The organism is Streptomonospora halophila (genome assembly GCF_039542725.1).
GTDB classification, from domain to species: domain Bacteria; phylum Actinomycetota; class Actinomycetes; order Streptosporangiales; family Streptosporangiaceae; genus Streptomonospora; species Streptomonospora halophila.
Genome location: NZ_BAABIK010000030.1, coordinates 1 through 57,671, shown reverse-complemented (window position 1 = coordinate 57,671; position 57,671 = coordinate 1). Strand labels below are relative to the sequence as shown.

Here is a 57,671-nt window from a genome sequence, read left to right as displayed (position 1 = left end):
AGCGAACTTTCCTACAACAGGACCGACCCCTCGCTCCCGGATATTCTTGTCTGTCGACCGGAATTGTCGAATATGTTGTTGGCTAGTATCCGCGGCGTTGCCGAACGCGACGGCGCGGACCCACACGCGGCGGGCTGAGTGCACGGCAGCCACCCTTCGTGTGCGTCATAGGAGCGTAAGGCGGGTTTATGAGTCAGGCCAGTACGGCACCGCTCGGCAGGTACCAGCTCTCCCAGCTGGACTTCCTGGAGGCCGAGGCGATCTACATCATGCGCGAGGTGGCCGCGGAGTTCGAGCGGCCGGTGCTGCTCTTCTCGGGCGGCAAGGACTCCATCGTCATGCTGCGGCTCGCCGAGAAGGCCTTCTGGCCGGGCGCGATCCCCTTCCCGGTGATGCACGTCGACACCGGGCACAACTTCCCCGAGGTGATGGAGTTCCGCGACCGCCGCTTGGCGGAGGCCGGGGTCAAGCTCGTCGTCGCCTCGGTGCAGGAGCAGATCGACGCCGGCAAGGTCGTCGAGCCCACCGGCCGCTGGGCCAGCCGCAACCGGCTGCAGACTTCAGCGCTGCTGGAGGCTCTGGACGAGCACGGCTTCGACGCCGCGTTCGGCGGCGCCAGGCGTGACGAGGAGAAGGCCCGCGCCAAGGAGCGCGTGTTCTCCTTCCGCGACGAGTTCGGCCAGTGGGACCCCAAGGCGCAGCGCCCCGAGCTGTGGAACGTGTACAACACGCTCATCAACCGGGGCGAGCACATCCGGGTGTTCCCGCTGTCCAACTGGACCGAGCTGGACGTGTGGGGCTACATCGCCCGCGAGAACCTCGACCTGCCGCCGATCTACTACTCGCACAAGCGCACCGTCTTCGAGCGCGACGGCATCCTGCTCTCCGAAAGCCCCTACATCGCCCGCAACGATGACGAGGAGCTGTTCGAGGCGACCGTCCGCTACCGCACGGTCGGTGACATGACCTGCACCGGTGCGGTGCGCTCCTCGGCCACGAGCTTGGAGGAGATCATGGCCGAGATCGCCGCGACGCGCATAACCGAGCGCGGCCAGACCCGCGCCGACGACCGCTCGAGCGAGGCGGCCATGGAAGACCGCAAGCGCGAGGGCTACTTCTAAGCCCCGGCGCCCTCTCCCCACCCACTTGGAACGCGTGCATATGAGTACTGACATTCTGCGGTTCGCCACGGCCGGCTCGGTCGACGACGGCAAGTCGACCCTGATCGGCCGCCTCCTTTTCGACTCGAAGTCGATCTTCGAGGACCAGCTCGACGCCGTGGAGCGCACCAGCCGCGGCCGCGGCGAGGAGCAGACCAACCTGGCTCTGCTCACCGACGGCCTGCGCGCCGAGCGCGAGCAGGGCATCACCATCGACGTCGCCTACCGCTACTTCGCGACGCCGCGGCGGACCTTCATCATCGCCGACACCCCCGGGCACATCCAGTACACCCGCAACATGGTGACCGGGGCGTCGACCTCCGACCTGGCGGTCATCCTGGTCGACGCGCGCAAGGGCCTGCAGGAGCAGAGCCGGCGCCACGCATTCCTGGCCACCCTGCTGCAGGTGCCCCATTTGGTGGTCGCCATCAACAAGATGGACCTCGTCGACTACTCCCAGGAGCGGTTCGAGGAGATCAAGCAGGAGTTCACGGACTTCGCCACCAAGCTCGACGTCAGCGACCTGACCTACATCCCGATCTCGGCGCTGCACGGCGACAACGTGGTGGACCGCTCCATCAACATGCCGTGGTACGACGGCTCGTCGCTGCTGCACCACCTGGAGCACGTGCACATCGCCTCCGACCGCAACCTGATCGACGCGCGGTTCCCCGTGCAGTACGTCATCCGGCCGCAGCGCGCCGCCGACCCCGAGCTGCACGACTACCGCGGCTACGCCGGGACGGTCGCGGGCGGCGTGTTCAAGGCCGGCGACGAGATCATGCATCTGCCGTCGGGGCTGAGCAGCCGCATCGCGAAGATCCTCACCGCCGACGGCGAGCTGGACGAGGCCTTCCCGCCCATGTCGGTGACGATGCTGCTTGAGGACGAGATCGACATCTCGCGCGGCGACATGCTGTGCCGGCCCAACAACCAGCCAGTGGTCTCCCAGGACATCGAGGCGATGGTCTGCTGGATGGCCGAGAGCCGCAAGCTCACACCGCGGTCCCGGCTGGTCATCAAGCACACCACCCGCAACGCCAAAGTCATGGTGCGCGACATCCGCTATCGGCTGGACGTCAACACGCTGCACCGCGACGAGGACGCCGAGGACCTCTCGCTGAACGAGATCGGCCGGGTGAGCATGCGAGCCACTCAACCGCTGTTCGCCGACGAGTACAAGGAGAACCGGCTCACCGGCGGCTTCGTCCTCATCGAAGAGGGCACCAACACCACCGTCGCCGCCGGCATGATCGTCCGCGCCGAGTAGGCCGCCCCGGGGCCGGTCCGCCCGTGCACGTGCCACTCTCGTCCGGAGCGGGGCGGACCGGCATTGACGCCTTGTCGCCGAGAGTTTCCAGGCGGACACGCACCGTATTAGGGTGTGCCCGTGGCCGATTTCCAACTGCTCTTCGTCGGCGGCATGGGCCGCTCCGGCTCCACTCTAGTCGAGCGGCTGCTGGACGAGTTGCCCGGAGTCTGCTCGCTGGGCGAAGTGGTGCACATGTGGCGCCGGGCGCTGATCGACGGCGAGGCCTGCGGTTGCGGCGCTCCCTTCGCCGAGTGCGGCTTCTGGCAGGACGTCGGGGCCGCCGCGTTCGGCGGCTGGGAGCGCCTCGACCCGGCGGAGGTGCTCAGACTCCAGGCCGCGGTCGACCGGACCAGGTTCGTGCCCGCCCTGCTGAGCGGCCGCCCTCCGGTGCGCAGGGCCGAGTCCCTGATGCGCTACACAGGCCTCTACGACCGCCTCTACGCCGCCGCCGCGCGCGTGAGCGGATGCCGGGTGATCGTCGACTCCAGCAAGCACGCGTCGCTGGCCGCCTGCCTGCGCCACCGCTACGGGCGACGGCTGCGCCTGGTGCACGTGCTGCGCGATCCCCGCGCGGTCGCCCACGCCTGGAGCAAGCGCGTGCCCAGACCCGACGCCACGGCCTCCAGCCCCGAACAGGAGATGGCCCGGTACACGCCCGGGCGCGCCGCTGTGCAGTGGACGGCGCAGAACGAGGTGCTGGCGCGGCTGACCCGTCTGGGAGTCCCGACGCTCCGCGTGCGCTACGAGGACTTCGTGGCCAACCCCGCGGGCGAGTTCGGCGCGCTGGCGGCGTTCGCCGGCCACACCGGCGCGCTGCCGGTGGACGCCGAGGGGGTGGCGCGGCTGTCGTGCGCCCACACGGTCTCGGGCAACCCGATGCGCTTTTACACCGGCGCGGTGCGGGTGCGCGCCGACGGCGCATGGCGCAGCGGACTGAGCCCGGCGGGGCAGGCCGCGGTCGCCGCTCTGACCTGTGCGAGCCGGCCGAGGTTCGGCTACTGAGCCGGGCCGTCGGAGGCGCAGGCGGCGCGGCGGGCGAAGGGATCGCCCGTGCAGTGAGGCGATGCCGGACTTTTCCGGGATGCGGCGCGCCGAGCGATTGCGGCTGCATATATCTATCCGTGTCTCTATGGTAGCTCTCTGTGTATGGGGGAGCGAAGGGAAGGTGACGGTGCCGGCCGCCGCGGACACGCCGTCCGCCGCGCGCCGAATCTCTGCATGCCCCGCCGGTGGGGCGGTGCCGCGCTGGCGGTGACGGTCGCGGTGGTGGCGGTCGCGCCCACCGGCGTGGTGAGCACGTACGCCCATCGCCTCGACGCGGTCTGGCCCGCCGCCGGCTACGGATCGCCCGCTCCCGGCGGCTCCGCCACGGGCCACGCGGCGCCGGGCCGCACCGCGCCTGCCGGCGGCGCGGACGGCTCCGGGGGGCGCCCCGGCACCTCCGCGCCACCGCGCCCTTCGGCCGCGCCCTCCGCCGGTCAGTCCGCGCCCGCGCCCTCCGCCTCGGCCGCGCAGTCCTCGGGCCAGGCCACGGCGGCGCCCGGCGCGGCCGCGTTTTCAGGGCCCCAGCCCGCTCCCGGCCCCGCGCCCACGCCGTCGCCGTCCGCCCCGCCCTCCGCGGAGTGCACCGTCGACGAGATCCTGGCGCCGAGCTGCGGCGTGTGGTGGGGGGCCAGCCCCTACCGCGGCGACGTCCGGCCCCTGGAGGAGGCCGTCGGCCGCCCGCTGGATATCGTCTACACCTGGCACGGCGTCGACCAGCATCGCGTGCCCACTGCCGAGGAGCGCCGCCTGGCCGAGGAGGGGCGGTTCCTCCACGCCAACATCGAGGCCCGGCGGTTCAACGCCGCCGGCCACCCGGTGCAGAGCTACGGCGACATCATCGGGGGCCGCTTCGACGACGCGCTGCGCGGCCAGGCGCGGCGCATCGCCGACCTGGGCCGGCCGTTCTTCGTCACCTTCGACCACGAGGCTGACGCCGACAAGCGCTACAACACCCGCGGCACTCCCGAGCAGTTCGTCCGGGCCTGGCGGCACATCGTCGACGTCTACCGCGCCAACGGTGCCGACAACGCCGTCTTCGTCTGGAACGTCACCGGTTGGAAGGGCAACCTGGGTCGGCTGCCCAGCCTGTGGCCGGGCAACGACTACGTCGACTGGATCAGTTGGGAGGCCTACAACATGACCGGCTGCGAGCTGCAGCCGAGCTGGAACCACGTCGTAACCTTCGAAGAGGCGCTGCGCCCTGCCTACGAGTGGTTCCAGAACGAAGGCCCCGAGCACGGCATCGACGCGGACAAGCCTGTGATGGTCGGCGAGATGGGCACCGTACCCATCCCGGGCGACCCGGCGGCCACGCGGGAGTGGTATGCCGACATCCCCGAGACGCTCCGCGACTACGAGCGTGTCCGCGCCGTCAAGCTGTGGGACGGAATCACCGCGCCATCCTGCGACTTCCGCGTGCTGCAGAACCGCTACGCCACCCGCGGCTACCTGCAGGCCTCCGGCGACCGCTACGTCGACCTCCCCCGCCTGGCGCGCGAGGCCGTCGAGGAGGCGATCGGCATCGCCGACCAGGCACGCGCCATGCGCGGCCGGGGAGCGCGCGGCGAGAGGTGAGGCCATGCCCGGACCTGGCGCCGCATCCGGTATCCGCGGGCGAGCGGCCAGGCGGATGCCGGGGACGCCGACCGGGTCGCGGCCCGCCCCGGCTAGATTCCTCGACCGCACTTGTGCAGGGTGCGCAGGACCGCGCCTGGGGAGACCCCGCAGATGACGGCCGCCGCAAGATAGGCGCGCGGTTCGCCCCAGTGGGCGCGCAGCGCCGCGGTCGCCCACTCCAGTGCCGCGCCGCGCCGCCCCGCCGCCGCCTCGGCGAAGGCGATCTGGCCGGCCACCCGGGCATAGCCGCGCGGCACCAGCCGGAACTCCGGGTAGGCCCCCAGCAGCCAGCGCAGTGCGTTGGAGATCGTCTGCCACCGGCCGCCGAAGTGCGAGCGCCGGTGCCACAGCACGCGCACCAGCGGCTCCGCGACGTTGCGGATCGGGGCGCGCCGGGCCAGTCGCAGCAGCAGCTCGTAGTCCTCGCCGTAGCCGCCCGGGATCTCCTCGTCGACGCCGCCGCACCCGTCGACGAGAGCGCTGCGCCGCAGCAGGAACGTCGACGGGTGCAGCTCCGTCAGGCGCGAGCGCAGCAGGTCGGTGAAACTTACGCTGGAGCGCCGCAGCAGCCGATCGGACTCGGCGCCGCCGTAGCGGACGCGGATGCCGCAGCACACCAGTTCGGTGCCGGGCTCGGCGCACAGCACCGCGGCCTGCGCCCGCAGCTTCCCCGGCAGCCAGAGGTCGTCGTCGTCGCAGAAGGCGACCAGCTCGGTCCGAGCGGCCAGTAGGCCGGTGTTGCGGGCCCCGGCCAGGCCCGGCACCGCGGTGTTGGCCAGCACCCGCACCGGCCGGTGTCCGTCCGCGCTCGCCAGCGAGCGGTCGGGCTCGGTGCCGTCGAAGACCACGATCGTGTGCACGGTGGCGGGGTAGTCCTGGCCGCGGATGTGCTTCAGGGTACTGCGCAGCAGGTCGGGCCGGTCGCGCGTGGGCACAACGGCGGTGATCTCCGGTAGCTCGGAGTCCGGCGGAGGAGGCGGCTGCGACCGGTCGGCGTGCGGCGCGACCGGACGGGCGAGCACGTCGATCAGGCGGCCCGCGCGGAGGGCGGCAGCGGTGGTTCCGCCCGGCGGCTCGCGCGGCCGGAAGTCCTCGGGCTGGGCCAGCGCCTTGTCGACAGTGGCGCAGAACTGCTGGTAGCTGGAGCAGGCGCGCACGAGACCCGCCTCGTCGAGCCGGTCCACGAACCGCAGCTGGTGGTCGTCGACGTGTTCGCGGAGCTCAGGATCGCGGGCCACGGCGATCGGCAGGCGCCCGGACTCGCGCGCCTGGACGATGGTGGCGGGACCGCCGTGGGTCACGACGGCCGCGGCCTCGCCCATGGCGGAGCCCAGGTCACCGCGGTCCAGATAGGCGGTGCCCTCCGCCGCCGCCGGTGCCTGCGAGGCTCCGTGCTGCACCAGCACGCGCACATCGGGACGGTCGAGCGCATAGCAGTCCGACCAGTCGATCAGCCGGGTGAAGGGGTGGTGGTCGGTGCCCACGGAGACCAGGACCAGCGGGCGCGCGTCGGCCGCCCCGGCGGCGTCCCGGCCGGCTTTCTCGCCGGTCGTCGGGCGTTCGGCGGGTTCTGGTCCGGGGTGTTCGTCGGTCACAGCAGCGGTCCCACGGTTATGGAGTCGGGGAGGAAGGCGCGCTGCTCCTCCCACTGGGTGAGGTGCAGCCGGGTGAAGGGGCGGCACAGCCGCGTGGTCAGCGGCGGGACGTCGATGCGGTCGTAGACCTCGATGTAGACGGTCGGGATGCGCAGCAGCCACGCCAGGGCGAAGAACGGCAGGGCGACCCCGGCGCCGGTGGAGACCACCGCCGAGGGGCGGGTGCGCGCCAGCGTGCGCACCGCGAGCACCGTGTTGCGCAGCAGGTTGCCGAGGTGCCGGGTGGTGGGGTGGTAGGCCGGGCGCACGTCCTCGCCGTCGAGCAGCCGCAGCGCCTCGGCTGTGGGGAAGGTGACCCAGATCCGGCTGTGCTGCAACCACCAGGGCCGCAGTGACCACAACTGGGCGAGGTGCCCGCCGCTCGACGCGACGAAGAGGACCGGGGCGGTTGGCATACCGTCATCATCGCATAACTGAGCGTAGTTTTTTGCTCGTAGGGTTATGTCGCGCAGGTCGCGGGCGCGCGCGGACGGACTTTCGGATGGCGGCGCGGCTCGGCCCGGTGCCGACCGCGCCGCCGTGTCGGCCGGGTTCAGCCGGCCCCGGCAAGGAGGGCGTCCCGGCGCAGCAGGAGGTCGAGTTCCAGGCGGTCGCGCAGGCGCCACAGGGTCGCCATCAGCCCCGCCGAGCCGACCGCCATCGCCGCCGCCAGCGACCAAGGTCCCGTGCCCAGGGCCGCCGCACACAGCAGGGGCACGCCGCCGAACCACACCAGGCAGCTTCCCGCCGCCAGCGCCCACCTGGCGCCGAACGGGTGCAGCCCGTGCGAGCGCCCCAGCTGCACCAGCGGAAGCGCCTTGCGCACCGCGACTGCGCCCGCGAACGCCGCCGCCGCGCCACCCCCACCCGCCGAGGGCACCAACAGCAGGCACAGCACGACATTGGAGGCCAGCGCCAGCAGGTTGTTCGCCAGGTTCAGCCGGGTGCGCCCGGTCATCGCCAGCACCAGGTCGCCCATCCCGAGGGCCGCGGCGAGCAGCTGTGCCAGGCAGACGACCGCCAGGACCGCGGCACCGTCGGCGTAGCGCCCGCCGAACATCTCCATCAGCAGGGGGGCGTAGACGAGCGCGGGCAGGAACAGCGGCCAGGTCAGGCAGATCAGCCAGGCGGTGCTCGCCCGGAAGAGGGTGTTGGCTCCGCGGCGGTCGTCCTCGGCCAGCAGCTCGGCCAGCCGCGGTTCGGCGGAGTACTGCAGCGCCTGAGCCGCGAACTGCCCAGCGACCGGGTAGCGGGAGGCGGCGGCGAACACCGCGGCCTCGGTCGGGCCGGCCAGTGCGGCGACGAACACGATGCCAAGCCGCTGGATGCCCAGCTGGGCGACCGCCGCGAGGGAGCGGGGGAGCGAGAACGCCCAGAACGCGCGGGGCGTCACCTCGTCTGCGGCGTGCTCTGCGGGCGCCGCCGGGCCGGCCGGCCGCGCCGGTGACATCGGGGGCGCCTCCCGCTCGCGGTGTGACGCGAGGATGCGCCGCATCCACCACCAGGCCAGGACGGCCGCCGGAAGGTAGGGGCCCGCCCAGGCCACCGTCAGCAGTCCCGCCCAGCCGGTCGCCGCGACCGCGGCGATGAGCACCAGCTGCGCCAGCGGGCGGCCCACCCTGTCCAGCAGCACCCCCGCCCGCATCACATGGTGCGCGCGGGTGGCGGCGAGTGCCGCATCGGTCAGCACCGCGCAGGGCAGGAAGGCCGCAAGCAGCCGCAGGTAGGTTGCGGCGTCCGGTTCGCCCATGAGCGAAGCGAGGTCGTCGGTGAGCGCGAGCATCGCCGCGGTGCCCGCCAGGGACGCGGCCGCCGCGGGGCCCAGGGCGATGCGCAGCACCCGCGAAGCGGCGTGCTCGGCGCCGCGGGCGCGCAGCCGGGCCAGGAAGTACACCAGTCCGCTGGGCGCGCCCAGGTTGGCCACCGCCGATGCGAGCAGGAAGACCGAGGTGGCCGCGAACAGCAGCCCGGCCGTGTCGGCGGAGAACCCCCGCGCGACCGCGACCACGATGGCCAGGTTCAGCACCGCCCCGGCCGCGGCGCCGGCCACGTTCAGGGCGCCGCCGCGGGCGACCCGGCGCAGGCCCGCCCGGCCGTGGCCGGGGGCGCTCACCTCCGCCACTGCGGGTCACGTCCCCACCAGTCGGCCAGGTCCTGGTCGTGCCCGGCGAAGTGCTCGGCCAGCCGGGCGTGCAGCCGCACGGGTATCGGGTCCCGCGGGCGCGTGTTGTGCCTGGCGAACCGGATCCTGTCGCAGTGGGCGATGCCCAGGAAGTCCTCGATCCCGGCGAAGACCTGCTCGGGGCGGTCGAAGTACGCCTCACTCTCGACCACGTGCAGCCGGTGGCGTCCCACATGGCGCTCCAGCCGGCGCAGCTGCTCTGCGTAGCGGCCGCGCGCCAGGTAGGCGTGGTGCTGGTGGGAGTGGGAGCGCGCGGCGGGGTCGGCGCGCAGCCGCTCTTCCTCGCCGCGCAGCCGCTCGGGCTCAAGCTCCAGCGCCCGTTCGAACGGCTCGGTCTCGAAGCCGCGCGCCAGCTCGTGGCTGTGCGCGGAGTAGGCGCGCTCCACCGGGTCGCGCACCATCACCACCACCTTCACGCCCGGCAGGTCGCGGGAGATCCGCTCGGGCGCCAGCGGGTGGAACACGTAGTAGGGGCTGGACTCGCCCACCTCGATGCGCGGGCGCCCGCTGCCGGCGCGCACGAGGACCCGCAGCGGGAAGTGCCCCCGGTACCAGTCCAAACCGCGGTGGTAGTCGGTGTCGAAGTAGTGCACCCCTTTGCGCAGGGGCGGGCCGAAGACCTGCGGGTGCTGGACCAGGGCGCGGAACAGCGACGTCGTGCCGCACCGCTGTGCGCCGGCCACGACGAACGTCGGCAGTGCGCGGACGCCCCGGGTGGCCTGGCCGAGCGCGGTGTGCACCGAGCGGACCGAGCGCTTGACCGGATCCGGCACCGGCAGCCAAGGGGTGTTGGCGTCGGACATCGTCTACCTTCCGTGAAAGCTCCGGATCCCGCGGTACCGGCGACCGCGGGCGGGTCAGGCGTACAGCGGGGTGTGCGCGGGCGCCCGTCTCGGGGGCGGCGGCAGCCGACGGTGCGTGTTCGGCGGCGCGGGCGCCGGGGGACCGGTGCGGCTCATCCGGCCGCCCCGATCTCGCGGGCGGCGCGGTCCCGCAGTCCGGACAGTGCCGGAAGCAGCCAGTCGTCGACGGCCGCCAGGCTGCCCCCCGCCTCGGCCTGGCGGTCCTGCAGGTAGCGCGTCGCCAGGTCGAGCAGGTACAGCGCCATGACCGTGGCCTCGGTGCCGGGCACCAACCCTGCTCCGGTCATCAGCGGGTCGCGCAGCAGGCGGGCGCCGGTGTCCAGCCAGCGGTGCACACCGGGGTGTACGCCGTCCTGGACGCACTCGTTCAGCTCGTAGTGCAGAGCGTCGAAGCCGACGGGCACGCCGAAGGCGAGGCGCTCCCAGTCCCACACGAAGGCGCGCCGCGGGGTTCCGGCGATGTTCCACCGGGTCAGGTCGCCGTGCCAGGCGCCGAACGGGAGCCGGGCGTCGGGCAGCGCGTCCAGGCACGCGCGCAGCGGCGCGGTTTCGGGGCGCCCGCCCAGCGCGGCGATCCGCTCGGCCAGCGCGGCGCGGTAGGGGCTCAGCGACAGCTGGAGCACCCTCACCGGTTCCAGACCGCTGATCTGTACGACGCAGCGCAGCAGCTGGCGGCGCGTGGGCCGGTCGGTCTGGTTGCCGACCGGCAGCGCGTCCTGCACCAGCAGCGGGCGGCCGTTCCACTCGCCTTCGTGCAGCAGCCGGGGCACCGTGATGTCGCGCAGGTGCGACTCCGCCAGCAGCTCCAGCGCGCGGGTCTCGGCGCGCACCAGCCGCGAGGTCAGCTCGTTGACCCCGATCTTGGCGTAGCCGACGGTCCGGCCCGCCGGGGTGAGCAGCAGCAGGACCGGCTTCCGATTGGCGCGCGGCGGACCGACGTGGACGGCGATGACCACGCGGCGGTCCAGCGCCGCCGACAGCTCGTGCTCGACGGTGTGGCCCGGTCCCACGTGCAGCCGGTCGCGCAGCAGCAGCGGCGCCAGCCCGCTGGCGAAGGCCGCAGTCAGGGCCGCCGCACGCAGCCGCTCCCGAAGCGAATGGCGCTGAGCGAAGGCGCCGACCGCGCGGGCCGCGGCGTAGCGGTTGCCGGCCGGCAGGATCATCCGCGGGTTGTGCGCCGACGGGACCGGCAGGTAGGCGCGGCCGTCGCCGTCGGGCGCCGACCCGCCGCGGACCGTCCCTGGCTCGCCGCGCCCCAGCAGGCCGCCGCAGGGCCACAGCACCTCGGCGAGACCGGTCAGGTACGTGGTCTCGCCGTTCACCGCGCACCTCCCGGCGCGGGAGCGGCGTCCTCGGCCGAGCGCCGCCACAGCAGGGCGACGGCGATCATGGTGACGGCCAGCGGCGCCGCGAGCGCGACGTAGAAGAACATGTACCAGAACAGCAGCAGCACCGACAGCAGCGCCGCGGTGCCCAGCACCGCCGAGTCGCGCCGGTAGCGCCACACCGCCTGGCCGAAGAAGGCAAGGAACAGCGCCGCGCCGACCCACCCGTTGGCGACCAGCAGCAGCCAGAACTGCCCGTTGTTGCCGATGGTGTGGCCGCCGCAGCCGGGGCACTCCGGCGAGGGTCCTATCGCGATCGACTGCGGACTGCCCGCCATGTCGCGGGTGGTGCCCCAGCCCAGGACGGGCGAGGCGTTGGCGGCCTGTACGGCGGCGACGCTGGCGGCGGCGCGGCCGTCGTCGCTGTGCGGGTTGTCCAACCGCTCCCGGGCCATGTCCATCAGCGGCGACAGCAGGGCGACGGCCAGCGCGGCGCAGGCGGCGGCGCTCACCGCCGCCACCACGACCACCCGGCCCCGGCGCAGCATCCGGACCAGGACGAAGCCCAGGGACAGCGCCAGGCCCGCCCACACCGCGCGGTTCAGCGAGTAGACGACCGGCGCGACCGCGAGGACGACGGCGGTGCCCGCTGTCCAGGCGCGGAGCAGGTCGGCGCGCGTACGCAGCGCCGGTCCCGGGCCTTCACCCCCGGGCTCGCGCCACCGCAGCCAGCCCGCCAGGAGCCACACGAGCAGGAGGGAGAGCATGTTCCCCCAGGTGTTGGTGTACTCCCAGGGAGCCTTGGGCCGCGGCGACTCGTAGCCCAGTACCTCCATGACCTGAGCGGAGGCGGGATGGATGAGCTCGTGTAGATAGGGGTCGGCCGCCAGGCCCGCGGGGAGCAGCAGCTCCGTCGGCGCGGTGAATTCGAAGTCCGGCGCCGCCATCCCGAGCAGGCCGCCGGCGACGGTGGCCAGGCACAGCCAGCCCAGAGCCCGCGCGACGGCGAGGTCGCTCAGCTCGCGGCGGCTCAGGTTGCCGACGTAGAGCAGCAGGACCGTCAGCGACAGGTAGACGGCCAGCCGGACGAGTGCGCCGAGGATCCCGCCGCTGTCGGGCAGCGTGCCCGGCGGCGCGGTGCCGATGAGGCTCAGCCCGGCTGCGCACCACAGCAGGAACAGCGCCCACAGGCCGAAGCCCGGAGGCAGCCGGAGGCCGTCGGCGCGGTGGCGGCGCACCAGTTCCACCGCCATGGGCAGGGCGAACACGACGAAGGCGAACCGTCCCAGGCCCAGGACCCACCACAGCGGGTAACCGGCGAGCAGCCACATCAGCGGTTGGCCCGGGGCGAACAGGCACCGCGGCCGCGGTCCGCCGGCGGCGGACCCCGGTCCGGTCGGGGAGGGTGCGGCGGCCGTCGGTGCGGCGCCGGCGGCTTCCGCCGGAGGCTGCGGAGACCGCCGGCTCATCGTCTCGTCCTTCTCCGGGCGACCGTGCGGGCCGCCGCGGCGCCGCCGGTCGGCCGACCGGTGCGGCGGCGGGTTCTCCGGGCGGTGCCGGGAGGCGGGCTTGCGGGCATCCCGATCAGCGCTGCAGGGTGAGATCGGTGCCGTCCTGCCGGTCCTCGCCGGGGAACCCGGCCGGCGAACCGTGCGGTGCGCAGGCCGAGTGGGCCGCGTCCGGTTCCCCCGTTCCGGTGGCGGGCTCCTCCGCCGCGCGGGTCCGGTCGCCCGCTCGGCCGTGGCGGCCGCGGTGCGGCCTCCCCTTGCGGGCCCGGGCGGACTCCGCGACGAGTGCGCCCGGGACGCGGGCGCCGAGGGCGGCGAACGCCTCCAGCGCCGACCGCAGGGCGCCGACGCGGTCGGTGTCCAGCTCGACGACCGGGACGACGGCGTCGGCGCAGCGGGCCAGTGCGTAGGCGTCGGCGCGCTCGGCGGTGGGCGCGGTGGCGACCACGACGACGTCGGCCTGCTCGCGCAGCCGCTCCAGCAACCGGGCCGTGGCCGGACGCTGCAGCACGCCGGCCGCGTCGGCGCCGCCGTAGTCCAGGATGCGCAGGCCGGGCGCCGCCGCGGTGCGGCGCTCCAGCGCGGCGGGGTCGGCTCCGCCGAGCAGTACGTCGGCCAGACCCGCCCCGGCCGGCGAGGACTCGGCTCCGTCGCGCGCCTCGGCGGACGGCGGGTCGGCGCGGACCAGCAGTACGTCGGTGCCGACGCGCGCCAGGGCGGCGCCGAGCTCCTCGGCCGCCGCAGCCGCCGATCCGCCGCTGATCCCCGGCACGAGTACCACCGCGCCGCCGGGGCGGTCGCCGCCGTAGCGGCCGAGTCCGGCGACCAGGCTCAGCGCGGCCCGGTTGGCCTCCTGGTGCGCTCGCGCCCGCGCCCGCTCGCCACCGCGCGCGCGGCCGCCGGGACGCGGCGCGCGCAGCAGTACGGCAACACCCGCGGCGAGCTCGGCGTCGCGGACGCTGTGCAGCCCGCGGTCGCGCCGATCGGCGCCGAAGGCGGCCGCGAGTCCGGCCGCCAGCCCCAGCGCGCCGCCCGCGGCCAGCCACACCGCCGGGACCGGTGACGCCGCCTGCTCGGGCGTGGTGGCAGGGGTGATGACCTGCGCGGGAACCACCGACGAGCGCAGCGCCGCGAGCGGGTGGATCTCCTTGTTCAGTTCGGTGATCTCGTTTTGCAGTGCGGTGATGCGGCCCTGCTCAAGGCCGCCGCCGTCCGCGGAGAGTCGGTCGAGTTCGGCGTACCGGGAGTCGGCCTCGTCGCGGAGGGCGGAGAGGGTGTCGCCGATCTGCCGGTCGACCTGGTCGGCCCGGTAGTCGAGGTAGGCGCCGGCGAAGGCGGCCGAGGCGCGGCGCGCCTCGGCGGGGTCGGGGCCGGGCGCGGAGATGCGCAGGACGCTGCTGTTGGGGGGCACGCTGACCTCGACCTCGCGCCGCAGCTCGACGGGATCGGCACCGTGCCCGATCCGCTCGGCGGCCGCCGCGGACACCTCGGCCGACTGCACGATCTGCGCCTCGGTGTCCAGATTGACCTCGCCGTTGGTGCGGCCCGCCTGCTCGCCGGTGATCTCGGGGACGCCCGTGGGGCGGACGTGCACGGCCGTGGTGGAGGTGTAGGTGGGCGGCACTGCCAGGAGCGCACCCGAGGCCAGCAGCGGTCCGGCCAGGGCGCAAGCCGCCACGAGCCGCCACCGGCGCCGCAGTGTGGCCGCCGCGTGCGCGAGGTCTCCTTCGGCGGAGGTGTCCATACCGGCCCGCTCCCTTCCCGGATACCACTACCAGTGCTGCAGAAAACACCAAGAGTAGTCGCCCTGCGGCCGGGTGCCGGTGATCCACGCGCAAGACCGGCCGGTCGCCGCACCGGGGTACGGCGGTGGAGTGCGGGCGCGCGAACGCGCCGCCCCCCGGCTCGCCGCCGCGTGAGCGCCGGCGCCGGGTGCGGCGCGCCGTTTCCGGGCGGTCGCGCGCTTCCGGTGTACCCGAAGCCGGAGCGCGGCCCCGGGTCAGGCGGAGGCGGCCGTGTCCTGCTTGCCGGGTTCGAAGACGGCCCCCACCAGCTCGCGGCACCAGGTCAGCAGTTCCAGGTCGCGCAACTGGCGGCCGCCCAGGCCACCCGCCTTGGGTGCGGGGACCAGCAGGGTCTGGGCCGGCTCCTTGTACACGGCCTTGGGGTAAAGCCGCCGCAGCCGCAGCCGCTGGGACTCGCGCAGCTCGACCGGCGCGAACCGGATCTGGCTGCCCTGCAGCACGACGTCGGTGAGACCCGCGCGCTTGGCCAGCACCCGGAACCGGGCGACCTCCAGCAGGTTGGCCACCGCCTCGGGCGGCGGGCCGTAGCGGTCCACCAGCTCCTCGCGGGCCGCGGCGATGTCCTCCTCGCTGCCGACGCCGGCGATGCGCTTGTAGGCCTGCAGCCGCAGCCGCTCGCCGGGCACGTAGTCGTGCGGTATGTGGGCGTCGATCGGCAGCTCGACCTTGGTCTCGGACTCCTCGGCGCCCGCGTTCGGGTCGCCCTTGAGCTCGCGCACGGCCTCGCCGACCATGCGCACGTACAGGTCGAACCCGACTCCGGCGATGCTGCCGGACTGCTCGGCGCCCAGGATGTTGCCCGCGCCGCGGATCTCCAGGTCCTTCATCGCCACGTACATGCCCGCGCCGGTCTCGGTGTGCTGGGCGACCGTGGCCAGCCGTTCGTGCGCGGTCTCACTCAGCGGCTTCTCCGGCGGGTACAGGAAGTAGGCGTAGGCGCGCTCGCGACCGCGCCCCACGCGCCCGCGCAGCTGGTGCAGCTGCGAGAGGCCGTAGGTGTCGGCGCGGTCGACGATCAGCGTGTTGGCGTTGGGGACGTCCAGCCCCGACTCCACGATCGTCGTGGAGACCAGCACGTCGTAGTTCTTCTCCCAGAAGTCGATCATGACGCGTTCGAGCTGCTGCTCGTTCATCTGGCCGTGCGCGTACGCCACCCGGGCCTCGGGCACCAGCCGGCTGATCGACGACGCGACCTTGTCGATCGAGGCCACCCGGTTGTGCACGAAGAACACCTGGCCCTCGCGCATCAGCTCGCGCCGGACGGCGGCCGCGATCTGCTTCTCCTCGTAGGGCCCGACGAAGGTGAGCACCGGGTGGCGCTCCTCCGGCGGTGTGAGGATGGTGGTCATCTCGCGGATGCCGGTCATGCCCATCTCCAGGGTGCGCGGGATGGGCGTCGCCGACATCGCCAATACGTCGACCTGGGTCCGCAGCCGCTTGAGGGTCTCCTTGTGCTCGACGCCGAAGCGCTGCTCCTCGTCGATGACGATCAGGCCGAGGTTCTTGAACTTGGTCTCGCTGGACAGCAGGCGGTGCGTGCCGATCACGACGTCGATCTCGCCCCTGCGCAGGCCCTCGCGGGTGGCCTCGGCCTCGCTGTCGGTCTGGAAGCGCGACATGGCACGCGCCGTCACGGGGAAGGAGGCGTAGCGCTCGGAGAAGGTGGACATGTGCTGCTGGACCAGCAGCGTGGTGGGCACCAGCACCGCCACCTGCTTGCCGTCCTGCACCGCCTTGAACGCGGCGCGCACCGCCACCTCGGTCTTGCCGTATCCGACGTCGCCGCAGATGAGCCGGTCCATCGGCACCGGCTTCTCCATGTCCTGCTTGACCTCCTCGATCGCGGCGAGCTGATCGGGGGTCTCGACGTAGGGGAAGGCGTCCTCAAGCTCGCGCTGCCACGGCGTGTCGGCTCCGAAGGCGTGCCCGGGCGAGGCCTGGCGGGCGCTGTAGAGCCGGATGAGGTCGCCGGCGATCTCGCGTACGGCCTTGCGTGCGCGGCTCTTGGTCTTGGACCAGTCTGCGCCGCCCATCTTGGACAGCGTCGGGGCCTCGCCGCCGACGTAGCGGGTGACCTCTTCGAGCTGGTCGGTGGGCACGAAGAGCCGGTCGCCGGGCTGGCCGCGCTTGGTGGCCGCGTACTCGATGACCAGGTAGTCGCGGGTGGCGCCCTGGATGTTGCGGCTGACCATCTCGATGTAGCGGCCCACGCCGTGCTGCTCGTGGACCACGTAGTCGCCCGACTTCAGCTGCAGCGGGTCGACCGTGCCGCGGCGCCGGCTGGGCATGCGGCGCATGTCCCGGGTGGAGGAGCGCTGACCGGCCAGGTCGGTCTCGGTCAGCACGACCAGCCGCACCGAGCGCCATACGAACCCGTGCTCGATCACGCCGGTCGCCACCGTGGCCACGGAGCGGTCGGGCGGGGTGTCGACCTCCGAGCGCAGCTGCGCGCCCAGGCCGGCGTCGCGCAGCATGGCCACGAGCCGCTCGGCGGGCCCGTGCCCGGGGGTCAGCAGCACGACGCTCCAGCTGTCGTGCAGCCACGACTTCACGTCTGCCAGGGCGCGCTCGGTGTCGCCGCGGTAGGTGTCGGCGGCCGACGCGCCCATCTCCAGTCCGGCGTCGCCGCCGCGGCCGCCCCCGTCGTCCGTGGACTCGGCCGAAGCGGCGCCGGAGCCGGAGTCGAACGGCGAGATCGACCACCAGGGCAGCCCGAGCGCGTCGGCGTCCGCGCGGACCTCGGCGATGGACTTGTACGCGGAGCCGCCCAGGTCGATGGGCGCCTCGCCGCCGGACGCGGCGTTGATCCAGGACGCGTCCAGAAACTCCCGGCTGGTGGCCTCCAGCTCCAGGGCCCGGGTGCGGATGCGCTCGGGGTCGCAGCCGACGATGTGCGCGCCCTCGGGCAGGTAGTTGAACAGCGGCTCCATGCGCTCGGCCAGGACCGGGGCGAAGGCCTCCATCCCCTCGACGGAGGAGCCCTCGGCGAGCTTGTCCAGCACCTCGGCGAGGGCCGGATACCGCTGGGCGAGCTCGCGGGCGCGCTCGCGCACCGGCTGGGTGAGCAGGAGCTCGCGGCACGGCGGCGCGAACAGCCCCGACGCCGCCTCGGACTGGTCGCCCTCGCCGATCGAGCGCTGGTCGGCGACCTGGAAGTACCGGATCTCCTCGACCTGGTCGCCCCACAGCTCCAGGCGCAGCGGGTGTTCCTCGGTGGGCGGGAACACGTCCAGGATCCCGCCGCGCACGGCGATGTCGCCGCGCTTCTCGACCAGGTCGACCCGGGCGTAGCCGGCGTCGACCAGCGACTGGACCAGGTCCTCCAGCTCGACCTCGTCGCCCGGGCGCACGCGCACCGGCGTGAGGTCGCCGAGCCCGGCCACCAGCGGCTGCAGGACGCTGCGGATCGGTGCGACGACGACGCGCAGCGGCGCGGTCAGCGGGTCGGCGGGGTCGGGGTGGGCCAGGCGGCGCAGTACGGCCAGGCGCTGACCGACCGTGTCCGAACGCGGCGACAGGCGCTCGTGCGGCAGGGTCTCCCACGCGGGGAACAGGGCGACCGAGTTCTCCGGTAGCAGGGACTCCAGCGCCTCGGCGAGGTCGCCGGCCTCGCGCTCGGTCGCGGTCACGGCGAGCACCGGCCGCTCGGCGCCCACGGGGGCGCCGGCGGCCAGCGAGGCGATCACGAACGGGCGCAGCGACGGCGGCGCGACGAGGTCGAGGTGCGGGTCATGGCCGATGCGGGCGGTCTCGACCGCCTGGCTGAGGGCCGGGTCGTCTGCGACGACCGAGAGAAGTCCGGTAAGGCTCATATCACCAGAGGGAAGGCTGTGACAGGGATTCGGCCGTGCTGCGCTCCGCGGTGCGCGGTCGGGGGAGCGGGTGTCCGGCGGATGCGGCGGCCGTGTGCAGGGCATCGGCCGCGAGCCGCCGAGGACCGGTGCGCGGGCCGCGGCGGGTGGTCGTACTCCCCATGGGCAAGCCTACGCCGCCCGCCGGTCGCGGGTGCACGGAGTCGGGTATCCGGGATGTGGTCCGGGTCATGTCTGTCCGTTCTGCCCGTCGGGCCGCGCATGCGGCGGCGGTCGGGGCGCGGTCGTCCGGAGAACGTGTCGGCGGGCTGCGCCGAAGGCGCACGGGACCCCCGCCGGTTCGGTCGACGGAACCGTACGGACCTGTGCACGCCCGATTGCCGGGCGCGCTGGAGCGGGCCGTACCGGGACGGCCTGTCGGTCGCTGTCCTGCACGACCAATACCGCTAACGCCTTCGCCGCCCCGGGTGTTCCCGGCGGTCGCGCGGGCGGCCGGCACCGCCGACCCGCGCGGCGCGCCTCGTCGGGGCGCCCGCGGGCGGTGGCGGGATGCCGTCCACACGCATCCCCGAATACGCTGTTGCGCAGATGCGGCAGCGCAGACGGTGTGGCAGCGCAGACGAACGGGGAGGCCGGGTTGAGCGACAGCAGTGACCGCAGCGGGGACGAGGCGGCGGCACCGGTGTTCGCGCCCGATCCGGTGAGCCTGGCCCATCTGGAGCTGATCCTGAACGGCGCCTACCCGCTGGCCGGGTTCATGACCCGCGAGGAGGCCTCCTCGGTCGCCAAGCGCGGCCGCCTGCCCGACGGCACCCCGTGGCCGGTACCGGTCACTTTGCCCGTGCCCGACCAGCTCGCCGACGCCGAGCGGCTGACGCTCACCGACCCCGAGGGGGCGCCGCTGGCCGAACTGCGGGTCGGGCAGCGCTGGTGGGCCGGTGCCCAGGACGGCGACGGCGCGGCCGCGCCCGGCCACCGGCTGGCCGGCGAGGTCCGCTTCGCCCAGCCTCCCGTCTACGGCGCGCTGCGCCACCTGCGCCTCTCGCCGGGAGAGATCCGCGGCCAGCGCGAACTCGCCGGCGACGGCGGCGTCCCGGTGCTGGCCGTGGTCACGGCCCGGCCCCTGCACCACCGCGAGCTCCACCAGATCCGCGCCGCCGCCGAGGAGCTGGCCGGCGACGACCGTGCCGAGGTACTGGTGATCATCGACGCCCCGCTGGAGACCGAGGGCCTGGCCCCGGTCGTGCTGGCCGCCGAGCCGCTGCTGCCCGCACCCGCCCGGTTCGTCGTGGCGACCCTGCCCCGCTGGAGCTCCGACGGCGCCGCCGGGCCGGCCCTCGGGCGCCGCGTCCTGCTGCACGCCCACGTCGCCGCCGCCTACGGCGCGACGCGCCTCCTGGTCCTCGACTCCGCGCCGTCGGCCGGCGCCGAGGAGGAGACCCCGATCCCGGTGGCCGCCGCCCCCGGTTGGGCCTACGACACCGCCCAGGAGCAGTGGCGCCCGGTCGGCGAGGTGGCGCCGGAGGCGGCCGCCGACCTGCCGGACGAGGCGGAGGTCGAGGAGACGCTGGCGCGGGGACTCGCGCTGCCCGCGTGGTTCACCCCGGCGCGCGTGGCCGCGGAGCTGGCGCGCATCCGGCCGCCGCGCACCGAGCGCGGACTCACCGTCTTCTTCACCGGGTTCTCGGGCTCGGGCAAGTCCACGATCGCGCGCGGCGTGGCCGAGGGCATCCGCCGGTCGGGGCGCACGCTCACGCTGCTCGACGGCGACGTCGTACGCCGCATGCTCTCGGCGGGCCTGACGTTCTCCCGCGCCGACCGCAACCTCAACGTGCGGCGGATCGGGTATGTCGCGGCCGAGATCTCCCGCCACGGCGGCGTCGCGGTCTGCGCGCCGATCGCGCCCTACGCCGCCACGCGCGCCGAGGTGCGCGCGATGGTCGAGGAGGTCGGCGACTTCTTCCTGGTGCACGTGGCCACCCCGCTGGAGGTGTGCGAGGCGCGCGACCGCAAGGGCCTCTACGCCAAGGCGCGGGCGGGCGAGATCCCCGAGTTCACCGGGATCTCCGACCCCTACGAGGAGCCGGAGGACGCCGAGCTGGTGCTGGACACCGAGGGCCGCTCAGTCGGCGAGTCGGTCGCCGAGGTGCTCTCCGCGCTGCGCTCCGGGGGCTGGCTGCCGGCCGAGAGCGTTTGAGGGCCGAGTGCCGGAAGCCGGGGAGTCCGTAGGAGTCGGGGAGTCTGGGAGCGGAAGGGGCCACCGAGCCATGAACCCGAACAGCGGCGGGACCCAGCCGGACGGCGGCGCCGGGCCGAGCGGTGCAGCGGGCGGTGATGCGGGCGGCACCGGCGGCGCCGCGCCCGGCAGCCGGGTGCTCGACCTGGTCGAGGTGATGGACGTGCTGCGGCGGGAGTGCCCGTGGGACGCCTCGCAGACGCACTCCTCGCTGGCCAAGTACCTCATCGAGGAGGCCTACGAGACGCTGGAGACCATCGAGCAGGGCGACCTGGCGACTCTGCGCGAGGAGCTGGGCGACGTCCTGCTGCAGGTGGTCTTCCACTCCCGGGTGGCCCAGGAGCGCGGCGCCGACGGGTTCACCATCGACGACGTCGCCGCCGGCATCGTCGACAAGCTCACCCGCCGCCACCCGCACGTCTTCGGCGGCGCGGAGGTCGGCGGCGCCGACGACGTCCGGGCGAACTGGGAGGAGATCAAGGCCGCCGAGCGCGCCGAGAAGGGCCGCGGGGACTCCGTGCTGGAGGGCGTGCCCTTCGGTCAGCCCGCCGCGCTGCTGGCCTACGAGCTGCAGAAGCGGGCGGTGAGCAACGGGGTGCCCGACGATCTGGTGGGCGACGACGGCGAGGGCGGCGGTGAGCTGTTCGCCGGCGTCGCCGACGAGCGGCGCCGCGGCGCCGACCCAGAGATCGACCTGCGCTCGGCGGCACGGCGCTTCGACGGCCGGGTCCGCGCGGCCGAGGCGGCCGCCCGCGCCGACGGCCTCGACCCGCGCTCGCTGACCCCCGAGCAGTGGCGCGCCTACTGGTTGGCCGGGCGGCCTTCAGGGTGACGGGAAGAACGTTCGGCCCGGCCGCTGCCCGGCTTCGGGCATGCCGGCGGAGTCGCGGTTGGGCACGGCGGAGCTGGGGCGGCGCGCGGTGTCGCTGAGCCGCAGCCACAGGCCCATGATCATCCACGTCGAGACCAGTGACGAGCCGCCCGCCGACAAGAACGGCGTGGTCATGCCCGTCATCGGGATGAGCCGCGTTACGCCGCCCAGCACCACGAACACCTGGAAGCCCAGCAAGAACGCGCTTCCGGAGGCGGTCAGCTTGGCGAATATGTCGCGCGAGACCAGAGCCGTGCGGTAACCGCGCTCGGCCAGCAGGAGCAGCATCAGTACGACGGCCATCAGACCCGCCAGGCCCAGCTTCTCGCCGACGGAGACGAGGATCAGGTCACTGTCGGATGCGAAGAGGCCGGCGGTGCGGCCGTGCCCGAACCCGATCCCGGTCAGACCGCCGTCGGCCAGCGCGAACAGGCCCTGTACCAGCTGGCGGCTGCCGCCGACCGCCCGGTAGACGTCCGGGTCGAACGGGGAGTGCCAGATGGCCACCCGCTGGCGCACGTGCCAGAAGACCTGCCAGGCCACGGTCGCCCCCGCCAGGAACATCGCCAGGCCGATTCCCACCCACGACTTGCGCCGCGTGGCGACGTAGAGCATCGCCAGGAAGACGCTGAACAGCACCAGGGAGGTGCCCAGGTCGCGGGTGCCCACCAGGAGGAGGAGGGCCACGCCCCAGGCGGCGGTCATCGGCCCCAGGTCGCGCATCCGCGGCAGGCTGAAGACCTTCACCTCGCCCACCCGCAGGTGGCGCGCCGCCAGGGCCAGCACGTCGCGCTTGTGGCCGAGGTAGCCGGCCAGAAAGACGATCAGCAGGATGCGGGCGAACTCCGAGGGCTGAACGGTGTAGCCGCCGAAGCCGATCCAGCGCCGCGCACCGAACACCTCGATGCCGACGCCGGGCAGCATCGGCAGCATGATCAGCACCAGCCCGCCGATGAGGGTGATGTAGCGGTAGCCCTGCAGCGCCGCCGGGCGGCGGACGGCCGCGAGGACCGCGATGCAGGCGGCCATGCCCAGTGCGGTCCACAGAAGCTGCCGGTCGGACTCGTGCGGCCCGTCGCCCGCAGAGGCGTGCAGTCCCCAGATCACGGCCACGCCGATTCCGTTGAGCACGGTGGCCAGCGGCAGGATCAGGGGGTCGGTCCAGGGGGCCAGGAAGCGCACGGCGATGTGCGCTGTGGCGGCGAGCCCGCCGAAGACGCAGGTGTAGAGGGCGAACCGGTCGGGGACGCGGCCGTCGACCTGCAGGCCGGCCAGGCTCAGGATCAGTGCGAACACGCCTACCGCGAAAGAGCGTCATCACCAGCTCGGCGTTGCGGCGGCGCGTCGGAACGCTCGGCGGCGGGGCGTTCGCGCCGGTTGCTGGTGTCGCCATTTCCGTCTCGCCTCGGTGCGCTGCGCCGGTCGGTCCCGCCTCTCCACGCGCCTGCGGCCTGGGGCCGCGGATCGAGCGGGGTGCGTGGCGCGAGGGGACGGGCACCGGCCGCGGCAGGTGGGTCGGGCATGGGCGCGCGTCTGCCATCTTCCCTGTAGCCAGGGCCGAAAACGCGGTTTCGGATACAGCCCCGGCGGCGGCGCGTGGTCGCCCCCGCCGGACGGGCTCAGTCGGCGGCCTCGGTGGCGCCGACGTGCTCGGGCGCCGCGGCCGCGCGCCGCATGCGCCGTTCGACGGTGTGGGCGCGCAGCGACCAGGCGACGGCGGCCGCCCACCCCAGGGCGACCGCGCAGTAGACGGCCAGCGAGACCCCGGCGGAGGCGCCGATGGCCTCGCTATCCAGCAGGACCCGGGTGTTGGTGAAGATGATCAGCCCGCCCACCAGGGAGCCGAGCATGCGCGCGGGCACGTGGCTGGCCAGCCAGGCGGCGATGGGCGCGGCCAGCAGTCCGCCCAGCAGCAGGACGACCACCCAGGTGATGTTGATGCCGCCGAACCCGAGGCCGACGGCGAAGCCGATGCTGCCGGCGACCACGACCGCCGACTCGCCCACGCTGATCGACCCGATGACCTTGCGCGGCTCCAGCCGCCCGCTGGCCAGGAGTGCCGAGGTTCCCACGGGGCCCCAGCCGCCGCCCCCGGTGGAGTTCATGAACCCGGCGAACAGGCCGACCGGGGCGAGGAAGACGGTGCGCAGCGGGCGGCTGAGGTCGGGGTGCGGGAGGTCGCGGAAGGTGAACCGGGCCAGCAGATAGGCGCCCAGAACGAGCAGGATCGTCGACATCAGCGGGCCGGCGGCGTCGGTGGACAGGCGGCTGAGGAACACGGCGCCGACGAACGAGCCCAGGGCGCCGGGAAGCGCGATGCGCCAGACCACCCCCCAGTCGACGTTGCCGAAGCGCCAGTGCGCGAAGCCCGAGGCGATCTGCGAGCCGACCTGGGAGAGGTTGACCGTGGCCGAGGCGAGCGCGGGACTCGTGCCGATGACCAGCAGCGCACTGGTCGTGCTGATCCCGTAGCCCATGCCCAGGCTGCCGTTGATGAGTTGCGCCAGCAGGCCGACGAAACCCAGGAGGACGAGCGTCTGCATAACGGGCGGCCTTCCGGGATCAGGGATGTCGAAGTAACACCTCTATTTATACCTCTTTAGTAGGGATAGACGCCATGCGTCGGTGCGACGGTTGTCCGGCCGGGGAGTTCTCTGCGGAAAGCCGGTGTTCGGGCGGCGTTCATCCGTGCCTGGCGGGGGCCCGGCGGCGCCGGCCCGGCGGGCGCCGCGCCTGCTGAGCGGCAGGTATCCCGGGCGTGTCGCGCCCACCGGACGCGCACGGCACCGGTCACCCCTGGCGGCGGGGAGCGGCGCGGCGGCCGCTTAGCGTGGACTAGACCAATTTCGGGTGGCCGACACGACCGAGGCAGGCCCTAATCGCTAGGGTGTGGGGTGGATGGGCGCCGACTCCGCGCGGCCGTCGGCGCCGCTTGAGCGGGCGGTCGGCGGCACCGGTGCACGCCCGTTCCACAACGCCCGCGGCTCGGGGCGGATCGCACAGGGTGCGGGTGGGGCCTGCGCTTAGGAAGCAGGGAAGCCGCACCTGCCGAGTCCCATCCGCAACAGGGCCTGAGCCGGGTCCGCACGCGAATCGAAGGAGTTGCAACGTTGTCGTCGATCGAGGCAGTGCAGGCGAGGGAGATCCTCGACTCCCGCGGTAACCCGACGGTCGAGGTGGAGGTCCTGCTCGACGAGGGGACCACCGCGCGCGCGGCGGTCCCCAGCGGCGCGTCGACCGGGCAGTTCGAGGCGGTCGAGCTGCGCGACGGCGGAGACCGCTTCGGCGGCAAGGGCGTCGAGAAGGCGGTGGCCGCCGTCAACGACGACATCGCCGACGAGCTGATCGGCTTCGCCCCCGAGGAGCAGCGGCTCATCGACCGCGCCATGATCGAGCTGGACGGCACCCCCGGCAAGTCCCGGCTGGGCGCCAACGCCGTCCTCGGCGCGTCGCTGGCCACCGCCCACGCGGCGGCCGACAGCTCCGGGCTGCCGCTGTTCCGCTACATCGGCGGCCCCAATGCCCACGTGCTGCCGGTGCCGATGATGAACATCCTCAACGGCGGCGCCCATGCCGACACCAACGTCGACATCCAGGAGTTCATGGTCGCGCCGGTGGGAGCGGCGAGCTTCCGCGAGGCCGTGCGCTGGGGCGCCGAGGTCTACCAGGCGCTGAAGTCGGTCCTGAAGGGGCACGGGCTGGGTACGGGCGTCGGCGACGAGGGCGGGTTCGCCCCCGACCTCGACAGCAACCGCGCGGCGCTGGACCTGATCATCGAGGCGGTGCAGAAGGCCGGCTACACCCCCGGCCGCGACATCGCCCTGGCCCTGGACGTGGCCGCCACCGAGTTCTGCACCGACGGCGTCTACAGCTTCGAAGGCAAGAACCGCAGCGCCGAGGACATGGCCGCCTACTACGGCGAACTGGCCGACTCCTACCCGCTGGTCTCCATCGAGGACCCGCTGGACGAGGACGACTGGGCCGGCTGGTCGCAGCTCACCTCCACGCTGGGCTCGCGCCTGCAGATCGTGGGCGACGACCTGTTCGTCACCAACCCCGAGCGGCTGCAGCGCGGCATCTCCGAGGGCGCGGCCAACTCGCTCCTGGTCAAGGTGAACCAGATCGGCACGCTGACCGAGACCCTGGACGCCGTCTCGCTGGCCCAGCGCAGCGGCTACACCGCGATGATCTCGCACCGCTCCGGCGAGACCGAGGACACCAGCATCGCCGACATCGCCGTGGCGACCAACGCCGGCCAGATCAAAACCGGCGCCCCCGCCCGCAGCGAGCGCGTGGCCAAGTACAACCAGCTTCTCCGCATCGAGGAGGAGCTCGACGACGCGGCCCTCTACGCCGGCGTGTCGGCCTTCCCGCGCTTCCGCCCGCAGGGCTAGTCTGACCGCTTATGCCCGAGGTGCCAGAGCAGCCGAAGCGGCCGCGCCCCGCGAAGGGCCGGCCGCCGGCCTCTGGTGCTTCGGGAGGCGCCAAAGGCGGTGGGAGCGGAACCCCGGGTGCGGGCAGGACGGCCGGCGGGGGCCGGTCGAAGTCGTCCAAGGTCGTGCCCATCGACGCAGCCCCCTCGTCCACGACCCGCGGCGGAGGCGCCAAGACCGGCGCGAAGGGCGGGTCCGGCAAGGGCGGCGGCCGCGGCACCGCTGCCACGAGCCCGGGGCGCGGTGCCGGCGGCGGATCGGGCTCCCGTGCGCCGGCGGGGCGGGGCGGAGCGCCGGCGGGCTCCGGCGGCGGGCGCACGCGCCCGGCGTTCACCAGCCGCGCCGCGATCCTCGCCCTGGTGATCTGCGTCATCGCGCTCAGCCTGGCCTATCCGCTGCGCGAGTACCTCGCCCAGCGCGCGCGCATCGCCGAACTGCGCGAAGAGAAGGCGCAGACCGAGCAGGCGGTCGCCGACCTCCAGGAGCGCAGCAAGCAGCTGAAGAACCCGGCCTACATCGAGCGCGAGGCACGCACCCGGCTGCACTACCAGTACCCGGGCGAGCGCGCCTATGTGGTGGTCTCCGACTCCGACGACCAGGACGCGGACGCCGCGGCGGGATCGGGCGAGCCGTGGTTCACCCGCCTGTGGAAGTCCGTGCTGGAGGCCGACAGCCCGGAGCAGGACGGGAGCGCGTCCGAAGGGCGGCCCGCCGGCTGAGGTGCTGTGCCCGGCCCGCAGCGTACGGCTTGCTCAGTCCTCGATCTCGGCCTCCGGCGGGCCCTTGATGGTGTGGAACCCGGCGGTGCCCGCCACCAGCACCGCACCGTCCCACAGGCGTCCGGCCTCCTCGCCGCGCGGCACCCGGGAGACGACGGGGCCGAACATGGCGGCCACCCGCCTGCCGTCGGGCGCCGTTGCGGCCAGCACCGGAGTGCCGGCGTCGCCGCCGACGAGTCCGAAGCCCTCCTCGTGGGAAGCGCGGAGCGCGCCGTCGTAGGCGTCGGAGGTGCCGGCCCGCGCGAGTCCGGCGGGCAGTCCCGCCTGCACCAGCGCGTGCTCGAACCCCGCGGCGTAGTCGTCCGCCTGCTCACGGGAGGCCCACAGCGCGTCGTAGAAGCGGCCCAGCGCGTCGTGGCCGTGCTCGGCCTGGACCGCGGCGCAGATGCGCGCGGGAATCCACAGATAGCCCTCGGGGTCGCCTTCGGGATCGTCGTCGCGGTGCTCGTTGAGCACCGACAGGCTCATCACCCGCCAGCGCACGCTGATCGGGCGCACTCGGGCGGCCTCCGCCAGCCACCGGGCGGTGACGCGCGTGTAGGGGCAGGAGGGGTCGAACCAGAAGTCCGCGGTCCAGGTATCGGCCATGGCTTCGATGGTAGGCCGCCGGCGGCCTACCGGCCGTGCGGCGTGCCCAGCGGGTGCCACCGGGCACTACGCTGAAGTCGCGATGACTTCCGCCGAACACGCCGCCCCGCCGGACCGCGTCGACGACGCCGACGCCGCGGCGGTGCGCGACCAGATCGGGCGCCCCCCGCGCGGCCTGCGGGCGGTGGCCCACCGGTGCCCGTGCGGGCTGCCCGACGTGGTGCGCACCGCGCCGCGCCTGGAGGACGGCACCCCGTTCCCCACGCTCTACTACCTCACCTGCCCGCGCGCGGCCTCGGCCGTCGGGACCCTGGAAGCGGGGGGCACGATGCGGCGGATGCAGGAGCGCCTCGCCGAGGAGCCGGAGCTGCGCGCGGACTACGAGCGCGCCCACCGCGCCTACCTGGACGAGCGTGCCGAGCAGACCCGCCGCGACGGCGGCGATCCGCTGCCCGAGGGCATGCAGAGCGCCGGCGGCATGCCCGAGCGGGTCAAGTGCCTGCACGCACTGGTCGCCCACGAGCTGGCGCGGCCGGGTGCCAACCCCTTCGGCCGCGAGGCGCTGGACGCGCTGCCGCGCTGGTGGGCGGACGGACCCTGCGTGTGCGCCGGCGGCGAGGGCGCGGCCGCCGCGGAAGGACTGCGGGCGCGAGACGACGACAGCGAGGTGACGACCAGGTGACGACCGTGGCGGCCGTGGACTGCGGCACGAACTCGATCCGGCTGCTGGTCTCGGCGCTGATCGGGGTGGAGGACGAGGAGGTCCAGCTCCTCGATCTCGAACGGCGTATGGAGGTCGTGCGGCTCGGCCAGGGCGTCGACCGAACCGGCGAGTTCACCCCCGAGGCCCTGGAGCGCACGTTCGCCGCCCTGCGCGAGTACGCCGACCTCATGCGGGAGAACGGCGTCGAGCTCGGGCCCGAAGCGGTGCGGATGGTGGCCACCAGTGCCACCCGCGACGTCCGCAACCGCGGTGAGTTCGTTCGGGGCGTGGCGGAGATCATCGGCGTGGAGCCCGAGGTCATCACCGGCGACGAGGAGGCCGAGCTGTCGTTCATCGGCGCCACGGCCGAGCTGGAGGATGCCGACACCGGTTTCGACGGGCCGTTCCTGATCGTCGACATCGGCGGCGGCTCCACCGAGTTCGTGCTGGGCCACGACGACCCGCGCAGCGTCCCGGACGGCGCGGGACCGGTGCGCGCGGCCCGTTCGGTCGACATCGGCTGCGTGCGGCTGGCCGAGCGCCACCTCGTGGACGACCCGCCCACGGCCGAGCAGATCGCCGCAGCCACCGCCGACATCGACGCCGCGCTGGAAGCGGCCGCCGAGGTCGTCCCGCTGGACGAGGCCGCGTCGCTGGTCTGCGTGGCCGGCACCGCCACGACCGTCGCGGGCATCGCGCTGGAGCTGCCGGAGTACGACCCCGAGCGCATCCACCACGCTTGGGTCCCGGCGGCGCGGGCGCACGAGATCGCCGAGGAGCTGCTGGCGATGGAGCACGGGCAGCGGGCGGCGATCGGCGTCATGCACCCGGGCCGGGTGGACGTGATCGGCGCGGGCGCGCTGATCCTCTCGCGTGTGGTGGCGCGCACCGGAGCCGCCGGGTTCGTGGCCAGCGAGCACGACATCCTGGACGGGATCGCGTGGGGGCTCTGCCTGGGCGCGCCGGACGGGAGCGCGCAGGGGACCGCGGGCGCGCAGTAGGACGCGCGAAGGCCGGCGGCGTGTGACGGCGGGCACGCGGGGCGGGTTCCGGCGCGGACCGGCGCTGTGCGCTGGCACGGGGGCGCGGGGCCGATGTGACCCCGGTCGGCGGGCCCGGTGAGACGCGTCACCTGCGATCGAGTGCGTGAATCCCTTCACAAGCTCTCTGACCTGCACAAACGAACATCCGACTCCGTCTATCATGGTCTAAACCTGTGCCGTGCGCCGCTTTCATGTTAAGAGCGGCTTGTGAAAGAATGCACAAGCAGGAGGAGAGAGGAACCCTCGACTCCCGGGTGAAGAAGAGCGTTCTTTCCGTCGGAAGACGACAGGGAACATGCCAGTCAGCGAAGACTTACCGATTTTGGCGCCCCGGACCGGGGGCGTGGAACGGGACTCAAGGGCGGATGCGCGATGACCGAAGGCAGGAACTACCGCCTCGTGCACGGCGGCGGTGACAGGGAAGAGATCCCGCACGTACTCATCGTCGGTGGTGGGTACCTGGGCATGTACACCGCGAAGCAGCTGGAGAAGAAGCTGGGGCCGGGCGAAGCCCGCATCACGGTCGTCGACCCCAACTCCTACATGACCTACCAGCCGTTCCTTCCGGAGATCGCTGCCGGCAGCATCTCCCCGCGCCACGTCGTCGTTCCGCTGCGCAAGGTCTTCGACCGGGTGCGGGTGCTCACCGGCCGCGTCATCCGCGTGGACCACGCGAACCGCTCGGTCGACTTCGAGCCCGCCGTGGGCGACCCCCGCCAGATCTCCTACGACTACATCGTGATGGCCACCGGCGCCGTGTCGCGGACCCTGCCCATCCCGGGGCTGGCCGAGTGGGGGATCGGCATCAAGACGGTCGAGGAGGCCGTCTTCCTGCGCAACCACGTGCTGGAGCAGCTGAACATCGCCGACTCCACCGACGACCCCGAGATCCGGCGCAAGGCGCTCAACTTCGTCTTCGTCGGCGGCGGCTTCGCCGGTGCCGAGGCGATCGCCGAGCTGGAGGACCTCGCTCGCGACGCCACGCGGATCTACCCCTCCATCAGCGCCGACGACCTGCGCTTCTACCTGATCGAGGCGGCGGACAAGATCCTGCCCGAGGTCGGCAGCGACGTCGGCGAGAAGTCGCTGAACCAGCTGAAGCGGCGCGGGATCGACGTGCGGCTGTCCACGTTCCTGGAGTCGGCGGTCGACCAGCGCGTCAAGCTCAGCGACGGCACCGAGTTCGACGCCGGGACGCTCGTGTGGACCGCCGGCGTCAAGCCCAGCCCGGTGGTGCAGGCCGGCGACCTGCCGCTGGGCCCCAAGGGCCACCTCGACACCAGCGAGTACCTCGCCGTCAACGGCGTGGAGAACGCCTTCGCCGGCGGCGACAACGCGCAGGTGCCCGACGGCAAGGGCGGCTTCTACCCGCCCAACGCGCAGAACGCCGTGCGCCAGGCGCCGGTGCTGGCCGCCAACGTCATCGCCGCGCTGCGCGGCAAGGAGATGACCCGCTACGTCCACAAGAACCTGGGCGCGGTGGCCGGCCTGGGCCTGCACAAGGGTGCCGCCCAGCTCTTCGGCCGGATCAAGCTGACCGGCCGGCTGGCCTGGTACGCACACCGCTCGTACCACCTCTACGCAGTGCCGACCTTCAACCGGAAGATGCGCGTGCTGGCGGACTGGATCGTCGGGTTCTTCCTGCGGCGGGACTTCGCGGCCCTGCCCGAGATGGAGGACCCGCGCCAGGCCTTCGAGGACGCGAGCAAGCCCCAGGTGGAGAACGGGCAGCTGCTGCGCCGGGTCAGCTAGCGCGGTAGCGGAACGCCCCATGGCGGCCGGCCCCTGGCGGGGGGCCGGCCGTACTTCTGCGCCGAGGGCGCGCGCACGGGGCGCCGGCCGGGCCCGCTCCACCGCGCCGGGGCGATGTGACGGCGGTTGCGTTCCGGTTGAGTTGCAGGCACGTTGACCGGAGTTCGTCGGCCGAATCCCGGCTCCCCGTCCGTTCGGCGGCCCGTGGCCGCAATGCGCCGCCGCCGAGGCCGCACAATGCCACAGTGGTGCGACGCGCCCGGGCGGGCCGCGGATTCGCGCGGGCCGGTCCGGGGCGGGAAGACGCGGGTACGCCCGTGTGACCGGCGCTGTCGCGGCGGCGGGAGGCCCGCGGAGCGGACCGGCCGGATTCGCGTCTCGGCAGGTCGAACCGGCGCGAATCCCGGTGAATCGGCCATCGCCGGTATGATGGTGCCGCCCTCGTAGCCCAATGGTAGAGGCAGGCCCCCTAAAAGGGTCACAAGTGTCGGTTCGAGTCCGACCGGGGGTACAGCTGGACTCCGCGGCGGCGGTCCGGGCCGGCCCGCGCGCGTGCCCGGTGACGACGCCTCCCGAGCGCGCACCCGGCCCACCCCGCAAGCGTCCGCCGCTCCCGCCGCTTCCCGCCTCTTCGGCCCCGTATTGAGCCCCCGTCCGGATCCGGCCGGTTCCGTTGACGCGGTTGCTGTCATGAACTTGGATTCAAGGGGTGCCGAACGCCGCCGGAGAGGGACGCGGCGTGCGGGCGGCGCCCCGAACGCCGAAGGGGATGATGTCGTGAGCAGCCGATTCACAGGCGCCGTCTGACCTGACGCGGACAGCCCCGCGTCGTTCCCCCGCGTTCCGCAGCCCGGTCCGTGCCGGAGCAGCCGAGTTCTGCTCCGTGGCGTCCGGTGCGTCCCGCGTTCACCGGGCATCCCGGGCACCCGACTCCGCCCGGCTGCGCGGGCCGGGCGCGTGCTCCGGTTCCATCCCACCGCGGTCTCTGCCCGCGGCGGCGAGGCGACGCGCGTCCCGTCCGAAACCGCCGATCGCGCGCAGCGCATCCGCATGCGCGGGCACTGCGCGCCTCCGCAGACCGACCACCGCGACAGCGGTCCACCGATCCTGGAGTACGCACCGCATGACCGAAGAGCAGACCGAAGACCGCTTCGAGAGCGGCGATTTCAACAGAGCGATCATCGAGTTGTTCCGCGCGAACCACGGCCGTGTCGGCGGCATGTTCGAGGGCGCCCGCCTGCTGCTGCTGACCACGACCGGAACCCGATCCGGCAGGCGCCGCACCACGCCGGTCGCGTTCCTGCCCGACGGCGAACGCCTGCTGGTCATCGCCTCCGCCGGAGGCGGGGACCGCCATCCCGGCTGGTTCCACAACCTGCGCGCCAACCCCCGCGTCACCGTGGAGAACGGGGTGTTCGTCATGGAGGCCGACGCCGTCGTCGTGGAGGGCGAGGAGCGCGACGCGCTCTTCGCCCGTGCCGCCGAGGCCGACCCCGGCTGGGCCGAGTACCAGGCCGGCACCGAGCGCACCATCCCCGTCGTCGCCCTCCACCCCGTGAGCGGCACGCCTGTCGAGCAGCGCATGGGGCAGGGCCTGAAGGTCCTGCACGACGCGTTCCGGCGCGAGCTCGCGATGATCCGCGACGAGGTCGCCCGCTCGGGTCCGAACCTCGGCGCCCAACTGCGGATCAACTGCCTGACCGTCTGCCAGGGTCTGGGCCGCCACCACACGATGGAAGACGCCGGGATGCTTCCCGGCATCGCCGAGGCCCGCCCCGAGCTCGCCGGCGTCGTCGCACGCCTCGGTGAAGAGCACAAGCGTGTGGAGAGCCTGCTGGAACGGCTCAAGTCCCGGCTCGACGCCCCCGCCGCCGGCCCCGCCGACCTCGGCGCCGAGGTCGACCGCCTGATCAACGAACTGGAGGCGCACCTCGACTACGAGGAGGAGCAGCTGGTGCCTGTCCTCGACGCCATGGCGCCGTAGGCGCGGCCGCGGGCCCGCGGGTCAGGTGGCGCGCTCCATCAGCAGCTGGAGGTGGGTGAACAGCCGCTGGGTCGGGTCGGAGAGGTCGATGCCGCTGACCGACTCCGCGCGGCGGACCCGGTAGCGCAGGGTGTTGGGGTGGATGTGCAGCCGGGCGGCCGCGGTGCGGACGTCGCCGAACTCCTCCAGATAGGCCAGCAGCGACACCACCAGGTCCGAGCCCTGCGCGGCGTCGTGGTCGGCGAGGGCGCTGACGCGGGGGTCGCGCAGGGCGGGCGTGCCGCGCAGGTAGGCCAGGGTCTCGCTGATGAGGACCTGGGTGCGTACGTCGGACATGGTGGCGACGTCCATCGCCAGGTCGCGCCCCATCGCGTCCAGGATGCGGTCGGCCTCGGCACGGGAGTCGGGAATGGCGGCCAGCGAGTCCACCGGCGAGCCCACGGCGCCCTGCACCGCCACGCCCAGCGTGGCCCGCGCCGCCTCGACCGTCTTGCGGGTCAGCGCCAGCACCGACGACTCGGCCGACCGCCGGGAGGAGTCGGTCGGGGAGTCCGAGCCGCCCGATCCGCCGGAGCCGCCGCCGCGCACGAGGTCGGGCATGAGCACGTAGATCCGCCCGCCCACCGCCGTGACCAGCGACGTGCGGCGGTAGGCGGCGGTGTGCACGGTGATCAGGTCGACCAGCCGCCGACGGTTCAGCTCCCGGCCGGAGCGGTCGGTCCCGCCGCCGCGGGCGGGGTCGGTGCGGCCGCCCGCGCCCGGCGCCCCCGAGGGCGAGATGGCGAAGGCGGCGACGAGCGCCGGCCGGTCGGTGGTGACCTCGATGGTGTCGGCCAGCGCCGCCGCTTCGATGCGGCCCTCCAGCAGGCTGGCCAGCAGGTCGTCGCGCAGCCGCAGCCCCACTGTGGCCTCGGTGCGGTGCCGCACCAGGTGCAGCGCCGTCATCCGCGCCGCGCCCAGCAGCGCCTGCTCGGCGTCCTCGGCGAGGGGCTGGGCGCCCTCCTGCACCCAGATCGTGCCCAGCGGCTGCGAGCCCGCGTGGATGCCCACCGCCAGCCGCCGCCTGATGCCCAGCTGCGGGTGCTCGTCGATGCGCACCACCTCCTCGCCGGCGCGCAGCCGGGAGAACACGCCCCACTCCCGCAGCAGCGCGAGGTACTGCTCGGGCCCGCGGCGCCCCAGCACCGAGAGCCGGCGCAGCTCGTCGGCCTCCTCGCCGCTCGAATGGGCCAGGACCCGGCTGGCCGAGTCCTCGATGGTCACCAGCCCGCCCGTCAGCGCGGAGATCGTCTGCGCCAGCGAGTACAGGTCGCCCGCGGTCTCGCCCAAATCGGCCTCGGAGGTCAGCCGGGCGTCGTCGAGCACGCTGCGGCACAGCGACTGCAGCTGGTCCCAGCGCACCTCCGGACGCACGCCCAGCAGCGCCACCCCGGCCTCGCTGGCCTCGGCGCGCAGCAGCGCGACCTCGTCACCGCCGCGCCGCACCTGGGGCGCCGTGCCCCAGCCCTGCGGCGGCGGATACGCGGGCTCGTCGGAGTGCACCTTGACCGCCACCGCCGCCGCGCCGCGCCGCGCGGCCGCGCGGACCAGGTGCCGGGCGGCGCTGCCGCGCGCTCCGATCAGCAGCACCAGGTCGCCGGCGAAGGCCTCGGCCTCGTCCTCGGGGTCGACGATGACCACATTGTCCACCCGCACATCCAGGCCCGCGGGAGCGGCGAGCACGTCCACGAGCGGGTCGCCGACCGCCAGCAGCAGCCGGCGCAGCGGTATGCCCGCGCTCTCACCTGCGGTACCGGCCGCGGCGGGCGCTGCGTAGGGATCCGATGGCACGTCCATGACCGTCCATTCTGTCGCATCCCCGTTTGTCCTATCGGCCAACCGCGCGGTGCGAATCGTGGCTTCTGCGACAAGGCCGACCTCGGTCTGCTTCTTCTACGTTTGTCCGGTTCCACCAGACGAACCGAGGGAGGGCCCATGGACGCCGTCACGAACGTCCCCACCCCGGCCAACGAGCCGGTTCTGACCTATGCGCCCGGGAGCCCGGAGCGGGACGAGCTGGCCGCCAAGCTGGCCGAACTGGCCAAGGAGCCCGTCGAGCTGACCATGACCATCGGCGGCGAGCGCCGCATGGGCGGCGGCGCGCGCGTGGACGTCGTGCAGCCGCACAAGCATGCGCACGTCCTGGGCACCCTCGGTACCGCGACGCAGGACGACGCCCGCGCGGCCGTGGCCGCGGCCAAGCAGGCGGCGCCCGCCTGGCGCGACATGCCCTTCGACGAGCGCGCCGCCATCCTGCTGCGCGCCGCCGACCTGCTGGCGGGCCCCTGGCGCCAGACCGTCAACGCCGCCACCATGCTCGGCCAGTCCAAGACGGCGATCCAGGCCGAGATCGACGCGGCCTGCGAGCTGATCGACTTCTGGCGGTTCAACGTCGCCTACGCCCGCAAGCTCATGGCCGAGCAGCCCTACAGTCCCGCCGGCCAGTGGAACCGCGTCGAGCAGCGCCCGCTGGAGGGCTTCGTCTACGCGGTGACGCCCTTCAACTTCACCGCCATCGCCGGCAACCTGCCCACCGCTCCGGCGCTGATGGGCAACGTCGTGGTGTGGAAGCCCGCCGTCACCCAGCAGTTCGCCGCGCACCTGCTGATGCGGCTGCTGGAGGAGGCCGGCATGCCCCCCGGCGTCATCAACATGGTCACGGGCGACGGCAAGGACGTCTCCGAGGTCGTCATGGCCGACCCGGACCTGGCCGGAGTGCACTTCACCGGCTCGACCCGCGTCTTCCAGCAGCTCTGGCGCACCGTCGGCGAGAACATCGAGAACTACCGCTCCTACCCCCGCGTCGTCGGCGAGACCGGCGGCAAGGACTTCATCGTCGCCCACTCCTCGGCGGACCCGGACGTGGTGCGCACCGCCATCGTGCGCGGCGCCTTCGAGTTCCAGGGCCAGAAGTGCTCGGCGGCCTCGCGGGCGTTCGTCGCCCGCTCGGTCTGGGAGCGGCTCCGCGACGACCTGGTCGCCGAAGTCGAGGCGCTGCCTATGGGCGACGTCACCGACCTGGGCAACTTCCTCGGCGCCGTCATCGACCGCCGCTCCTTCGACCGGCTGGCCGGCGTCCTGGACCGCGCGCGCACCGAGGAGACGCTGGAGATCGTCGCCGGCGGCACCGCCGACGACTCCACCGGCTTCTTCGTGCGGCCCACGGTGCTGGTGGGCACCGACCCCGACGACGACGTGTTCCGCACCGAGTACTTCGGCCCGCTCATCGCCGTGCACGTCTACGAGGACGACGACTACGAGCGCATCCTCTCGGTTGTCGACCAGGGCTCGCCTTACGCGCTGACCGGCGGTGTCATCGCGACCGACCGCCAGGCGATCACCGCCGCGCACCACCGGCTGCGCTTCGCCGCGGGCAACTTCTACGTCAACGACAAGCCGACCGGCTCGGTGGTCGGGCAGCAGCCGTTCGGCGGTGCCCGCGCGTCGGGCACCAACGACAAGGCCGGCAGCGCGCAGAACCTCGCCCGCTGGGCGAGCCCGCGCTCGATCAAGGAGACCTTCGTCCCGCCGAAGTCCTCCGCCTACCCCCACCAGGGGTAGGGCGCGTTCGAGGCACCCGTCCCGCCGCGCGGCGCCCCCGCGCCGAGGGCCGCCGCGCTTCGCGCCTCGGGCGCGCGAGTGCGCCGCGCGCGGGGGACGGAGCCATCCGGACACACCCTGTGGGCGGACACCCCGCCGGGCCCGCGCCCCGACCGGGCGCAGGACCGGCGGGGCCCTAGCTAGCCGCACCGCTGGACCGCTACCCGGATCGGCGGGCACGAGGAGAACGAGGTCGCACATGCTTCGTACGACACTGCTGGCCGCGGCGCGGTCGCGCACCTGCCGCACGCTGGTCGAGTGCGCGCCGGTCACCCGGGGCCTGGTGGCCAAGTACGTCGCCGGCTCCACGCTGGAGTCGGCGCTGCCCGCCGTCGAGCGGCTGACCGCCGACCGCCTGGTGACCCTGGACCACCTGGGCGAGGACACCCGCGACGCCGGCCAGGCGCAGGACACCGTCGACGCCTACTCGCGGCTGCTGGCCGAGCTGGACCGCGCGGGCCTGGCCGAGCGCGCCGAGGTGTCGGTGAAACTGTCGGCGGTGGGCCAGTTCCTGCCCGGCGACGGCGAGAAGATCGCGCTGGAGAACGCGCGGCGCATCTGCGAGGCGGCCGCGGCGGCGGGCACCACGGTCACCCTGGACATGGAGGACCACACGACCGTGGACTCCACGCTGGGCATCCTCACCGAGCTGCGGACCGACTTCCCGTGGGTGGGCGCGGTGCTCCAGGCCTACCTGCACCGCACCCAGGCGGACTGCCGCGACCTGTCCGGAGCCGGCTCGCGCGTGCGGCTGTGCAAGGGCGCCTACGACGAGCCCGCGTCGGTCGCCTACCGGGACAAGGCCGAGGTCGACCGCTCCTACGTCCGCTGCCTGCGCGTCCTCATGGCCGGGCAGGGCTACCCGATGGTGGCCTCGCACGACCCGCGGCTGGTGTCCATCGCCGGCGCGCTCGCCGAGTCCGGCGGCCGCGGCCCCGGCGACTACGAGCACCAGATGCTCTACGGCATCCGGGAGAACGAGCAGCGCCGCATCGCCGAGCAGGGCAGGCGCATGCGCGTCTACGTGCCCTACGGCGACGAGTGGTACGGCTACTTCATGCGGCGCCTGGCCGAGCGCCCGGCCAACGTGGCGTTCTTCGCCCGGTCGCTGCTCACGAACGGCTGACCGGGCGAGCCACCGGGGGCCGCGGCCGACCGGCGTCCGCCCGCCGCCACCGGAAGGACCCGTGCGCCTCCCGGCGCCGGCGGCGGGAGGCGGACCATGTGCGCGGTGCGCCCGCTTCGGCGGGGCGGCGACCCGCGCTCGTGCGCCGCGGCCCCGTCGCGGTCCCGCCGCGATGCCGCCGGCCGAGGGCGAGTCCGACCTGTGATATGGCTCGGGAACCCGGCGGCGACGCGGTGCGTTACGTTAGCGGCAGACACGTCACGCCCTGGAAAGGCTTGCGCAGACATGCGGATGAGGAGTTCCAACCCCGTTCTCAAGCGGGCGATGCGGTCCGGCCAGGCCGGATACGGCCAGACGCCGTACGGCCAGGGCGCCCCCTACCAGGCCGGATACGCCCAGCCCTACGGCCAGCCGTCTCCCCAGACCGGATACGGCTACCCCCAGCCCGGTTACGGTCCGCAGACGCCGTCCACGGCGGAGCGGATGACCATCGACGACGTGGTCGTCCGCAGCGCGATGACGCTCGGCCTGGTCGTGCTGACCGCGGTGCCCACCTACTTCCTGGCCGTGTCGGGCAACCCGCTCGGCTTCGGCCTCGCCCTGTTCGGTGCTCTCGGCGGTCTGGTCCTGGGCCTGGTGATCGCCTTCAAGCAGTCCACCAACCCGGCGCTGATCCTGACCTACGGCGCCCTGGAGGGCCTGCTCGTCGGCGGCCTCAGCGGCGTCTTCGAGCTGTCCCTGATGTCGCAGAACGGCATGGCGATGGGCTCGCTGGTGACCCAGGCGGTCTTCGGGACGCTGATCGCGGCGGGCGCGGTGCTGGCGGTCTACCGCCTGCGGATCATCCGGGTGACCAACACCTTCGTCAAGGTCGTCACCGCCGCCGCGGCGGGCCTGCTGGTGCTGCTCCTGGTCAACTTCGTGGCCGCGCTGTTCATCCCCGGCGGCTTCGGTCTGCGCGAGCCCTCGCTCCTGGGCCTGGGCATCTCGCTGCTGGCGGTCACCCTGGCCGCCGCGATGCTCATGATCGAGTTCCGCCAGATCGAGGACGCGCTGAACATGGGCCTGCCGCGGAAGTACTCCTGGCAGCTCGCGTTCGGCCTGACCGTCACCCTGGTCTGGCTCTACATCGAGATCCTGCGCCTGCTGTGGATCCTGAAGTCGCTCTTCAGCGAGTAGCCGCCGCGCGGCGCGGCGGCGCGGCCTGAGCCCGCCGCGGGGCCCCCGCGCAGCCGGCACCGAAACGACAGACGCCCCGCCCGGTCGGACCGGGCGGGGCGTCGCCGTGCTGCGGGGTGCCGGCGCTGCGCGGGGGTGCGGTGATCATCAGCTCGTACGCTGGTTCGGGATGGGCGTGCGGTTGCGGCGGCGCCGGTCGTGCTCCTGGACGATCGCCTGGGCGTAGCCGTGGCTGAGGTTGTACTCGTCGGCGAGCCAGTTGGCGCGTTCCAGGCAGCGGGTGAGACCGGGCCCATTCTCCAGAGTGTCGAACCACTCGCTGAGTTCGCGGCCGGTGACGGTCGGGATCCGGGCGATCAATTGCGCGTGCATCTCCGGCGAGTGGGTTACCGACATTGGCACCTCCGTAGGTGAGTGGCACTTACCTGCGACACTGCATCAGGATCACGGTTCGGACAAGACCTTCGGCGTGTCTTTTACACCTGGTTTTGTCGGTCCGCCGTCCCGGTTCGGCCATCCGCTGTTCGCCCCCGCGACATGCGTACGCGCGCGAGCCCGGGGACGAAGGGGTTTCGCGGGATCGGGGGCCGGGAGCGCCCCGCGCCCCGGCCCCTGGGTCCGGCCGGCGGTCCGGCCGGCGAACCGGTCGCCGTCGAAGGGTCCGGTCAGCTCAGCCGCTCGAAGACGGCCGCCATGCCCTGGCCGCCGCCCACGCACATCGCCTCCAGGCCGTAGGTCTTGTCGTGGAAGTCCAGGCCGTTGAGCAGCGTCGTGGTGATGCGGGCGCCGGTCATGCCGAAGGGGTGGCCCACGGCGATCGCGCCGCCGTTGACGTTGAGCTGGGAGTCGATGTCGATGCCCAGGTCGTCGGCGGAGGGCAGCACCTGCGCGGAGAAGGCCTCGTTGATCTCGACGAGGTCGATGTCGCCGATGCTCATGTTGGCCCGGGCCAGCGCCTGGCGCGACGCCTCGACCGGGCCCAGGCCCATGATCTCCGGCGACAGCGCGGTGACGCCGGTCGAGACGATGCGCGCGATCGGTGTCAGGCCGAGCTGGGCGGCCTTGGTGTCGCTCATGATGACCAGCGCGGCGGCGCCGTCGTTGAGCGGGCAGCAGTTGCCCGCGGTCACCGTGCCGTCGGGGCGGAAGACGGGCTGGAGCTGGGAGACCTTCTCGTAGGTGGTCCCCCTGCGCGGGCCGTCGTCGGTGTCGGCGACGCCGCCGTCGGGCAGGGTGACGGGGGTGATCTCCCGGTTCCAGAACCCGTTGTCGATGGAGCGCTCGGCGAGGTTCTGCGAGCGCACGCCGAACTCGTCCTGGCGCTCGCGCGAGACGCCGCGGATCTGGGCGACGTTCTCGGCGGTCTGGCCCATGGCGATGTAGACGTCGGGCAGCCGGTCGTCCTCGCGCGGGTCGCGCCACGTCTCGGCCCCGCCCTCGGCGCGCTTGGCGGTGCGCTCCTCGGCCTCGGCGAACAGCGGGTTCTTGGTGTCGGGCAGCGAGTCGCTGTTGCCCTTGGTGAACCGGCTGACCATCTCGACGCCGGCCGAGACGAACACGTCGCCCTCGCCCGCCTTGATGGCGTGGTAGGCCATGCGGGTGGTCTGCAGAGAGGACGAGCAGTAGCGGGTGAGCGTGGTGCCGGGGACGCCGTCCAGGCCGAGTTGGACGGCGACGATCCGGGCGAGGTTGTTGCCCTGCTCGCCGCCGGGCAGCCCGCAGCCCAGCATGAGGTCGTCGATGCTGGACGGGTCGAGCTGGGGGACCTTGGCCAGCGCTGCGGAGACGATCTGTGCGGTGATGTCGTCGGGGCGGATGTCCTTGAGCGAGCCTTTGAACGCGCGCCCGATGGGGGAACGCGCGGTTGCGACGATGACGGCTTCGGGCATGTCCGCGGCCTTTCTGGTACGAGGCGGTTACCGACCAGTAGGTCGGTCGCTGTGATACCCGACGTTAACCTGTCGCGGAGCCTTCGCTCACCTCCGGGGCCGTATTGCCGGGCGCTCCCCGGCCGCTACCCGCCGCGGCAGCGGCGCTACCGTCGCCGACCTGCTCCGCGACCGCCTGGTCGTCCTCGGCGCCCTCGCCCGAGCGCAGGTTCCACGGCCGCCGCAGGAGCGCGGCCCAGCGGCCCCGCTGCCCCCGCGCGCGCTGGCCCTCGCCGGCGCGGCTGACCTCGCTGCCGGCCTCCTCAGCCGCTTCGGCCGCGGCCCGGTGCACCGGGAGCACGTCCTCGTCGGGCGCCGCGTCGGGCTCCAGCGCCGGCTCCGGAAGCAGGCCCAGCGCCGCGCACGCCGACGGCAGCACCGCGGCGGCGGAGTACGCGTACCCCTCGGCGGAGGGGTGGAACCGGTCCGGTCCGAAAAGCTCGTGCGGCCGGGCCAGAAAGTCGGAGGCGAGCAGGTCGCTCAACGCGACCGTCCGGCCGCCCTCCTCGACCACGCCGATCGTCTGAGCCGCGGCGAGCTGGCGCGACGCGCGGCGCGCGATGGAGCGCAGCGGCTGCCCGATCGGCTGGACGGTGCCCAGGTCCGGGCAGGTCCCCACCACCACGGCGGTGCCCGCCCCGACGAGTTCGCGCACCACGTCGCGCAGGTGGCGCACGGAGTCCGCGGGCCGCAGGCGGTGGATGACGTCGTTGGCGCCGATGAAGATCACCGCGAGGTCGGGCGGCCGGTTGCGCAGCTTCTCCATCTGCGTCGGCAGGTCGGCGGAGGTGGCGCCGACCCGCGCCACCCTGCGCAGCCGCACCGGGCGGTCGGCCACCGCCGCGATGCCCGAGGCGAGCATGCTGCCCGGCGTCTCAGAGGCGTCGGCGACGGCGAAGCCCACCGCCGTGGAGTCGCCCATCATCGCGAAGGCGATCGGCTCGCCCTCGCCGTGGCCGTAGACGCCGTTGACCCGGGGCGCCTTCCACTCGGTGAAGCCCACCGCCTTCACCGCGAGGCGCGCCTGCAGGTAGAGCAGGCCGACGGTCGAGGCCCCCAGCAGCGTCAGCCCGCCCCCTCCGAACGCGGTGGCCGTGGCGATACGCCTGGCACGAGCGGCGCGCAGAACCATATCCGCCTCCCTGCAACGCACTGTCAGTTGTCGGGCCCGTCGGAAGGCGGGCCCCCGGGCGGTGCGAGCGGCGGGCACCGCGCGGCGGGCGCCTCCTCGGCGGGCGTCCGTACCCGAGGAAACGGCCTACTGTCTGCCGGTGTTCCCACTCGCGGAGGGGTTCACATCCCGTGCGCCGCGGGGCCTTCGGGGTGTCACCGCTCCTTCAGCGGGGTAGTCGGCCGCTCCGCCGCCGCGGAAGCGCAGAACGGCATCGATGTCCCTGGTGGGCGGGGCGCGCGGAGGTGGCGCCGGTTACAGTCGGGGCAGCGGCCGTCCGGCCCCGACCGGGCCCGGCGGCCCTCAGCGACGGTGCTGAACGTGAGAGGGGCTCAGCAATGCGGGTGCACAACACCCTGATCGACCTCGTAGGGGACACCCCCCTGCTGCGGTTGCACAAGGTCGTCGGCGGAGCCGCGCCGGCGGTTCTGGCCAAGGTCGAGTACTTCAACCCGGGCGGCTCGGTCAAGGACCGGATCGCGCTGCGCATGGTCGAGGAGGCCGAGAAGAGCGGGGCGCTGCGCCCCGGAGGCACCATCGTCGAGCCCACCTCCGGCAACACCGGCGTGGGATTGGCGATCGTGGCCGCCGAGAAGGGCTACCGCTGCGTCTTCATCTGCCCCGACAAGGTGGGCAACGACAAGCTGGCGGTGCTGCGGGCCTACGGCGCCGAGGTGGTGGTCTGCCCGACCACCGTCGCGCCGGACCACCCGGACTCCTACTACTCCGTCTCGGACCGCATGGCCCAGACCATCCCGGGGGCGTGGAAGCCCAACCAGTACGCCAACCAGGCCAACCCCGAGTCGCACTACCGCTCCACCGGCCCGGAGATCTGGGAGCAGACCGAAGGCCGCGTCACCCACTTCGTGGCCGGAATCGGCACCGGCGGCACCATCACCGGCGCGGGGCGCTACCTCAAGGAGGTCTCCGGCGGCCGCGTCAAGGTGATCGGCGCCGACCCGGAGGGCTCCGTGTACTCCGGCGGCAGCGGGCGGCCCTACCTCGTGGAGGGCGTGGGCGAGGACATCTGGCCCGAGACCTACGACCCCTCGATCTGCGACGAGGTCATCGCGGTCAGCGACAAGGAGTCGTTCCTGATGACCCGCCGCCTGGCCCGCGACGAGACGCTGCTGGTGGGCGGCTCCTGCGGAACCGCGGTGGTCGCCGCACTGCGCGTGGCCGAGCGCGCCGGCCCCGACGACGTCATCGTGGTCCTGCTGCCGGACGGCGGCCGCGGCTACCTCGGCAAGATCTTCAACGACGAGTGGATGGCCGACTTCGGCTTCCTCACCGAGGAGACCGGCGAGCCCACCGCCGGCGACGTACTGTCCGCCAAGGGCAGTGAGCTCCCGGAGTTCGTGCACATCCACCCGCACGAGACGGTGGGCACGGCCGTGTCGATCATGCGCGAGTACGGCGTCTCCCAGCTTCCCGTGATGAAGGAGGAGCCGCCGGTCATGGCCGCCGAGGTCGTGGGCGCCATCGCCGAGCGCGACGTGCTCGACGCGCTGTTCCACGAGCGGGCGCGGCTGGAGGAGCCGGTCGAGCAGCACATGGGCGCGGCGCTGCCGGTCGTCGGCTCCGGAGAGCCGGTCAGCCGGTGCGTTGAGCTGCTACAGCAGGCAGGTGCGGTTGTCGTGCTGATGGAAGGCAAGCCGTCGGGCGTGCTGACCCGCCAGGACATCCTGACCCATTTGTCGGGGTGAGCCGGATGGGGTGCAGGGCAGCGAGGGCGAGGCTGAGGTGCAGGGCAACGAGGCCAGGGTCCAGAGCGAGGCTGAGGCTGGGGCCTTGTGGCGTGAGGAAGAGGATGCGGTAGAGGATTCGCGGTAGGGGAGGCCGGCGGGTGGCCGAGGCCGGCAGTTACCGGTTCGGGTGCCCGCCGGTGGCCCGTGTGACGAGGCGGCGGGGGCGGCGGATGGCTGGGCGCCGGCTCATCGGTTCGGGTGCCCGCCGGTGGCCCGTGTGACGGGGCGGCGGGGGCCGCGGAGGGCCGGGCCCGGCTCATCGGTTCGGGTGCTCGCCGGTGATCCACGCGACGAGAGCAGCGGATTGGCGGCGGCTATTGTCGCTGGATGGGTCATTTCGGGCATTTCGGTGGCCCGATAGGCCGCGCAGGATTCGCGAGTCGAAACGAACCAGCACGGCAACGTCTCCCCTTCTCCTGGTTTTCGAAATGTGGAATATTCAAGGGTAATTTGCCCGATTTGCCTTTCTCTGTGGTCGCCGCGAACTGCCATTCGGGCACGAGAGTGCCCAAATTCGCTCTTCGAGACCTCAGGGGCATGTATTTGGTGGGTTTCGTGGACATCGCTGCCGGTGAAGGGTGTTCGGGTGGGGGTGTATTTCGGGCATTCGGTTATGAATTTCCTTTCGTGGAGGGGTGCGGAGAAGTGTCAGGGTGTCGCCGCGTGCATTTGAGTGGTCTCGTTGTATGGCGCGGACGCTTGCCCGTCCCGAATGCCCGATTCGTCCTCGTCGCGTGCCATCCGGTGCGACGGATGGCGACTGGGCGAGGCTGAGCTGCGTCAGCTCTCGGTCGACTACTGTCTCGCCGCCTCGTCGCCTGGGCCACTGGCGGGCGTCCGAACCGGTAGCCGCCGGACCTGGCCGTCCGCGGCCGTTGCTGCCTCGTCGCGTGGGTCACCGGCGAGCACCGATACCGGTGGGCAGGGTCAGCCATCCACTGTCTTCGCTGCCCCGTCGCGTGGGTCGCCGGCGGGCACCCGAACCGACAAGCTGAGGCGCCACCATCCGCCGTCCTCGCCGCCCCGTCGCGTGGGCCACCGGCGGGCACCCGAAGCGATGGGCTGGGGCTCGACCATCCGCCGCCGTTGCTGCCTTGTCGCGTGGGCCACCGGTAAGCACGCGTTCCGGTGGGCGCGGGATCAGCTATCCGCCGAAGCTGCCACCCCCACCTCCACGATCCCTCCACCCGCGCCCGTCCGGCGAGCCCCTCGCTGCAACAGCACAGCTGCAGCACCCTCGCTGCAGCCCCGCTGCAGCACCACGGGAGTAGCGCCAGGGGTGCGGTTTCTCCTCCGGCACGGTCGTGCATAATCTGGACACCTCCTCATTACCGACCAGTAGATTTGGGGATACGGGTGTCACGACTGGTGTCCTGGTTGCTGCGCGGGCTGTGGTCGTGGGCGCGGCGCCATGCCGACATCCGTTTCGGTTCGCGCGCCGCGCGCAGGTTCGCCGGATACGGGGCCGGTACCTCCATCGCCTTCCCTCCCGCGACGGTCTTCGGTGAGCCGTGGATCGCGATCGGCGCGCACACGCTGGTGGGCGCCGACATCACGCTCACCGCCGGCATGGTGCCCGGCCAGCGGCTGGACTCGGCGGGTCCGCTCATCCGCATCGGCGACGGGTGCACGATCGGGCGCGGGTCGCACGTGGTCGCCCACCGCTCGATCGAGCTGGGCGACGACGTGTTCACCGGTCCCTACGTCTACATAACGGACCAGAACCACGTCTACGCCGATGTGGACGTCCCGGTGGGCCGCCAGTGGCCGGCCGACGACCCCGTGCGTATCGGCGACGGCACCTGGATAGGCGCCAACGCGGTCGTGCTGCCCGGTGTGCGGCTGGGGCGCAACTGCGTGGTGGCGGCCAGTTCGGTGGTGCGGCCCGGCGACTATCCGGACCACAGCGTCGTCGCGGGGATCCCCGGCAAGGTGGTGCGCCGCTACGACCCCGAGGCGGGCTGGGTGCCGCCGCTGCGCAGCGGAGAAACCGCGGGCGGCGACGACTCGTCGGCGCGCGTGGACGGCGGCAGCATGGCGCCGCCGGAGGTGTAGCCGCACAGCGCCCGACGATGCGCGGCGCGCCTTGGCCGAAGCGGGGGTTCTAGAGCCGGGCCGCCGGTGCAGACGGGGATTGCGGGCGGTGCGCATCGAGCGGCGTGTAGGCGGCGCGGCATGCGGGCGGCGCGGCGGCGGTCCGACATCACCGCTCTCGTCGGCGAGGGCGGCCGCGCGGGGTTCCGTCAGCCGGCGACCTGGTCGCCGCCTCCGTCGCCGATCCCGCCGCCGGTGCTGCTCCGCCCGCCCGCTGCCGGAGGGTCCGGGCGCGCCGTCGCGGCCGACCGCGTGGCGAGGAGCGCGCCGCCGGCCCACAGCAGGTCCGCGGCGGTCATGATCAACCGGGAGAGGGCGGCGACGACCAGCGCGGAGCCGGTGTCGAGTACCGGTGCCAGGCCCACCACCAGCACCAACTCGCGCACGCCCAGCCCTGCGGGGGCGAAGACCACCAGCACGCCGAGCGTCCAGGCCAGTGCGTAGGCCCCGGCGGCGGCCGGCAGCGCGCGGGCGTCCTGCCCGCCTCCCGCCGCCGCGACCAGCGCCCACACGTGCAGCGACAACGGCACCCATGCGGCCAGCGACCAGGCCAGCGCACCGGCCATCCCGCGCCCGGAGACGCGCTCCAGCTGAGTGTTCGCCGGAAGCGGCGTCGCGTTCGCTTCGCCGTCCGAAGCCCGCGTCCCGCCGCGGGAGCCGCCGGCCTCCGCCTCGCCCGCTCGGCGCCTTGCTGTCCTGGGGCCGAGGACGTGCCGGAAGCGGTGTGTCACCCGCGTGGCCGTGTGGATCAGCGCCGTGACGGCCCGCGGATACAGCAGCGCCAGCAGCACCGGCGCCAGCACCAGCACCCACCACCACCGGCGCGCGGCCTCGGCGCTGACGAACGGCAGCGTGGCGGCGGCGACCGCCAGGTTGACGGTGAGCGTCACCGCGACCGCCAGCACGGTCGCCGCGATCCCGCGCTGCCTCGCCACCTCGTGGTCGCGGGCCAGCTCGACCTGGGCGACGAACGCCCACACCGAACCGGGCAGGTACTTACCGAGCTGTCCCAGGAACATCACACGCGCGGCGGTGCCCACCGGCAGGCGGGAGCCGAGGTCGGCCAGTACCGCGCGCCAGGCCATCATCTGCGCCCCGAGCCCCGCCAGCGCAGCCGCCAGCGATCCGCCCACCGCCCACGGCGACAGCGCCGCCAACGCGTCGCGCGCCTCGCCCCACCGGCTGTACAGCGCGACCCCGGCGCACGCCAGCACGACCAGGACGACGGCCAGGCGCATCCACCGGTTGGAGCGAAGGCGGTTCAGCACCCCGCCAGCCTAGTCCCGGAGCGCCCACCCGCCGCTCCGCCGACCGCGGGCGTCGACGGAACGCCTTGCGGGACCGGCCCTCCGCCGCCCTGCGCGCCTGTTGCCCCTGTTCACAGTGGGGGAAGAGCTGAGCCTCCGCGGGCGGTGCGCTGCCGGGGCGGGGCCGCCGACGGGGCGGCGCCCGGGGGGTTCCGCGGGGGACCGGCCGCGGCTCGGCTTTCGAGCCCGTCGAGGAACTCCTCGATCTCCCGGGCCACCGCCGCCGGGGCGCTGACGTGGGCCGGGAACGGGGCGTCCAGGCGCCGGGGAGTGCGGCAGGGGAACCGGGAGGCGAGCTCGTGGGCGGTGTGGGCGGCGACGATCTCGCCGAAGCGGACCGGTGCGCCGGGGATCGGCGGGAGGGGGCGGTCGGCGACCAGGGCCAAGGCAGGAACGCGCAGGCGGGCGGCCAGGGCGTCGGTGTCGTAGGAGGCGAGGTCGGCCCACAGCGCGCGCGTGGCGCGCGGGCCCGGGCGCAGGAACACCAGGCGGTCGTCGTGCACCGCCGCGCGCCTGGTCGTGGCCTGCAGCACCGCGCCGGGCAGGCCGAAGGCGCCGGCGCGGTAGCTCGTCAGCAACCGGTCGAAGACCTCGGCGGGCATCGGCGAGCAGGCCGCGGACATCTGGTCCACGGCGAAAGCGTCGGCGGCCGCCGCGTTGGCCTCGGCCTCCTCCGCGCCGAGCCCCAGGTGCTCGGCGACCAGGCCCGCGCCGGGCAGGCAGAACCCGTCGACGGTCACCGCCGCGGAGAGGTCGCCGCGACGCGTGGCGAGCAGGGTGGCCGCGACGCCGCCGAGGCCGTGGCCGGCGACGACCGGGGTGCGCAGCGCGAACCGGTCGATCACCCGCGCCAGGTCGGCGACGTGGCCCTCGACGGTCCAGTCGCCGTCGGCGGAGTGCCCGTGTCCGCGCAGGTCGTAGGTGACGACCGCGTGCCGCGGCGCGAGCAGCTCGGCCACCGGCTCCCATTCCTCCAGCGTGCTCCCGAGACCGTGCAGGAGCACCAGCGGAGTCCCGGCGCCGTCGCGCCCCCGCGCGGCGAGTTCCGGTGCGTCGTCGCCCCCTGCGACGACGGCCTCCCAGGGCGGCGCTGTCGCCGTCGGCATTCGGGCCCCCTTCCACCTCGACTCGCGCCGCGCCGAGCGCCGCGCCTGCCGCCGACCGGCGGCCGATGGACGGAACGCTAACCGCCGCCGCTGCCGCACCCCTGACAGATCGCTGATGCGGGCGGGACCGTGCGCCGAGCCCGCGCTGGGCGCGCCGACCGCCGCAGCTCGGCAGCGCGGGGGCGCCGCGTCTTCTTGGGCGGTGCTCGGAACGCTCCCGCCCGGGGCCGCTCCTCCCGCGCAGCGGGCGCGCGGGCGTCGTGCGGCGTTCCCGTAGGCTGTGGCGCGTGGGAATGCCAGACGTCGTCGCCTTCGCCGGTCACCAGGTCCATGTCTGCCGCTACCGCGAGGCCAACGCGCTGCTTCGCTGGCTGGGCTCGGACCTGCGCGGCCAGACCGTGCTGGACGTCGCCGGGGGCGACGGCTACTGGGCCGGCCGGGCCCGGCGGCGCGGCGCCAACGCGCTCTCCGTCGACCTCGCGCGCACCAAGATGCTGCGCGGCGCCAAGCTGAGCCACGCGCCCGCGCTCGTGGAGGGCGACGCGCTGCGGCTGCCGCTGCGCGCGGCCTCGGTGGACAAGGTGCTCTCGATCTGCGCCATCGAGCACTTCGACGACGGACCCGCCGCCCTCGGCGAGATGGCGCGGGTGCTCAAGCCGGGCGGCGAGCTGGTGATGTCCGCCGACTGCCTGTCCCGGCGCGAGCGCTGGCCGCACCTGTTCGCCGCGCACAGCCGCCGCTACCACGTCAAGCGGACCTACACCCACGAGTCGCTCACCGCGCTGCTCGACTCGCTGGGGCTGGAGGTGCTCGGCCACAGCTACCAGTTCCGCGGTCCGCTGGCCGAACGCACCTACCTGTCGGTATCCGCCCGCGGTGGCCGGGTCGGCTTCAACGCCGCCGCCCCGCTGGTTCCCCTGATCGCCCTGGGCGACGCCCGCAGTCCCAACACGCGCGGCAGCATCGTGCTCGTCCGCGCGCGCAAGAAGGGCGAGGACGCCGCCTGAACCGCACAGGCGGGCCGGCCCGCCGGCCCCGGCCGGGCCCGCCGGGCGTCACGCCGCGCCGCGGCCCGCCCCCGCCCCCTCCGCTGTGCGGCGGGTGTTCTGGAACGCGGCGAAGCGCCACGCCTGACCGCGGCGCACCGCGAGATAGGTGATGCGGGAGTCGCGTGCGGGATCGGGGGCCTCCTGGCCGGCCAGCCGCACTCCTCCCGTCACCATCACGTGGGCGACGCCGGGAGCCACGAGTCTGATGGCGGGCGCCGCGGCCTCGACCCCGCCCAGGCTCGATCCCTTCAGCAGCCCGGCGAACAGATGGCGGTGGGCCTCGGCGATCTCGCGGGGCCCGCTCAGCAGCATCCCGTTGTAGACGATGTAGGTCGCGTCCTCGGTGAAGCAGTCGCCGTAGGCGTCGGCGTCGCCCGCGTTCCATGCGGCGGCCAGTCCGTCGAGCAGTGCGGCTACGGACTCGGTGTCATCCATCGTGTGCCCCTTTCGCTTCGGTGTCGTGCGCGGCGCCTCCCGGCAGCCGCCTCGCCAGTTCGGCGATGTCGTCGGGCCAGGTCAGGGTGCCGGAGTCGATGTCGGCGACGACCGCGCGCACCCAGGCGAGCTCCGCCCGCCTCAGCGCTCCGACGTACTCGTTCTCCAGGAGCAGCAGCCTCGGCAGCTCCCGGCCCAGGGAGGCGGCGTGCGCGTCGCCTCCGGCGATCTCCGCCTCCAGGGCGGCCGCGCGGGCCTGGAGGCAGTAGCGCGCCTCCTGCACCGGTAGGCACCCCATGAAGGACACCGCCGCGACGAAAACGGAGGTGTCCGGGTCGGGGCGCTCCAGCAGGTAGCGCAGCCGCGCCGCCAGCTCCCGGCGCCCCTCGCCGGTGAGCTCGTAGACGGTCCGCTCAGGACGGCGCCCTTCGCGCTCGGTGTCGACCGGGGCGATGAACTCGGCCTTCTCCAGCCGGTCCACCGCGTGGTACAGGCTCCGCGGCAGGCCGGTGACGAAGTCTCTGTGCGTCTGCGTGATCATCCGGTGCAGTTCGTAGGGGTGGCTGGGCCCGGTGCGCAGCAGCGCGAGCACGGTGAGCGCCGTCAGGTCACGGGCCCCGCGGCGACTCGGCATGGCAGTCTCCTTTAGAGCGTTCTTCCTTAGTGCACTTTGCACTATAGCCAGTAGCCATTGATCGCGCCAGTCGTGCGGTCCGGGAACGGGTTCGGCAGTGGGCCCGGGAGTGGACTCGGGCACACCGCGCCGCATCCGGCGGGGCGGCCTGAGCGCCGGAAAGGCGCCGCCGTATCGTGCCGACCATGACTCGTGCCGGACATCGGAACAGCGAAACCGCCGAATCCGCCCCCGCACCCTCGGCCATGCGCCGAGCGCTGGCCCGGGCCCGCGACGGAAAGACCCTCGACCCCGCCGAAGCCGAGGTGCTGCTGCACGCCCGCGGCGACGACCTGGAGGCCCTGCTCGGCCACGCCGCCCGCGTCCGCGACGCCGGCCTGGAGGCCGCCGGGCGCCCCGGCGTCGTCACCTACAGCCGCAAGGTGTTCGTCCCGCTGACCCGGCTGTGCCGCGACCGCTGCCACTACTGCACCTTCGCCACCGCGCCCGGCCACCTGGAGTCCCCCTACCTCTCGCCGGACGAGGTGCTGGAGATCGCCCGCCAAGGCGCCGCCATGGGATGCAAGGAGGCGCTGTTCACCCTCGGCGACCGCCCCGAGGACCGCTGGCACCAGGCCGCGCGGTGGCTGGACGAGCGCGGCTACGAGGACACGCTCTCCTACGTCCGCGCCATGGCGATCATGGTCCTGGAGGAGACCGGTCTGCTGCCCCACCTCAACCCCGGCGTGCTGAGCTGGTCGGACTTCCAGCGGCTCAAGCCCGTGGCGCCGTCCATGGGCATGATGCTGGAAACCACCTCCGAGCGGCTGTTCACCGAGCGCGGCCGGCCGCACTACGGCAGCCCCGACAAGGATCCCGCGGTGCGCCAGCGGGTGCTGGAGGACGCCGGCCGCTGCACCGTCCCCTTCACCACCGGCATCCTCATCGGGATCGGCGAGACCAAGGCCGAGCGCGCCGACTCGATCTTCGCCATGCGCCGGGCCGCCCGGGAGTACGGCGCGATCCAGGAGATCATCGTGCAGAACTTCCGGGCCAAACCCGATACCGCGATGATGCACCGCCCCGACGCGGAGCTGGCCGAGCTGGCCGCCACCGTCGCCGTCACCCGCCTGGTGATGGGCGCCAAGGCGCGCGTGCAGGCCCCGCCCAACCTCATCGGCGACGAGTACGGCCTCATGCTGCGTGCCGGCATCGACGACTGGGGCGGCGTCTCCCCGCTGACTCCCGACCACGTGAACCCCGAGCGCCCCTGGCCGCAGATCGACGCGCTCGCCGACCGGACCGCCGAGGCCGGATTCCGGCTGCGCGAGCGGCTGACCGTCTACCCGGAGTACGTCCGCCAGGGCGAGCCGTGGCTGGACCCGCGCGTCGCCGGCCACGTCGCCGCGCTCGCCGATCCCGAAACCGGCCTGGCCCGCGAGGACGCCGAGGTCGTCGGCCGCCCCTGGCAGGAGCCCGAGCCCCAGCAGGTTTCCAGCGGCCGCACCGACCTGCACACCGCCGTCGACACCGAGGGCCGCACCACCGACCGCCGCGGCGACTTCGACGCGGTCTACGGCGACTGGGAGCGCCTGCGCGAGCGTCTGCCCCGCCCCGAGCTGGGCGTCGGCGCCCCGCGCCGGTTCGACCCCGAGATCCGCGACGCCCTCAGGCACGCCGAACGCGACCCGGCCGGCTTGGACGACGAGGAGTCGCTGGCGCTGCTGCACGCCCACGGCCCCGAGCTGGAGGAACTGGCGGGCCTCGCCGACGCGCTGCGCCGCGACACGGTCGGCGACGACGTGACCTTCGTCGTCACCCGCAACATCAACTTCACCAACGTCTGCTACACCGGCTGCCGGTTCTGCGCCTTCGCCCAGCGCCGCACCGACGCCGACGCCTACACCCTCTCCCTGGACCAGGTCGCCGACCGCGCCGCCGAGGCCTGGGAGGCAGGGGCGAGCGAGGTGTGCATGCAGGGCGGCATCCACCCCGACCTGCCGGGCACCGCCTACTTCGACCTCGCCCGCGCGGTCAAAGAGCGCGTGCCGGGTATCCACGTGCACGCCTTCAGCCCGATGGAGGTGGTCAACGGCGCCGCGCGCACCGACTCGCCGGTCCGAGGATGGCTGGAGCGGGCGCGGGACGCCGGAGTGGACTCGCTGCCCGGAACCGCCGCCGAGATCCTCGACGACGACGTCCGCTGGGTACTCACCAAGGGCAAGCTGCCCGCCTCTGCGTGGATCGACGTCGTCACGACCGCGCACGACCTGGGCATCCCCACCACGTCCACGATGATGTACGGCCACGTGGACACGCCCGAGCACTGGGTGGCCCACATCAAGCTGCTGCGCTCGCTGCAGCGGCGCTCACTGGAGCGCAACGGCCGCCCGGGCTTCACCGAGTTCGTGCCGCTGCCGTTCGTGCACACCAGCGCGCCCATCTACCTGGCCGGACTGGCGCGGACCGGCCCCACCGTCCGCGAGAACCGGGCCGTGCACGCGCTGGCGCGACTGCTGCTGCACGGCTCGATCGACAACATCCAGTGCTCCTGGGTGAAGCTGGCCGAGGACACCTGCCGGCAGCTGCTCGCCGGCGGAGTCAACGACGTCGGCGGCACGTTGATGGAGGAGACCATCAGCCGCATGGCCGGCTCCGACAACGGCTCCTTCAAGACGATCGGCGACATCCGCGCCCTGGTCGAGCCCACTGGCCGCCCGCTGCGCCAGCGCACCACCCTGTACGGGCCGGTTCCGCCCGAGCGCCGCGAGATCGCCGAGGCCAACGACGGTGTGGCCGCGAGCATCCGCGGGACGCGGCTGCCGGTGGTCTGACCCCGCGCCCCTCACCTCCCGCCCGGCCGCCTCGTCCGGCCCCGCCCGGCGCCGTCCGGCCGGGGCCGGTTCGGGTGTGCGGGGTGCGCCGTACCGCGCCGCCGCCCGCCCGCCGCGCCCCCGCCGCTCCCCGTCCGCTCTCCGCCGGCCCCACTGGCTACCCTCGGCCTCCGCAGCCGGTCCTGACCTGGGCCGGTAACGCCTCGTCCCCGGTCCGCCAAGTACTCGTGAAGGCAGGCGGAACGCGATACAGGATGCTGAGAGGCGCCACGTGGCAGGTGAGAGAAGCAGACGCGCGGGACCCCGGGAAGCCGCGCGCGACCCGGACAGGTTCGAGGAGTTCTACCGGCGCCACGTCGAGAGGATCACCAGGTTCGTGGCGCGGCGGGTCGACGACCCGCACACCGCCGCCGACCTGACGGCCGACGTGTTCCTGGCGGCGATCCGCTCGGCGGACTCCTACCGTCCCGACAGGGGCGAGGAGGAGGCCTGGCTGTTCGGGATCGCGCGCAACGTGGTGGCGGCCGAGCGCAGGCGGGCGGCCCGCGAGGCCGACAGCGGCAACCGCCTGGCCGGCCGCAGGCTGCTGGACTCCGACGACATCACCCGTATGGAGGAGCGGATCCACGCCGAGGACCGGGCGCGCGAACTGCTGGGCTCGATGGCCGAGCTGCCCGAGGGCGAGCGCCAGGTGCTCGAACTCGTCGCGGTCGACCAGCTCAGCGTCACCGAGGCCGCGGCGGCGCTCGGCATCCGCAAGGTCACCGCGCGGGTGCGGCTGCACCGGGCGCGCAAGGCGCTGGCGGCCGCCGCGCGGCGGGGTCCGGCCGCGGAGGAGCCGCCGACCGGGACCTCTCCCGCTGACACCGCTCCCGGCGCTGACACCGCGCGCGCCGCCGAAAGCACGCGGACCGGGGACGCCCCGGTCGGGATTTCATACGCGAGGGGACAGGCATGACCGCAGACAAGACCGAACGCTTCGAGGACCGGCTGCTCGCCGAGCTGAAGAAGGAGGTCGCGCTCAACGCGGCCGAGCGCGCCGCGGAGCGGCGGCCCGCCGCACGGCGCCTGGTGACGCTCCCGCGGGTCGGTATGGCCCTGGCCGGGGGAGCCGCGGTGGCGGCCGGGTTCGTGGTGGTGCCGGGAATGACGGCGACGCCCGCCTACGCCATCGAGGAGAAGTCCAACGGCGGCGTGCGGCTGACGCTCGCCGACATGTCGTTCGACAAGGGGCAGCAGCGGGAGCTGGCGGCCGACCTGGAGGAGCACGGAGTGAACGTCGAGGTCAGAAACCCCGAGGTCGGCATGGCCTGCTCGGTCAGCAGCAAGTACGACGGCATGGTGGGCATGCTGCGCACGATGACCGCCGACGACTCGTCGGAAACGGAGGAGCCGCTCGCCGGCGTGGCGCGCCGCGAGGCGTCGCCCGGGTCGCCGGAGCTGAAGGACCTGCAGGTCGACATGGACCTGACCGACGATCACACGCTCGTCATCGAGAACGTCGTGCCGCGGGAAGGCGCGGCGCACATGTCGACCTTCAGCTCCATCAAGGGCGACCCGCCCCCGTGCGACCCGGTCCCTTACCCCCAGCCCCCGCCCGACGACGACTAGCGGTGCCGCTCGGCAGAGGGAGCCGCGGGTGCGGCGGCAGGGGATTCGGGGACTCCGCCGCACCCTGGCACAGAGGACGGTCCGGGCGGCGGGCGCCGCCCGGACCGGTTCGCCGGTGACGGGAGACCGCCCTTAACGCGCGGGTGGCCGGTCCCGGCGAGGGGAGTTGCCGGGACCGGCCACCTTCTCCGGCGGGGTCAGGGCCGGACGGTGCGCCTGCGCTTCACACGCCGGCGCGGGCGCGGCCGAACGGCGGCCGCCGCCCTGCGGATCAGCCGGTACCCAGCCGCGCGCCGAGGGCGTCGGCGAAGGCGTAGCCGTTCGTGGCGTCCCAGTTGATCGACCACGTCATCGCGCCGCCGATCGGCCCGTAGGGCTGGCTCGGGGTGAAGGACCCGCAGTTGCGCCCCTGTTCGAGGCAGTCCAGGGCCCGGATGACGTTGTGGGTCGACTGGTAGCCGCCGCCCGCCGCGGAGGGGGTGGCGGGCAGCCCCAGTCCCACCTGGTCGGGGCGCAGGCCCAGCTCCAGCTGAATGCACGCCTGGGCCGTCAGGAAGTCCACGCTGCCCTGCGAGTAGACCTGGTCATCGCAGCCCAGCATGGAGCCGGAGTTGTAGTACTGCATGTTGATGATGGTCAGGATGTCGCCGATGTTCTGGGCGAGCTTGTAGTAGGCGTAGCTGGGCGCCTGGAAGTCGATGGTCTGGGGCGCCATCGTGATCATCAGGTCCGAGCCGGCCTTGTTCCGCAGCGAGCGGAGCGCCTCCTCCATGTACCGGGCGTTCATGCCGTGTTCGAGGTCGATGTCGATCCCGTCGAACCCGTACTCCTGCATCAGGGCGTAGGCGGAGTCGGCGAAGTTGGCGGCCTCGGTGGAGTTGGTGACGTCCACGTGGCCGTTCTGGCCGCCGATGGACAGCACCACCTTGCGGCCCTCGGCCTGGACGCCGGCCACGTCCTGCTTGAACTGCTGGTCGGTGTAGCCGCCCAGTTCGGAGTCGGCGACGTCGAAGGTGATGCCGCCGGGGCTGCCGGCCTGGTTGCCGGCGAAGGCCACCGCGATGAGGTTGTAGGCGGAGGGCACCTCGCTGATCGGCATCGTTGTCGAGCCGTTGGAGAAGTTGTGCCAGTACCCGGTGAGCCACTGGCCGTCCGCCGCGGCAGGGGTGGCGGAGGTGGGCTCGGAACCGTCCAGCACAGTCGGTGCGGCGACCGCGCCCAGGCCGAGGGTGGACAACGCGGCTGCGCCGGCCAGGGCCGCGGAGAGCCGCGGGAAGCGGCGGAAGACACCGCTGAAGCGGTGTCCGCCGGGGGCGTGTCGGGGATGTCGGGGAGCGTTCACGAAAGAGGGCTCCTTCCAGGCGTCTCGCGTCCGTGAGCGGGGAATGGACGCGAATCCGGGTTGCATGCCGACCGGATTCGCTCTCAGTGTTCGGATCCGCACCTGAAGTGTTAAGAAACCTAGGAGTTGGCGTCCGAGACGTCAACCTATCTGGAAGCATTATTTCCAAAAACACTCGGTCGTGTATCGGATACACAGCGCGCCCAGGTCGGCTCCGCGCAGGTCGCGGGCGGGTCGGAGGAAGGGTGCGGGCCGCGGATCCGCGGGCGGATCGGCGGCGCCGGGCACCGGGCGGGCCTGACGCCCCGTGGTCGCGCGATCCCCGGGAAGCTGTTACGGTCCCTGCGGCGGCGGCGACGGGCCGCTGCCGCGCGGATGAAGGAATGCTTCGCAGGCGGGCGCGCGATGGAAGCTTTCTTCGTCGGTCCGCGCAGGGTTCCCGGCTCCGAGTCGGGGGAATCCTGCCGCCATGGACCTCCCTGCAGAAGCCGCGCGGCTCCACTTCCGCAAGTCGAGCTACTCGTTCAAGGAGAACTGCGTGGAGGTCGCGGACCGGCCGGATGCCGGCATCGCCGTCCGCGACTCGAAGGACGCCGCTGCGGGGCACCTGGACTTCCCCGGCGCCGCCTGGGCGGAGCTCCTCGGGCTCGTGAAGGCGGACAGCGCCTGAAGTCCCGTGGATCCGCGCCCGCGCGCCGACCGCGCCCTCGCGTGCTCAGCCGCGGAACGGCAGGTTCAGCCAGGGGCTATGCGGGTGCGTCATCATGAGGTGGTGCACCTCCAGGGGCGTGGTGTACCAGTGGCTGAAGGCGCCCTGGTCGAAATGCAGGCAGCGCCCCAGGATGTAGCCCGCTGAGAAGTCCCACCACGTGGTGTAGTAGCGGAGCGCCTGCTCGCTCGCGCGCATCGCGAACCACTGCGACGTCTGCATGTCGGTGTAGCCGCACTGCACGCCCCAGCGCGCCATGTTCGCGCCGCGGCCGAGGTCCCACGCCTTGGTCGCGGTGACGATCCCGCCCGGCGGCAGCAGGCCGTCGGCCGTGAACCGCTTCTCGTAGTCCAGGATGGTCCCGGCCAGGTCGATCAGCCGCTGGTAGACGGCGTCGTCCATCCCTCCCTTCTCGCACACCCGCGCGATGGCGTCGCGCCACAGCCCGGCGTCGATGGGGCGGCCGATGGACTGCGAAGCCACCATCCGCAGCTCAAGCAGGGTGGCAGCGGGCGCGTTGCTGTCGCCGCCGATCAGCGCCTCGGCCTGCTGCATCCAGTCGTCCGGGGACTCGATCCCCCAGTCCTCCCGCAGTCCCTCCCGCTTCTGCTCGGGCGTGCAGCAGGAGCAGCCGCCGGGGCTGTTCCACGCCGCCTCGTTGGCGACCTGGATGTGGACGGCGCAGGCGTAGGCGTGCGCGAGCGGGCCGTGGAACGGGCCGTTGGGATCCGCGTTCAAAGCGAGTCTGCTGCCCTGCACCGTGCCCCCTGCCAGACCGCCGCCGCGAGGCGGCACTCGTATTCGTCGCGGGCCCCGGTATACCACGCCGCGAACACCGGTGCAGACGGGGGTTTCGGGCACCCGGCCTCGCAGGCGGCCGGTCGGCGCGCCCTTGGCGTTCAAGATGCAGGTCTGCGTCGCCGATGCCGGTGTCGAAGATCAGCTCCGGGGTGACGCGGGAGTCGATGCACACGACCACGACGGCGAACGGGTGCTGGCCCCGCGCCACCTCCTCCCGGCGCTCGACGGACTGGTGGGGGTGTCTCAGCCGCCCCGCCGCCCAGCGCGCGTCCCCCATTACCTTCTAGAGCAGTTCCGCAAGGGAACACCCGGCCTTCGGCCCCGGCAT

At 73.4% G+C, this 57,671-nt stretch carries 45 protein-coding genes and 1 tRNA gene (1 of these 46 running past the window's edge); 25 read left to right on the top strand and 21 right to left on the bottom strand.

Features of this window, described 5'->3' with window-relative positions:
• The 5 genes from ABEA15_RS21270 to ABEA15_RS21250 form a co-directional block, all read left to right on the top strand.
• Positions 1–138 carry the 3' end of a 3'(2'),5'-bisphosphate nucleotidase CysQ gene (locus tag ABEA15_RS21270; protein WP_345558540.1) on the top strand. It extends 654 nt beyond the left edge of the window, so 138 of the gene's 792 nt are visible here — the last part of the coding sequence; the start codon falls outside the window, past its left edge; it ends in the stop codon at positions 136–138.
• A 50-nt stretch (positions 139–188) separates the two neighbouring features.
• Positions 189–1,121 (top strand): sulfate adenylyltransferase subunit CysD, encoded by a 933-nt coding sequence (cysD, locus tag ABEA15_RS21265; protein ID WP_345558539.1) that lies wholly within the window; start codon positions 189–191, stop codon positions 1,119–1,121.
• A gap of 40 nt (positions 1,122–1,161) precedes the next feature.
• Positions 1,162–2,430: a sulfate adenylyltransferase subunit CysN gene (gene cysN / locus ABEA15_RS21260; protein ID WP_345558538.1), complete on the top strand. Its 1,269-nt coding sequence runs from the start codon at positions 1,162–1,164 to the stop codon at positions 2,428–2,430.
• A gap of 153 nt (positions 2,431–2,583) precedes the next feature.
• Positions 2,584–3,474, top strand: coding sequence for a sulfotransferase (locus tag ABEA15_RS21255; protein ID WP_345558557.1), 891 nt, complete (start codon positions 2,584–2,586; stop codon positions 3,472–3,474).
• A gap of 216 nt (positions 3,475–3,690) precedes the next feature.
• Entirely contained in the window at positions 3,691–5,091 is a 1,401-nt protein-coding gene (locus tag ABEA15_RS21250) for a glycoside hydrolase family 26 protein (RefSeq protein ID WP_425579430.1), read from the top strand.
• Between the two features lie 92 nt (positions 5,092–5,183).
• Here the strand turns inward: ABEA15_RS21250 and ABEA15_RS21245 are convergent, their stop codons facing one another.
• The 8 genes from ABEA15_RS21245 to mfd all read right to left on the bottom strand — a co-directional run bounded on the left by ABEA15_RS21245 (position 5,184) and on the right by mfd (position 18,262).
• Positions 5,184–6,617 (bottom strand): glycosyltransferase, encoded by a 1,434-nt coding sequence (locus ABEA15_RS21245; protein WP_345558553.1) that lies wholly within the window; start codon positions 6,615–6,617, stop codon positions 5,184–5,186.
• Positions 6,618–6,724: 107 nt separating this feature from the next.
• Positions 6,725–7,183, bottom strand: a complete 459-nt coding sequence (locus tag ABEA15_RS21240) for a UDP-N-acetylglucosamine--LPS N-acetylglucosamine transferase (protein WP_345558536.1) — start codon at positions 7,181–7,183, stop codon at positions 6,725–6,727.
• 137 nt (positions 7,184–7,320) lie between these two features.
• On the bottom strand, positions 7,321–8,880 hold the full coding sequence (locus ABEA15_RS21235; protein WP_345558534.1) for a lipopolysaccharide biosynthesis protein: 1,560 nt from the start codon (positions 8,878–8,880) through the stop codon (positions 7,321–7,323).
• Positions 8,877–9,752 (bottom strand): sulfotransferase family protein, encoded by an 876-nt coding sequence (locus ABEA15_RS21230; RefSeq protein ID WP_345558532.1) that lies wholly within the window; start codon positions 9,750–9,752, stop codon positions 8,877–8,879. The genes ABEA15_RS21235 and ABEA15_RS21230 overlap by 4 nt, the downstream gene beginning before the upstream one ends.
• 152 nt (positions 9,753–9,904) lie before the next feature.
• On the bottom strand, positions 9,905–11,134 hold the full coding sequence (locus ABEA15_RS21225) for a phosphotransferase (RefSeq protein WP_345558530.1): 1,230 nt from the start codon (positions 11,132–11,134) through the stop codon (positions 9,905–9,907).
• A complete protein-coding gene (locus tag ABEA15_RS21220) occupies positions 11,131–12,468 on the bottom strand; it encodes an O-antigen ligase family protein (RefSeq protein WP_345558528.1) in 1,338 nt (445 codons plus the stop codon). The genes ABEA15_RS21225 and ABEA15_RS21220 overlap by 4 nt, the downstream gene beginning before the upstream one ends.
• A 253-nt stretch (positions 12,469–12,721) precedes the next feature.
• The gene (locus ABEA15_RS21215; protein ID WP_345558526.1) at positions 12,722–14,389 is read right to left on the bottom strand and encodes a Wzz/FepE/Etk N-terminal domain-containing protein; all 1,668 of its coding nucleotides are present in this window, start codon (positions 14,387–14,389) and stop codon (positions 12,722–12,724) included.
• Between the two features lie 255 nt (positions 14,390–14,644).
• The gene (mfd, locus tag ABEA15_RS21210; protein WP_345558524.1) at positions 14,645–18,262 is read right to left on the bottom strand and encodes a transcription-repair coupling factor; all 3,618 of its coding nucleotides are present in this window, start codon (positions 18,260–18,262) and stop codon (positions 14,645–14,647) included.
• A 637-nt stretch (positions 18,263–18,899) separates the two neighbouring features.
• On the opposite strand from mfd, the gene cysC reads away from it, so the two are divergent.
• A complete protein-coding gene (cysC, locus tag ABEA15_RS21205) occupies positions 18,900–20,459 on the top strand; it encodes an adenylyl-sulfate kinase (protein WP_345558522.1) in 1,560 nt (519 codons plus the stop codon).
• A 70-nt stretch (positions 20,460–20,529) separates the two neighbouring features.
• Complete coding sequence (locus ABEA15_RS21200; RefSeq protein ID WP_425579429.1) at positions 20,530–21,330, top strand: MazG family protein; 801 nt, start codon at positions 20,530–20,532, stop codon at positions 21,328–21,330.
• Here ABEA15_RS21200 and ABEA15_RS21195 read toward each other — a convergent pair.
• On the bottom strand, positions 21,322–22,665 hold the full coding sequence (locus ABEA15_RS21195; protein ID WP_345558520.1) for an FtsW/RodA/SpoVE family cell cycle protein: 1,344 nt from the start codon (positions 22,663–22,665) through the stop codon (positions 21,322–21,324). The two genes, ABEA15_RS21200 and ABEA15_RS21195, sit on opposite strands and share 9 nt — an antisense overlap.
• Positions 22,666–22,988: 323 nt before the next feature.
• Positions 22,989–23,912 (bottom strand): sulfite exporter TauE/SafE family protein, encoded by a 924-nt coding sequence (locus ABEA15_RS21190; RefSeq protein WP_344142360.1) that lies wholly within the window; start codon positions 23,910–23,912, stop codon positions 22,989–22,991.
• Positions 23,913–24,479: 567 nt separating this feature from the next.
• Between ABEA15_RS21190 and eno the strand changes: the two genes are divergently transcribed.
• Positions 24,480–25,763 carry a phosphopyruvate hydratase gene (gene eno, locus ABEA15_RS21185; protein WP_345558518.1) on the top strand — a complete coding sequence of 428 codons (1,284 nt, stop codon included), beginning with the start codon at positions 24,480–24,482 and terminating at the stop codon, positions 25,761–25,763.
• 164 nt (positions 25,764–25,927) lie between these two features.
• On the top strand, positions 25,928–26,521 hold the full coding sequence (locus tag ABEA15_RS21180) for an FtsB family cell division protein (RefSeq protein WP_345558516.1): 594 nt from the start codon (positions 25,928–25,930) through the stop codon (positions 26,519–26,521).
• A 33-nt stretch (positions 26,522–26,554) separates the two neighbouring features.
• On the opposite strand, the gene ABEA15_RS21175 is transcribed toward ABEA15_RS21180, so the two are convergent.
• Positions 26,555–27,169 carry a mycothiol-dependent nitroreductase Rv2466c family protein gene (locus ABEA15_RS21175; RefSeq protein WP_344142356.1) on the bottom strand — a complete coding sequence of 205 codons (615 nt, stop codon included), beginning with the start codon at positions 27,167–27,169 and terminating at the stop codon, positions 26,555–26,557.
• Between the two features lie 82 nt (positions 27,170–27,251).
• Here ABEA15_RS21175 and ABEA15_RS21170 point away from each other — a divergent pair, with 82 nt between their 5' ends.
• The 5 genes from ABEA15_RS21170 to ABEA15_RS21150 all read left to right on the top strand — a co-directional run bounded on the left by ABEA15_RS21170 (position 27,252) and on the right by ABEA15_RS21150 (position 32,651).
• The gene (locus ABEA15_RS21170; RefSeq protein ID WP_345558514.1) at positions 27,252–27,851 is read left to right on the top strand and encodes a DUF501 domain-containing protein; all 600 of its coding nucleotides are present in this window, start codon (positions 27,252–27,254) and stop codon (positions 27,849–27,851) included.
• Positions 27,848–28,873, top strand: coding sequence for a Ppx/GppA phosphatase family protein (locus ABEA15_RS21165; protein WP_345558512.1), 1,026 nt, complete (start codon positions 27,848–27,850; stop codon positions 28,871–28,873). The genes ABEA15_RS21170 and ABEA15_RS21165 overlap by 4 nt, the downstream gene beginning before the upstream one ends.
• A 414-nt stretch (positions 28,874–29,287) precedes the next feature.
• Positions 29,288–30,667, top strand: a complete 1,380-nt coding sequence (locus ABEA15_RS21160; RefSeq protein ID WP_344142351.1) for an NAD(P)/FAD-dependent oxidoreductase — start codon at positions 29,288–29,290, stop codon at positions 30,665–30,667.
• 437 nt (positions 30,668–31,104) lie between these two features.
• A tRNA-Leu gene (locus ABEA15_RS21155) sits at positions 31,105–31,178 on the top strand.
• Between the two features lie 612 nt (positions 31,179–31,790).
• Positions 31,791–32,651, top strand: coding sequence for a nitroreductase/quinone reductase family protein (locus tag ABEA15_RS21150; RefSeq protein WP_345558510.1), 861 nt, complete (start codon positions 31,791–31,793; stop codon positions 32,649–32,651).
• 21 nt (positions 32,652–32,672) lie between these two features.
• Here ABEA15_RS21150 and ABEA15_RS21145 read toward each other — a convergent pair whose 3' ends face one another.
• The gene (locus tag ABEA15_RS21145) at positions 32,673–34,487 is read right to left on the bottom strand and encodes a PucR family transcriptional regulator (protein WP_344142348.1); all 1,815 of its coding nucleotides are present in this window, start codon (positions 34,485–34,487) and stop codon (positions 32,673–32,675) included.
• A 138-nt stretch (positions 34,488–34,625) separates the two neighbouring features.
• Between ABEA15_RS21145 and pruA the strand changes: the two genes are divergently transcribed.
• From pruA to ABEA15_RS21130, 3 genes are all read left to right on the top strand, one after another.
• Positions 34,626–36,251, top strand: a complete 1,626-nt coding sequence (gene pruA / locus ABEA15_RS21140; RefSeq protein ID WP_345558508.1) for an L-glutamate gamma-semialdehyde dehydrogenase — start codon at positions 34,626–34,628, stop codon at positions 36,249–36,251.
• 238 nt (positions 36,252–36,489) lie between these two features.
• A complete protein-coding gene (locus tag ABEA15_RS21135) occupies positions 36,490–37,416 on the top strand; it encodes a proline dehydrogenase family protein (protein WP_345558506.1) in 927 nt (308 codons plus the stop codon).
• 285 nt (positions 37,417–37,701) lie between these two features.
• Positions 37,702–38,595 (top strand): Bax inhibitor-1/YccA family protein, encoded by an 894-nt coding sequence (locus tag ABEA15_RS21130; RefSeq protein WP_344142344.1) that lies wholly within the window; start codon positions 37,702–37,704, stop codon positions 38,593–38,595.
• Positions 38,596–38,742: 147 nt separating this feature from the next.
• Here ABEA15_RS21130 and ABEA15_RS21125 read toward each other — a convergent pair whose 3' ends face one another.
• The 3 genes from ABEA15_RS21125 to ABEA15_RS21115 form a co-directional block, all read right to left on the bottom strand.
• A complete protein-coding gene (locus ABEA15_RS21125) occupies positions 38,743–38,991 on the bottom strand; it encodes a DUF4287 domain-containing protein (protein ID WP_344142343.1) in 249 nt (82 codons plus the stop codon).
• 269 nt (positions 38,992–39,260) lie between these two features.
• Positions 39,261–40,484 carry an acetyl-CoA C-acetyltransferase gene (locus ABEA15_RS21120; protein ID WP_345558503.1) on the bottom strand — a complete coding sequence of 408 codons (1,224 nt, stop codon included), beginning with the start codon at positions 40,482–40,484 and terminating at the stop codon, positions 39,261–39,263.
• A 64-nt stretch (positions 40,485–40,548) separates the two neighbouring features.
• On the bottom strand, positions 40,549–41,655 hold the full coding sequence (locus ABEA15_RS21115; protein WP_345558501.1) for an SGNH/GDSL hydrolase family protein: 1,107 nt from the start codon (positions 41,653–41,655) through the stop codon (positions 40,549–40,551).
• 377 nt (positions 41,656–42,032) lie between these two features.
• On the opposite strand from ABEA15_RS21115, the gene ABEA15_RS21110 reads away from it, so the two are divergent.
• Both ABEA15_RS21110 and ABEA15_RS21105 read left to right on the top strand, forming a co-directional pair.
• On the top strand, positions 42,033–43,400 hold the full coding sequence (locus tag ABEA15_RS21110) for a cystathionine beta-synthase (protein ID WP_344142339.1): 1,368 nt from the start codon (positions 42,033–42,035) through the stop codon (positions 43,398–43,400).
• 1,398 nt (positions 43,401–44,798) lie between these two features.
• Complete coding sequence (locus ABEA15_RS21105) at positions 44,799–45,497, top strand: acyltransferase (protein ID WP_345558499.1); 699 nt, start codon at positions 44,799–44,801, stop codon at positions 45,495–45,497.
• Positions 45,498–45,685: 188 nt separating this feature from the next.
• Here the strand turns inward: ABEA15_RS21105 and ABEA15_RS21100 are convergent, their stop codons facing one another.
• Positions 45,686–46,804, bottom strand: a complete 1,119-nt coding sequence (locus tag ABEA15_RS21100; protein ID WP_345558497.1) for a lysylphosphatidylglycerol synthase domain-containing protein — start codon at positions 46,802–46,804, stop codon at positions 45,686–45,688.
• 110 nt (positions 46,805–46,914) lie between these two features.
• Complete coding sequence (locus ABEA15_RS21095; RefSeq protein WP_345558495.1) at positions 46,915–47,949, bottom strand: alpha/beta fold hydrolase; 1,035 nt, start codon at positions 47,947–47,949, stop codon at positions 46,915–46,917.
• 293 nt (positions 47,950–48,242) lie between these two features.
• Between ABEA15_RS21095 and ABEA15_RS21090 the strand changes: the two genes are divergently transcribed.
• Positions 48,243–48,956, top strand: a complete 714-nt coding sequence (locus ABEA15_RS21090; protein WP_344142456.1) for a class I SAM-dependent methyltransferase — start codon at positions 48,243–48,245, stop codon at positions 48,954–48,956.
• A 48-nt stretch (positions 48,957–49,004) separates the two neighbouring features.
• Here the strand turns inward: ABEA15_RS21090 and ABEA15_RS21085 are convergent, their stop codons facing one another.
• Positions 49,005–49,433: an SgcJ/EcaC family oxidoreductase gene (locus ABEA15_RS21085; protein ID WP_345558493.1), complete on the bottom strand. Its 429-nt coding sequence runs from the start codon at positions 49,431–49,433 to the stop codon at positions 49,005–49,007.
• On the bottom strand, positions 49,426–50,067 hold the full coding sequence (locus tag ABEA15_RS21080) for a PadR family transcriptional regulator (protein ID WP_345558491.1): 642 nt from the start codon (positions 50,065–50,067) through the stop codon (positions 49,426–49,428). The genes ABEA15_RS21085 and ABEA15_RS21080 overlap by 8 nt, the downstream gene beginning before the upstream one ends.
• Before the next feature lie 185 nt (positions 50,068–50,252).
• Between ABEA15_RS21080 and ABEA15_RS21075 the strand changes: the two genes are divergently transcribed.
• From ABEA15_RS21075 to ABEA15_RS21065, 3 genes are all read left to right on the top strand, one after another.
• Positions 50,253–52,880, top strand: a complete 2,628-nt coding sequence (locus ABEA15_RS21075; RefSeq protein WP_345558489.1) for a bifunctional FO biosynthesis protein CofGH — start codon at positions 50,253–50,255, stop codon at positions 52,878–52,880.
• A gap of 271 nt (positions 52,881–53,151) precedes the next feature.
• A complete protein-coding gene (locus ABEA15_RS21070; protein WP_345558487.1) occupies positions 53,152–53,838 on the top strand; it encodes an RNA polymerase sigma factor in 687 nt (228 codons plus the stop codon).
• A complete protein-coding gene (locus ABEA15_RS21065) occupies positions 53,835–54,491 on the top strand; it encodes a hypothetical protein (protein WP_345558485.1) in 657 nt (218 codons plus the stop codon). The genes ABEA15_RS21070 and ABEA15_RS21065 overlap by 4 nt, the downstream gene beginning before the upstream one ends.
• A 271-nt stretch (positions 54,492–54,762) precedes the next feature.
• On the opposite strand, the gene ABEA15_RS21060 is transcribed toward ABEA15_RS21065, so the two are convergent.
• Complete coding sequence (locus ABEA15_RS21060) at positions 54,763–55,746, bottom strand: chitinase (protein WP_386699609.1); 984 nt, start codon at positions 55,744–55,746, stop codon at positions 54,763–54,765.
• A 556-nt stretch (positions 55,747–56,302) separates the two neighbouring features.
• On the opposite strand from ABEA15_RS21060, the gene ABEA15_RS21055 reads away from it, so the two are divergent.
• Complete coding sequence (locus tag ABEA15_RS21055) at positions 56,303–56,503, top strand: DUF397 domain-containing protein (RefSeq protein WP_345558483.1); 201 nt, start codon at positions 56,303–56,305, stop codon at positions 56,501–56,503.
• 45 nt (positions 56,504–56,548) lie between these two features.
• On the opposite strand, the gene ABEA15_RS21050 is transcribed toward ABEA15_RS21055, so the two are convergent.
• On the bottom strand, positions 56,549–57,280 hold the full coding sequence (locus tag ABEA15_RS21050; protein WP_345558481.1) for a DUF1266 domain-containing protein: 732 nt from the start codon (positions 57,278–57,280) through the stop codon (positions 56,549–56,551).
• Between the two features lie 154 nt (positions 57,281–57,434).
• On the opposite strand from ABEA15_RS21050, the gene ABEA15_RS21045 reads away from it, so the two are divergent.
• Positions 57,435–57,671, top strand: a 237-nt coding sequence (locus ABEA15_RS21045; RefSeq protein ID WP_345558479.1) for a hypothetical protein, incomplete at its 3' end; no start/stop codon positions are given.

Coding starts and splice junctions, on each gene's coding strand:
- cysD (WP_345558539.1), top strand. CDS start 189: ATGAGTCAGGCCAGTACGGCACCGCTCGGCAGGTACCAGCTCTCCCAG.
- cysN (WP_345558538.1), top strand. CDS start 1,162: ATGAGTACTGACATTCTGCGGTTCGCCACGGCCGGCTCGGTCGACGAC.
- ABEA15_RS21255 (WP_345558557.1), top strand. CDS start 2,584: ATGGGCCGCTCCGGCTCCACTCTAGTCGAGCGGCTGCTGGACGAGTTG.
- ABEA15_RS21250 (WP_425579430.1), top strand. CDS start 3,691: ATGCCCCGCCGGTGGGGCGGTGCCGCGCTGGCGGTGACGGTCGCGGTG.
- ABEA15_RS21240 (WP_345558536.1), bottom strand. CDS start 7,183: ATGCCAACCGCCCCGGTCCTCTTCGTCGCGTCGAGCGGCGGGCACCTC.
- ABEA15_RS21230 (WP_345558532.1), bottom strand. CDS start 9,752: ATGTCCGACGCCAACACCCCTTGGCTGCCGGTGCCGGATCCGGTCAAG.
- ABEA15_RS21220 (WP_345558528.1), bottom strand. CDS start 12,468: ATGTGGCTGCTCGCCGGTTACCCGCTGTGGTGGGTCCTGGGCCTGGGA.
- ABEA15_RS21215 (WP_345558526.1), bottom strand. CDS start 14,389: ATGGACACCTCCGCCGAAGGAGACCTCGCGCACGCGGCGGCCACACTG.
- mfd (WP_345558524.1), bottom strand. CDS start 18,262: ATGAGCCTTACCGGACTTCTCTCGGTCGTCGCAGACGACCCGGCCCTC.
- ABEA15_RS21200 (WP_425579429.1), top strand. CDS start 20,530: ATGAACCCGAACAGCGGCGGGACCCAGCCGGACGGCGGCGCCGGGCCG.
- ABEA15_RS21190 (WP_344142360.1), bottom strand. CDS start 23,912: ATGCAGACGCTCGTCCTCCTGGGTTTCGTCGGCCTGCTGGCGCAACTC.
- ABEA15_RS21175 (WP_344142356.1), bottom strand. CDS start 27,169: ATGGCCGATACCTGGACCGCGGACTTCTGGTTCGACCCCTCCTGCCCC.
- ABEA15_RS21170 (WP_345558514.1), top strand. CDS start 27,252: ATGACTTCCGCCGAACACGCCGCCCCGCCGGACCGCGTCGACGACGCC.
- ABEA15_RS21160 (WP_344142351.1), top strand. CDS start 29,288: ATGACCGAAGGCAGGAACTACCGCCTCGTGCACGGCGGCGGTGACAGG.
- ABEA15_RS21150 (WP_345558510.1), top strand. CDS start 31,791: ATGACCGAAGAGCAGACCGAAGACCGCTTCGAGAGCGGCGATTTCAAC.
- ABEA15_RS21145 (WP_344142348.1), bottom strand. CDS start 34,487: ATGGACGTGCCATCGGATCCCTACGCAGCGCCCGCCGCGGCCGGTACC.
- pruA (WP_345558508.1), top strand. CDS start 34,626: ATGGACGCCGTCACGAACGTCCCCACCCCGGCCAACGAGCCGGTTCTG.
- ABEA15_RS21135 (WP_345558506.1), top strand. CDS start 36,490: ATGCTTCGTACGACACTGCTGGCCGCGGCGCGGTCGCGCACCTGCCGC.
- ABEA15_RS21130 (WP_344142344.1), top strand. CDS start 37,702: ATGCGGATGAGGAGTTCCAACCCCGTTCTCAAGCGGGCGATGCGGTCC.
- ABEA15_RS21125 (WP_344142343.1), bottom strand. CDS start 38,991: ATGTCGGTAACCCACTCGCCGGAGATGCACGCGCAATTGATCGCCCGG.
- ABEA15_RS21120 (WP_345558503.1), bottom strand. CDS start 40,484: ATGCCCGAAGCCGTCATCGTCGCAACCGCGCGTTCCCCCATCGGGCGC.
- ABEA15_RS21115 (WP_345558501.1), bottom strand. CDS start 41,655: ATGGTTCTGCGCGCCGCTCGTGCCAGGCGTATCGCCACGGCCACCGCG.
- ABEA15_RS21110 (WP_344142339.1), top strand. CDS start 42,033: ATGCGGGTGCACAACACCCTGATCGACCTCGTAGGGGACACCCCCCTG.
- ABEA15_RS21095 (WP_345558495.1), bottom strand. CDS start 47,949: ATGCCGACGGCGACAGCGCCGCCCTGGGAGGCCGTCGTCGCAGGGGGC.
- ABEA15_RS21090 (WP_344142456.1), top strand. CDS start 48,243: ATGCCAGACGTCGTCGCCTTCGCCGGTCACCAGGTCCATGTCTGCCGC.
- ABEA15_RS21085 (WP_345558493.1), bottom strand. CDS start 49,433: ATGGATGACACCGAGTCCGTAGCCGCACTGCTCGACGGACTGGCCGCC.
- ABEA15_RS21080 (WP_345558491.1), bottom strand. CDS start 50,067: ATGCCGAGTCGCCGCGGGGCCCGTGACCTGACGGCGCTCACCGTGCTC.
- ABEA15_RS21075 (WP_345558489.1), top strand. CDS start 50,253: ATGACTCGTGCCGGACATCGGAACAGCGAAACCGCCGAATCCGCCCCC.
- ABEA15_RS21065 (WP_345558485.1), top strand. CDS start 53,835: ATGACCGCAGACAAGACCGAACGCTTCGAGGACCGGCTGCTCGCCGAG.
- ABEA15_RS21055 (WP_345558483.1), top strand. CDS start 56,303: ATGGACCTCCCTGCAGAAGCCGCGCGGCTCCACTTCCGCAAGTCGAGC.